The sequence below is a fragment of the Niallia sp. Kr1 genome, assembly GCF_050389805.1.
In the GTDB taxonomy this organism is placed as follows: Bacteria; Bacillota; Bacilli; order Bacillales; family Cytobacillaceae; genus Bacillus_BD.
The window spans coordinates 4,560,172-4,617,842 of sequence record NZ_CP130945.1 but is presented as its reverse complement, the minus strand read 5'-3'; the positions used below and the strand labels follow the sequence as shown (position 1 = coordinate 4,617,842).

Annotated in this window: 47 protein-coding genes and 3 pseudogenes (1 of these 50 running past the window's edge); 36 read left to right on the top strand and 14 right to left on the bottom strand. The window is 35.5% G+C overall.

Annotation, left to right across the window (positions count from 1 at the left end):
* The first annotated feature begins 372 nt into the window (after positions 1–372).
* The gene (locus Q5760_RS22705; protein ID WP_428909822.1) at positions 373–1,869 is read left to right on the top strand and encodes a sodium:solute symporter; all 1,497 of its coding nucleotides are present in this window, start codon (positions 373–375) and stop codon (positions 1,867–1,869) included.
* Positions 1,870–1,887: 18 nt separating this feature from the next.
* On the top strand, positions 1,888–3,591 hold the full coding sequence (locus Q5760_RS22700; protein ID WP_428909821.1) for an FAD-binding protein: 1,704 nt from the start codon (positions 1,888–1,890) through the stop codon (positions 3,589–3,591).
* Between the two features lie 151 nt (positions 3,592–3,742).
* Here the strand turns inward: Q5760_RS22700 and Q5760_RS22695 are convergent, their stop codons facing one another.
* Complete coding sequence (locus Q5760_RS22695; protein ID WP_428909820.1) at positions 3,743–4,531, bottom strand: SGNH/GDSL hydrolase family protein; 789 nt, start codon at positions 4,529–4,531, stop codon at positions 3,743–3,745.
* Between the two features lie 293 nt (positions 4,532–4,824).
* On the opposite strand from Q5760_RS22695, the gene Q5760_RS22690 reads away from it, so the two are divergent.
* The 18 genes from Q5760_RS22690 to Q5760_RS22605 all read left to right on the top strand — a co-directional run bounded on the left by Q5760_RS22690 (position 4,825) and on the right by Q5760_RS22605 (position 26,219).
* Complete coding sequence (locus Q5760_RS22690; RefSeq protein ID WP_428909819.1) at positions 4,825–5,565, top strand: YveK family protein; 741 nt, start codon at positions 4,825–4,827, stop codon at positions 5,563–5,565.
* Complete coding sequence (locus Q5760_RS22685; RefSeq protein ID WP_428909818.1) at positions 5,555–6,253, top strand: CpsD/CapB family tyrosine-protein kinase; 699 nt, start codon at positions 5,555–5,557, stop codon at positions 6,251–6,253. The genes Q5760_RS22690 and Q5760_RS22685 overlap by 11 nt, the downstream gene beginning before the upstream one ends.
* Positions 6,254–6,347: 94 nt before the next feature.
* A complete protein-coding gene (locus tag Q5760_RS22680) occupies positions 6,348–7,112 on the top strand; it encodes a tyrosine-protein phosphatase (protein WP_428909817.1) in 765 nt (254 codons plus the stop codon).
* Between the two features lie 613 nt (positions 7,113–7,725).
* Positions 7,726–9,552 (top strand): polysaccharide biosynthesis protein, encoded by a 1,827-nt coding sequence (locus tag Q5760_RS22675; RefSeq protein WP_428909816.1) that lies wholly within the window; start codon positions 7,726–7,728, stop codon positions 9,550–9,552.
* Positions 9,553–9,713: 161 nt separating this feature from the next.
* A complete protein-coding gene (locus tag Q5760_RS22670; protein WP_428909815.1) occupies positions 9,714–10,349 on the top strand; it encodes a sugar transferase in 636 nt (211 codons plus the stop codon).
* 22 nt (positions 10,350–10,371) lie between these two features.
* Positions 10,372–11,265 (top strand): SDR family oxidoreductase, encoded by an 894-nt coding sequence (locus Q5760_RS22665; protein WP_428909814.1) that lies wholly within the window; start codon positions 10,372–10,374, stop codon positions 11,263–11,265.
* A gap of 20 nt (positions 11,266–11,285) precedes the next feature.
* Positions 11,286–12,473: a glycosyltransferase family 4 protein gene (locus tag Q5760_RS22660; protein ID WP_428909813.1), complete on the top strand. Its 1,188-nt coding sequence runs from the start codon at positions 11,286–11,288 to the stop codon at positions 12,471–12,473.
* Between the two features lie 4 nt (positions 12,474–12,477).
* On the top strand, positions 12,478–13,515 hold the full coding sequence (locus Q5760_RS22655) for a polysaccharide biosynthesis protein (RefSeq protein ID WP_428909812.1): 1,038 nt from the start codon (positions 12,478–12,480) through the stop codon (positions 13,513–13,515).
* Positions 13,516–13,531: 16 nt separating this feature from the next.
* A complete protein-coding gene (locus Q5760_RS22650) occupies positions 13,532–14,644 on the top strand; it encodes a capsular polysaccharide biosynthesis protein CapF (protein ID WP_428909811.1) in 1,113 nt (370 codons plus the stop codon).
* Between the two features lie 3 nt (positions 14,645–14,647).
* On the top strand, positions 14,648–15,778 hold the full coding sequence (gene wecB, locus Q5760_RS22645; RefSeq protein WP_428909810.1) for a non-hydrolyzing UDP-N-acetylglucosamine 2-epimerase: 1,131 nt from the start codon (positions 14,648–14,650) through the stop codon (positions 15,776–15,778).
* A 1-nt stretch (position 15,779) separates the two neighbouring features.
* Complete coding sequence (locus tag Q5760_RS22640; RefSeq protein ID WP_428912664.1) at positions 15,780–17,168, top strand: nucleotide sugar dehydrogenase; 1,389 nt, start codon at positions 15,780–15,782, stop codon at positions 17,166–17,168.
* 85 nt (positions 17,169–17,253) lie between these two features.
* Positions 17,254–18,432 carry a glycosyltransferase family 4 protein gene (locus Q5760_RS22635; protein ID WP_428909809.1) on the top strand — a complete coding sequence of 393 codons (1,179 nt, stop codon included), beginning with the start codon at positions 17,254–17,256 and terminating at the stop codon, positions 18,430–18,432.
* A 23-nt stretch (positions 18,433–18,455) separates the two neighbouring features.
* A complete protein-coding gene (locus tag Q5760_RS22630) occupies positions 18,456–19,298 on the top strand; it encodes a glycosyltransferase family 2 protein (protein ID WP_428909808.1) in 843 nt (280 codons plus the stop codon).
* A 41-nt stretch (positions 19,299–19,339) separates the two neighbouring features.
* Positions 19,340–20,479, top strand: coding sequence for a glycosyltransferase family 4 protein (locus Q5760_RS22625; RefSeq protein ID WP_428909807.1), 1,140 nt, complete (start codon positions 19,340–19,342; stop codon positions 20,477–20,479).
* Between the two features lie 191 nt (positions 20,480–20,670).
* Positions 20,671–21,915 (top strand): O-antigen ligase family protein, encoded by a 1,245-nt coding sequence (locus Q5760_RS22620; protein ID WP_428909806.1) that lies wholly within the window; start codon positions 20,671–20,673, stop codon positions 21,913–21,915.
* 281 nt (positions 21,916–22,196) lie between these two features.
* Positions 22,197–23,312 (top strand): glycosyltransferase family 4 protein, encoded by a 1,116-nt coding sequence (locus tag Q5760_RS22615; RefSeq protein WP_428909805.1) that lies wholly within the window; start codon positions 22,197–22,199, stop codon positions 23,310–23,312.
* Positions 23,313–23,523: 211 nt separating this feature from the next.
* Complete coding sequence (gene murJ / locus Q5760_RS22610) at positions 23,524–25,047, top strand: murein biosynthesis integral membrane protein MurJ (RefSeq protein ID WP_428909804.1); 1,524 nt, start codon at positions 23,524–23,526, stop codon at positions 25,045–25,047.
* Between the two features lie 104 nt (positions 25,048–25,151).
* Positions 25,152–26,219, top strand: a complete 1,068-nt coding sequence (locus tag Q5760_RS22605; protein WP_428909803.1) for an acyltransferase family protein — start codon at positions 25,152–25,154, stop codon at positions 26,217–26,219.
* A gap of 643 nt (positions 26,220–26,862) precedes the next feature.
* Here the strand turns inward: Q5760_RS22605 and istB (Q5760_RS22600) are convergent.
* From istB (Q5760_RS22600) to Q5760_RS22575, 6 genes and pseudogenes are all read right to left on the bottom strand, one after another.
* Positions 26,863–27,592: pseudogene (gene istB / locus Q5760_RS22600) on the bottom strand (IS21-like element helper ATPase IstB).
* Between the two features lie 311 nt (positions 27,593–27,903).
* A complete protein-coding gene (gene istB, locus Q5760_RS22595; protein ID WP_428909802.1) occupies positions 27,904–28,668 on the bottom strand; it encodes an IS21-like element helper ATPase IstB in 765 nt (254 codons plus the stop codon).
* A complete protein-coding gene (locus Q5760_RS22590) occupies positions 28,665–28,826 on the bottom strand; it encodes a hypothetical protein (protein ID WP_428909801.1) in 162 nt (53 codons plus the stop codon). The genes istB (Q5760_RS22595) and Q5760_RS22590 overlap by 4 nt, the downstream gene beginning before the upstream one ends.
* A 21-nt stretch (positions 28,827–28,847) precedes the next feature.
* A pseudogene (locus Q5760_RS22585) lies at positions 28,848–29,060 on the bottom strand (Mu transposase domain-containing protein); the annotation flags it as partial.
* 233 nt (positions 29,061–29,293) lie between these two features.
* On the bottom strand, positions 29,294–29,599 hold the full coding sequence (locus Q5760_RS22580) for a hypothetical protein (protein WP_428909800.1): 306 nt from the start codon (positions 29,597–29,599) through the stop codon (positions 29,294–29,296).
* A 3-nt stretch (positions 29,600–29,602) separates the two neighbouring features.
* Entirely contained in the window at positions 29,603–29,833 is a 231-nt protein-coding gene (locus tag Q5760_RS22575; RefSeq protein WP_428909799.1) for a hypothetical protein, read from the bottom strand.
* 499 nt (positions 29,834–30,332) lie between these two features.
* On the opposite strand from Q5760_RS22575, the gene Q5760_RS22570 reads away from it, so the two are divergent.
* The 5 genes from Q5760_RS22570 to Q5760_RS22550 all read left to right on the top strand — a co-directional run bounded on the left by Q5760_RS22570 (position 30,333) and on the right by Q5760_RS22550 (position 35,405).
* Entirely contained in the window at positions 30,333–31,610 is a 1,278-nt protein-coding gene (locus Q5760_RS22570; RefSeq protein ID WP_428909710.1) for an IS110 family transposase, read from the top strand.
* Between the two features lie 391 nt (positions 31,611–32,001).
* Positions 32,002–33,543 carry a YifB family Mg chelatase-like AAA ATPase gene (locus tag Q5760_RS22565; protein WP_428909798.1) on the top strand — a complete coding sequence of 514 codons (1,542 nt, stop codon included), beginning with the start codon at positions 32,002–32,004 and terminating at the stop codon, positions 33,541–33,543.
* Positions 33,544–33,545: 2 nt separating this feature from the next.
* Positions 33,546–34,121, top strand: coding sequence for a transposase (locus Q5760_RS22560; RefSeq protein ID WP_428909797.1), 576 nt, complete (start codon positions 33,546–33,548; stop codon positions 34,119–34,121).
* 181 nt (positions 34,122–34,302) lie between these two features.
* Positions 34,303–34,857 carry a DUF7713 domain-containing protein gene (locus tag Q5760_RS22555; protein WP_428909796.1) on the top strand — a complete coding sequence of 185 codons (555 nt, stop codon included), beginning with the start codon at positions 34,303–34,305 and terminating at the stop codon, positions 34,855–34,857.
* Between the two features lie 290 nt (positions 34,858–35,147).
* Positions 35,148–35,405: a hypothetical protein gene (locus tag Q5760_RS22550; RefSeq protein WP_428909795.1), complete on the top strand. Its 258-nt coding sequence runs from the start codon at positions 35,148–35,150 to the stop codon at positions 35,403–35,405.
* Positions 35,406–36,261: 856 nt separating this feature from the next.
* Here the strand turns inward: Q5760_RS22550 and Q5760_RS22545 are convergent.
* Positions 36,262–36,771 (bottom strand): competence protein ComK, encoded by a 510-nt coding sequence (locus Q5760_RS22545; RefSeq protein ID WP_428909794.1) that lies wholly within the window; start codon positions 36,769–36,771, stop codon positions 36,262–36,264.
* A gap of 291 nt (positions 36,772–37,062) precedes the next feature.
* Positions 37,063–37,539 carry a sigma-70 family RNA polymerase sigma factor gene (locus Q5760_RS22540; protein ID WP_428909793.1) on the bottom strand — a complete coding sequence of 159 codons (477 nt, stop codon included), beginning with the start codon at positions 37,537–37,539 and terminating at the stop codon, positions 37,063–37,065.
* A 350-nt stretch (positions 37,540–37,889) separates the two neighbouring features.
* Here Q5760_RS22540 and Q5760_RS22535 point away from each other — a divergent pair, with 350 nt between their 5' ends.
* The 5 genes and pseudogenes from Q5760_RS22535 to Q5760_RS22515 all read left to right on the top strand — a co-directional run bounded on the left by Q5760_RS22535 (position 37,890) and on the right by Q5760_RS22515 (position 44,281).
* Positions 37,890–38,639 (top strand): conserved phage C-terminal domain-containing protein, encoded by a 750-nt coding sequence (locus Q5760_RS22535; RefSeq protein WP_428909792.1) that lies wholly within the window; start codon positions 37,890–37,892, stop codon positions 38,637–38,639.
* Positions 38,632–38,973 carry a hypothetical protein gene (locus tag Q5760_RS22530; RefSeq protein ID WP_428909791.1) on the top strand — a complete coding sequence of 114 codons (342 nt, stop codon included), beginning with the start codon at positions 38,632–38,634 and terminating at the stop codon, positions 38,971–38,973. Before Q5760_RS22535 ends, Q5760_RS22530 begins: the two co-directional genes overlap by 8 nt.
* A pseudogene (gene dnaB / locus Q5760_RS22525) lies at positions 38,970–40,261 on the top strand (replicative DNA helicase). Before Q5760_RS22530 ends, dnaB begins: the two are co-directional and overlap by 4 nt.
* 579 nt (positions 40,262–40,840) lie before the next feature.
* Entirely contained in the window at positions 40,841–42,895 is a 2,055-nt protein-coding gene (locus tag Q5760_RS22520; RefSeq protein WP_428909790.1) for a S8 family serine peptidase, read from the top strand.
* Positions 42,896–43,288: 393 nt separating this feature from the next.
* Positions 43,289–44,281, top strand: coding sequence for a bile acid:sodium symporter family protein (locus Q5760_RS22515; protein WP_428909789.1), 993 nt, complete (start codon positions 43,289–43,291; stop codon positions 44,279–44,281).
* A gap of 190 nt (positions 44,282–44,471) precedes the next feature.
* On the opposite strand, the gene Q5760_RS22510 is transcribed toward Q5760_RS22515, so the two are convergent.
* Positions 44,472–45,791, bottom strand: coding sequence for a short-chain fatty acid transporter (locus Q5760_RS22510; RefSeq protein WP_428909788.1), 1,320 nt, complete (start codon positions 45,789–45,791; stop codon positions 44,472–44,474).
* A gap of 636 nt (positions 45,792–46,427) precedes the next feature.
* Here Q5760_RS22510 and Q5760_RS22505 point away from each other — a divergent pair.
* Complete coding sequence (locus tag Q5760_RS22505) at positions 46,428–47,639, top strand: MFS transporter (protein WP_428909787.1); 1,212 nt, start codon at positions 46,428–46,430, stop codon at positions 47,637–47,639.
* A 259-nt stretch (positions 47,640–47,898) separates the two neighbouring features.
* Here the strand turns inward: Q5760_RS22505 and Q5760_RS22500 are convergent, their stop codons facing one another.
* Positions 47,899–49,647, bottom strand: a complete 1,749-nt coding sequence (locus tag Q5760_RS22500) for an alkaline phosphatase D family protein (protein ID WP_428912663.1) — start codon at positions 49,645–49,647, stop codon at positions 47,899–47,901.
* A 467-nt stretch (positions 49,648–50,114) separates the two neighbouring features.
* Here Q5760_RS22500 and Q5760_RS22495 point away from each other — a divergent pair, with 467 nt between their 5' ends.
* A complete protein-coding gene (locus Q5760_RS22495) occupies positions 50,115–51,179 on the top strand; it encodes a hypothetical protein (protein ID WP_428909786.1) in 1,065 nt (354 codons plus the stop codon).
* Positions 51,180–51,643: 464 nt separating this feature from the next.
* Here Q5760_RS22495 and Q5760_RS22490 read toward each other — a convergent pair whose 3' ends face one another.
* Positions 51,644–51,814 carry a hypothetical protein gene (locus Q5760_RS22490; protein WP_428912696.1) on the bottom strand — a complete coding sequence of 57 codons (171 nt, stop codon included), beginning with the start codon at positions 51,812–51,814 and terminating at the stop codon, positions 51,644–51,646.
* Positions 51,815–51,913: 99 nt separating this feature from the next.
* The gene (locus Q5760_RS22485) at positions 51,914–52,915 is read right to left on the bottom strand and encodes an LLM class flavin-dependent oxidoreductase (RefSeq protein ID WP_428909785.1); all 1,002 of its coding nucleotides are present in this window, start codon (positions 52,913–52,915) and stop codon (positions 51,914–51,916) included.
* A 195-nt stretch (positions 52,916–53,110) separates the two neighbouring features.
* Between Q5760_RS22485 and Q5760_RS22480 the strand changes: the two genes are divergently transcribed.
* Together Q5760_RS22480 and Q5760_RS22475 are read left to right on the top strand one after the other, a co-directional pair.
* The gene (locus tag Q5760_RS22480; protein ID WP_428909784.1) at positions 53,111–53,635 is read left to right on the top strand and encodes a KdsC family phosphatase; all 525 of its coding nucleotides are present in this window, start codon (positions 53,111–53,113) and stop codon (positions 53,633–53,635) included.
* Between the two features lie 543 nt (positions 53,636–54,178).
* Positions 54,179–54,817 carry a hypothetical protein gene (locus Q5760_RS22475; RefSeq protein WP_428909783.1) on the top strand — a complete coding sequence of 213 codons (639 nt, stop codon included), beginning with the start codon at positions 54,179–54,181 and terminating at the stop codon, positions 54,815–54,817.
* 96 nt (positions 54,818–54,913) lie between these two features.
* Here the strand turns inward: Q5760_RS22475 and Q5760_RS22470 are convergent, their stop codons facing one another.
* Positions 54,914–55,582 carry a DUF421 domain-containing protein gene (locus Q5760_RS22470; RefSeq protein ID WP_428909782.1) on the bottom strand — a complete coding sequence of 223 codons (669 nt, stop codon included), beginning with the start codon at positions 55,580–55,582 and terminating at the stop codon, positions 54,914–54,916.
* Positions 55,583–55,820: 238 nt separating this feature from the next.
* Here Q5760_RS22470 and Q5760_RS22465 point away from each other — a divergent pair, with 238 nt between their 5' ends.
* Together Q5760_RS22465 and Q5760_RS22460 are read left to right on the top strand one after the other, a co-directional pair.
* Complete coding sequence (locus Q5760_RS22465; protein ID WP_428909781.1) at positions 55,821–57,428, top strand: bifunctional metallophosphatase/5'-nucleotidase; 1,608 nt, start codon at positions 55,821–55,823, stop codon at positions 57,426–57,428.
* Positions 57,429–57,473: 45 nt separating this feature from the next.
* On the top strand, positions 57,474–57,671 hold the beginning of the coding sequence (locus Q5760_RS22460; RefSeq protein WP_428909780.1) for a DUF2269 family protein. Its footprint extends 252 nt past the window's final position; the window shows 198 of its 450 coding nt (coding positions 1–198); the start codon lies at positions 57,474–57,476; its stop codon lies beyond the right edge, outside the window.

Here is a 57,671-nt window from a genome sequence, read left to right as displayed (position 1 = left end):
ACAAAGATCAGCTCTGAAAAGACCAGTGGAATTTTAAGGAGTAAATTTCACTGGTTTTGTTAATTTATTGGGTAAAAATAAAGAAATTTCTGGATAGTTACCACACAAAACTTTATCGGAAAGAAAGACCCAAATGTATAAAAATGAATAAATTTATTAGTTCTGTAACAAGGTATAAGTAGTATGTAATTTGCTTAAAAGAGGCAATAAATTTATGGATAATATTAACAGTCTAAGTTACCTAAAGCGGAAATGTTTTAGATAAAAGCTTTAGGAAATGAATAATACTCCTCAACAGATAAAGTTACAACAACGAACATAGGTTGAGGAAAACGTGTAAACAACTAGAACGAGAGGAGTTATTTATTTAATATGACAGGTAAATTCGCACTAATCGATTACATTATTTTATTCGCGTACCTGATGCTAATTCTATGGATTGGTATCGCGGTAGCAAAAAAAGAAATGAAAGGAAAAGAATTTTTCAAAGGGGACGGAACAATACCTTGGTATGTGACGTCAGTAAGTTTATTTGCGACTTTATTGAGTCCAATATCATTTCTATCGTTAGCAGGGAATTCATACTTAGGATCGTGGGAGCTCTGGTTTGCCCAACTAGGGTTATTTATTGCGGTTCCAATTGCAATGTTTGTCTTCCTTCCTGTATATAAAAAGTTAAATTTAGATACAGCCTATGAGTATTTAGAGCGTCGATTTGATCGAAAAATGAGAGTGATTGGAAGTATTCTTTTCATTGTATATCAAATTGGACGTATGTCCATTATTATGTATTTACCGGCAATTGCCTTAGCATCTGTGACAGGAATTAACACAATCTTAATCATTCTATTTATGGGTGTTATTGCTACCATTTACTCAGCGTTTGGTGGTATTAAATCTGTACTTTGGACAGACTTTATCCAAGGTATTGTATTAATCGGCGGCGGTGTATTTGCTTTAGTTATTCTCCTTCTATCAGTAAATGGTGGGATTGGTGAAGTGGTACGCGTAGGGATCGAGGACCAAAAGTTTTTTACGGATATGCCCGTATTTGATGCAAATTTTGTTAATAATAGTGTTTTACTTCTAATTGTTGGTGCTGGGTTATCCACAGCATTCTCTTATATTTCAAGTCAAGATATGGTACAACGTTATTTGACAACAGATGATTTAAAAGAAATGAATAAAATGACTTTGTTAAATGGTCTTTTATCTCTAGGTACAGCAACAATGTTTTTCTTTATTGGAACAGGGTTGTATGCTTTTTATACTCAAAAAGGTGGAGAGATGCCGACGGGAAGTGGAGACTTAATCTTTGCTAACTTTATTGTTAGTGAGCTTCCTAATGGGATATCTGGTCTATTAATTGCAGGACTATTTGCTGCTGGTCAATCGACTCTTTCAACAGGCTTGAATAGTGTGGCGACAAGCTGGACGTTAGATATTCAAAAAGTAATTAAACCAAATTTGAGTGATGAAGCAAGTACAAAAATTGCTCGAAACGTATCAACCCTGGTTGGGATCTTTTCGATCGCATTTGCCATCTTTCTCGCATATTCTGACATCGGTTCAGCGTATTCGTGGTTTAATGGCTTAATGGGCTTAGCGCTGGGGATTATTGGTGGAACATTTACACTAGGGGTTATGACGAAAAAAGCCAATTCAACGGGAGCTATTTTAGGATTTATTACAACAACGCTAGTAGCGATCTATGTTTCATACTTTACTGATATATCTATTTGGGCATACTCAATCATTAATTTAGTGGCTTCATTAGTATTCGGTTATGTGTTTAGTCTGTTGTTCCCTGGTAAAAGTAAAGCAGATGATGACGATCTTACGTATTACGATCGAAAAAAAGCAGTTTAATGATTACTAGGTGAAATGATGATTACGTTTAATAGAAAAATCAAAACAGACATATTAGTTGCGGGAAGTGGATTATCTGGAATAAAAGTAACAAAAGAACTAGCTGATCAAGGACATCAAGTATTGATGGTAACCAAGTCAAAAGTAGCCTCTGGTTCAAGCTTTTATCCTTTGAAAGCTTCACTGGGAACACAAGTCACTAAAGATGAAGAAGATCAACAAACATTTTTAAGCGATATTGAGGCGTTAAGTCGCGGAATGCATCGTAAAGATCTTGCTGAAGTATATGTTAAAGAGATTCCTGAAAGAGTAAAGGAGTATCAAGACATAGGTGTTAATGCTAAGAAACTCGAAGGGGAACGAAAAGCTTGTTTTGCTGAAAATTCTCGAGATATCTATTTATTAAGCGACTGGGATAGAATTCGAAAAAATGTAAATGAAATTTTTGCTCAATATGAGGGTCTAAACATCATGGAAAAGTCAGTTGTAGTGACTTTGATTCAAAAAGAAAAACGCATTGTTGGAGCAGTTCTTTTAGATGAGCATAATGAATTTATTTTAGTTAAATGTAAGGCGGCTATTTTGGCTACTGGTGGATTTGGAAGTATTTATAAGCATAATCTAAATCCAAATGATGTAGATGGATCAGGTCATATTCTCGCGCTAGAAGCGGGTGCAAGTTTAGTCAATATGGAATTTATTCAATTTATCCCGGGAATCACGACACCAAAATATAAAACTCTATTCGGTGAACATACGTTGATGTATTGTGAGGATATGATTGATGAAAACGGGAATAGTATCCTTGATCCTTACTTACCTGAGTATTTATCTAAAAGAGAATGCCTAGAAAGTAGAAGCACCCACGGTCCATTTACACATTCGATGGAATCGAAATACTTTGATATTGCAATGATGAAACAAATCATCGAAACGCATAGTGAAAAAGGATTCGAATTAATCTATGATCCTAAATTGTATGAGAACAAAGAAGAATTTTATACAGTATATTTAGATTGGTTGAAAGAGAAAAATATCGATTTAATTGAAAATGAAGTTCGAATCGCACCTTTCGCACATGCGAGTAACGGTGGAGTCTATATTGACACCTATGGACGAACAGGAATAAATGGATTATATGCGATTGGTGAACTTTCATGTAATATTGAAGGTGCCAATCGTCTAGGTGGAAATTCTACAGGTGCATGTATGGTATTTGGAAAACGTGCTGCCATAGATTGTGGCGAATATGTAAGAACGGTAGTACCTTATGAAATTAGTGAATCTGAAGGAAAGACTCAAGTTGCAAAGATGTTCGAGGGATTTGGTAAAACTGAAATTTACACAGATGGAGCTACACATGAAATAAAAGGTCAAGCCCATGAGATTATAGAGAACATCAATGAGGTTATGTGGTATCATGGTAATGTCATTCGCTCGGAAAAGGGGCTTTTAAATGCGCTTGAAAGAATAGAGGTTCTTTCAAAGAAGTTGGAAATAGGCTTGTTATTTAAGGAGCGGTCTACTAGAAAGCTTGCGGTAAAATTGAGGAATTACTTTATACTTTCAAAAATCTTATTGCGGACCATGTTAGAAAGAAAAGAAAGTAGAGGAGCGCATTACCGAGAAGATTACCCTTCAGAAAATCCTGAATTCAACAAACGTTTATTTATTTCTCGAGATAACAGTGGAGAAATTCAATATGGATTCTTAAATAAATAAAATTTAAACCCATAAAACAGCTATATGATGGCTGCTTTATGGGTTTTTAAGCATATATAGAATCACTGTTTCTTACCGTAAACTGGTTGTTTTAAATATATGACACTTAACTTTGTCCCTTCTTTTTTCTTTCTATGACATGATTTATGGTCTACTCCGCAATCAAATAATCAATCAAATAACCAGCCCACAATTGATGCCCCTGAGCAGTTGGCTCTGATGGATTTGCAGTAATATATTCCTTCATCTCTTCTGATGCTGGATCTGGCCAAGCTTCCCAGTGGCTAAGATAAGGAATTCCATTTTCAGCAGCAAAATCAGCAAGTGCCTCCACTTCTTTTGGATAATAGGTGACATTATAGAGTGGATGCGATGGCTGCAAGATAACGACTGTGTTTGGTAGGCTTTCTTGAAGGTCCTCTATCACTGATGCTGTATTTTTCAATGAATCTTCTGTTGTAACTTCTCCGTTATCCTTTAAGGTAAATGGTTCAAAGATCACCATATGTGGTTGAACTCCGATGATTTCAGACAATTTATCCTCGTTCACAAATTGCGTTGAGGTTAGATCATAACTAAATGTAGATACGATTATTTGTTCGCCGTATGTTTCTTTTAAGGCTTCCTTAACAAGTTCAGACCATGGTTCGGTCGAATTTCCTTGGGTATTCGAACCAAGGAATGCGAGGTGGAAAGGTTTACCCGAACTTATCAATTCTTCAAATGTTTCAACGCTTTCTGTGGGCCAGTTGCTTGTGTATGATAGCAGGTTTTCTATACTTACTTCAGCTATTTCTTCTGTAGCTGTAGTTGTAGTTTCCTCGTTTGATACTTTTTCACTAGCAACCGAAACGGTTGTTTTGTTATTCCAGTGTAATTGACCTGCTACTAAAATTGTCATACAGGCAATAACGGAAAGGATAGCAATGATTTTATTCATGGTGTACGCTCCCTCATAATATTAATAATTTCCCATTTAATTGTAATTTGATATATTTATCCTAAAATGGTTATTCCTCTTCACAAGTTGGTTGAGTTTCGTTTAATATGTATATGCAAGACAAAATACGACCGATTCAATAAGAATTATGTCAGTTCTTACTAGAAATGGCAATATCCTATGTTATAATAGTAATGTTTTTGTAAAAATCTAGAATTTTTCTTAAAAAGGTAGTATCGTAGTTTAATAGTATAGGTATTTATTATTATAAGCTCATTCATTAGGAGGATATGATGGAAGAAACGATTAGTCTGAAAGAACTATTCCAGACGTTAAAAAAACGTTTGAGTTTAATTATTGTGATTACGGCATTGGCCGTTATAGTCAGTGGAATTGTTAGTTATTTTGTGATTACCCCGATTTACCAAGCTTCAACACAGCTCTTAGTAAACCAGGAGAAGAATGAGCAGGTGGAATATAATACTGGGACTGTTCAAACCAACCTACAGTTAATCAACACCTATAACGTGATCATCAAAAGTCCAGCCATTTTAGATAAAGTAGCAGAACAATTAGGAACGGGTGTAACTGCCTCGCAACTGAATTCAAAAATTACGGTAGCCAGCCAACAAGATTCACAGGTTGTCAATATTACCGTTGAAGATCCGGATCCACAAATGGCAGCCAATATCGCCAATACGACGGCAGAAGTTTTTCAAAAAGAAATTGTTTCTCTAATGAATATTGATAACGTCAATATTTTGGCGAAAGCTCAAATTGGAGAAAATCCATCACCGGTTAAGCCGCAGCCATTATTAAATATTGCGATTGCGCTTGTAGTCGGTTTAATGGCAGGTGTAGGTTTAGCGTTCTTATTAGAATATCTAGATAATACGATTAAGACGGAACAAGATATTGAAAGAATACTTGAATTGCCTGTACTTGGGTCGATTGCTCAGATTGATAGTAAGACAGAGCATAAGAGTACAAAAGGGAAACATGCAAAAGTAAGGGGTGAGACGGTTGGCTCTTAGTAAAAAATCCAAAAAAGCGGAGTTAAAGCGAAGTTTAATCACAAGTCAAAATCCAAAATCACCTATTTCAGAGCAGTATCGTACAATCCGAACAAATATTCAATTCTCAGCTGTCGATGAAGAGATAAAAACCCTTTTAGTGACTTCATCAGGTCCTGGTGAAGGGAAATCGACAACCGCTGCTAATTTAGCTGTCGTATTTGCTCAACAAGGAAAAAGGGTTCTTCTGATTGACTCTGATTTAAGAAAGCCGACGGTTCACTATACGTTTAATTTTACTAATACATTTGGGTTAACCAATGTTTTGACTAGACAATCTCAATTTCATGAAGTGATCAAAGAATCGATGGAAAAGAACTTATACATTTTAACAAGTGGTCCGATTCCACCGAACCCAGCAGAATTGCTTAGTTCTAAAGCAATGGAACAATTTATGAAGGATGTAGAAGAAGAGTTTGACATGATTCTATTTGATTCTCCACCGGTTTTAGCAGTAACGGATGGGCAAATATTGGCGAGTAAATGTGATGGGACTATTCTAGTTGTAAGTAGTGGTAAAACAGAAACAGAACAAGCAGTGAAGGCAAAGGAACTATTAAAGGCGTCTAATAGTCATATTTTAGGTGTTGTCCTAAACAGCAAGAAAATGGAAAACTCGAATTACTACTATTACTACGGTAATCATTAACAATAAATTAATATTTAGAATATTTACTATAAATGACCTAGGTGTTATCATAAAAATATTGTTGTAAAGTGTTGAAAATTAGGGGGGGAGTACAATGATTGATATCCATTGTCATATATTGCCGGGGATCGACGATGGGGCACAAAGTGTTTCTGAGTCTATTGACATGGCTAAAGAGGCAGTACGTGAAGGGATTACGACGATCATTGCTACTCCCCATAAAAATAGTCAGTATAACAATGAAAAACGGGATATTTTAGATGGGGTGTCCCAGTTAAATAAAACTCTATCTGAACAAGGAATTCCATTAACGATTTTACCAGGACAGGAAGTTCGTATATATGGAGAAGTTATACAAGATTATCTTACGGGTGGAAAAATTCTCCCTTTAAATGAAACCGATTATCTTTTTGTTGAATTTCCGTCTAGCAGTGTTCCTCGGTATGCAGAGCGATTATTTTATGAGCTACAAACAGAAGGGCTGATTCCGGTTATTGTTCATCCTGAACGAAATCAGGAAATCATCCAGAATCCAAATCTATTATTTAAGTTAATCAATAACGGAGCGTTATCTCAGGTGACAGCAGGAAGTTTGTCTGGATATTTTGGGAAAAAAATTAAAAAGTTCTCCGAACAATTGATCGAAGCGAATTTAACTCACTTTATTGCATCGGATGCTCATAATGTGCATAATCGTACGTTTAAAATGGTAGAAGCAATGGATGCTGTGGAAAAGAAGTATGGGTTAGACACCGTCTATATGTTTAGGGAAAATGCAGAGCTACTTGTACAGGGAAAATATGTTTATAAAGAAATCCCGCAGCAGATACAGCGTAAGAAAATTTTGGGACTATTTTAATGATATTGTGATATTTATAACATAATGTTAGATACATTTTGTGTATATTTAGGAGATTAATAAATTAAATCTATCTACAAAAAACTTTATCGATATGGGAATAAAGTTTGCATAGATATAAATTGGGGTATTCATCATTACCGAATCTACCCTATTTATATGAAGAAGTTTTATTCTTTATAAAAGAAGATAGTATTTGGCGATGTCTCCTGCCCATTATCCATGGAGGCACTCGGTTGCGCTGTGGGACTTTTTTCATAGAGTCCTTAGACACTTGTTGTCGGGAGCGTGATGTGAGGGTGGGTTCGATGCCCGATTAATTATTATCCCTAATATGTCTGATACTTTGAATATTTAGTAAGAAGAATATAAGGTTCATTAATACTGGTGCCTGGGACCTTATGGTTTATAAGTTTGAAAAAGCACGTTATATACCTTCAAACAAAGAGTTGTAAAACAAGAGGTGCCTTTGCACTCACTAATATAAAAAACTAAGCCATGCACCAATAACCAAAACTAGTGTTTAACCAGAATATATATCCTGTGATGTATATTGTCGTTAAACACTATTTTTATTTTAATAGATATCATTTTTAAAAAGAGGGAGTTGCGAATGAGTTATAAAAAACGAATTCCGTTTCTAGTTGCTTTGGATTCTTTGATTGTATTAACATCTATTTTTATCGGTTATTTGTTTTTAAACCCAACTATGAAAGTATATACTGAGCCGATGATATGGGTGAGTGCTATTTCATTGTTAATCAGCCATCATTTATTTGCTTCTATTTATCATCTATATCAAAAAGCGTGGCAGTATGCTAGTGTTGGAGAATTAATTGCAATTGTAAAAGCTGTTACATTCGCCATTGCGGTAACGGCAGTTGTTCAATCGATCTTTGGACATAATGTCTATTTCCGTGTATTAGGAATTACGTGGATGTTACATATCCTTTTAATAGGAGGATCTCGTTTTTCGTGGCGGATGTTCCGGGATCATTATATTACCCCAAACCCAAATCGGAAACGGACGTTGATAGTTGGTGCCGGATCTGCTGGGACGATGGTGGCAAGACAGTTGTTAAAAAATAATGATGCCGATTTGTATCCAGTTGCGTTTGTTGATGATGATCCATTTAAGTATAAATTGCAAATTTATGGGCTTGATGTAAAAGGGAGAACTGAAGATATACCTAGTATTGTTGAAAAAAATAAGGTTGAAAATATCATCATTGCGATTCCATCTTTAACCAAAAAAGAAATGAAAAGGATTTATGACCAATGTTCGCAAACCAAAGCGAAAACAAAGATTCTCCCGTTAATAGAAGATCTAGTGACGGGCAAACTTTCTGTTAGTCAAATTCGTGATGTGGAAGTTGAGGACTTGCTCGGTCGGGAGCCAATTGAGTTAGATATGGAAAGTATTTCAGAGAAGCTGACAGGAAAAATCGTTCTTGTGACAGGCGCTGGGGGATCGATTGGTTCAGAAATCTGTCGGCAGATTTCAAGGTTTTCTCCGAGTAAATTGCTTTTGTTAGGTCATGGGGAAAATAGTATTTATACGATCGATATGGAATTGCGCAAACAGTATGAAAATGAGTTCGAAATCACTCCGATTATTGCTGATGTTCAGGACCGAGAGCGGATTTTTGATTTAATGGCAGAGTATAAGCCAGATGTGGTGTATCATGCGGCAGCGCATAAGCATGTCCCGTTGATGGAGTATAATCCAACAGAGGCTGTGAAGAATAATATTTTTGGGACTCGTAATGTGGCGGAAGCAGCTGATGCTTTTGGAGTGAAGAACTTTGTTCTTATCTCGACTGATAAGGCTGTGAATCCTCCGAATGTGATGGGGGCTACGAAGCGGTTTGCTGAGATGATTATTCAAAACTTGGCGAAGGAGAGTAAGACAAAGTTTGTTGCGGTACGTTTTGGGAATGTGCTTGGGAGTCGAGGGAGTGTGATTCCACTGTTTAAAAAGCAGATTCAAGCTGGTGGGCCTGTGACGGTGACGCATCCTGATATTACTAGATACTTCATGACAATACCTGAAGCCTCACGGCTTGTGATTCAGGCTGGGGCGCTTGCTCGTGGTGGCGAAGTGTTTGTCTTAGATATGGGTGAACCGGTTAAAATTGTGGACCTTGCTAAGAACTTGATCACCCTTTCGGGTTACTCGGTTGAGGAGATTGGAATTCGGTTTTCAGGACTTCGTCCTGGGGAGAAGATGTATGAGGAATTGTTGAATGAAAATGAAGTGCAAAAGGAGCAGGTGTTTCCTAAAATTTTTATTGGGAAGGCAGAGCCTATGGGGAAACGTGAACTTTATGAGGTTGTTGAGGCTCTCTTGGACCAGACTCCTGGTGAGATGAAGGAAACTCTTGTGGGGATTGCTAATACTAAGTTTAGTGAAACGAAGTCGTTGGTAAGTAGTATGTAATATTTTATGTTAAGAAGTAGTTCAAGTTTATAGAATTACTTCTTAACAATTTTTTCTTTTAAAGTTTAGTAGAGTAGGAGTTAAATGGAATTCTTAATATTTATATCCAACTAAGTCCTATTCTACTAAGTTAAAATAAATTAAATGTGGGGTGTAGAATAGTGTATATGAAGATAAAAAGATTGATTGATATAATTCTTTCTTTAACTGGACTTATTGTTTTATCACCTATTTTCTTGATTCTAATTCTTGCAATTAAACTTGATTCAAGGGGTCCAGTATTATTTAAGCAGAAACGTGTTGGGTTAAATAAAGTGCACTTCAACATTTTAAAGTTCCGGACAATGAGAATAGACACTCCTAAAGATACTCCTACACATTTGTTAGAGAATCCAGATCAATATATTACAAAAATGGGTAAGTTTTTGAGAAAAACTTCTCTTGATGAACTTCCACAGATTTGGAATATATTTGTTGGACAGATGAGTATTATTGGCCCAAGACCTGCTCTTTGGAATCAATATGATTTGATTGCTGAGAGAGATAAATATTGCGCTAATGATGTACGACCGGGCTTAACAGGATGGGCACAGATTAATGGTAGAGATGAACTCCCCATTGATGTAAAGGCGAAGCTGGATGGTGAGTATATTATAAAGATTAGTTTTTGGATGGATGTTAAGTGTTTCTTTGGAACAATTGTAAGTGTTGTTAAAAGTGATGGGGTTGTTGAAGGTGGAACTGGTGTTAATAGGGGAGTTGAAGGTAATAAGTTGACAGGCTCTTCTAGAAAGTAAACATGTTGAGGTGGAGAAATTAATGTTATTGGTTACAGGAATTACAGGACATAGTGGCAAGTATTTCTTGAAAGAGCTTATTAAAAACAAATACCAAGGTCCTATTCGTTGTATTATCCGGGAAAATTCTGATACATCATTGATTGATAATTCAGGGCTAAACATAGAAAAGGTAATTGGAGATTTAGAAGATCAAGAGTTTATGAATAAGGCTATGATAGGTATTACTACTGTCATGCACATAGCATCTATCTTTTACTCAGATACTTTAATGAGAGCAGCTATTAAGAACGATGTTAAGAGAGCTATTCTAGTTCATACAACTGGCATTTATTCAAAATATAAGAGTGCGTCAGAAGAATATAAGATTATTGAAGAAAATATTGAAAGAATTATAAAAGAAAACAATTCAAAAATAGGACTTATCTTTTTACGACCTACAATGATTTATGGATACATCAATGATAGAAATATGGTTGTTTTTATAAAAATGGTTGATAAATTAAGGTTATTTCCGGTTATTAATCAAGGTAGGAATCTCTTGCAACCTGTTAATGGAAGAGATTTAGGAAAAGCGTACTTTCAGGTATTAATGAATTCAAATATTATAAGTGGAGATTATATTTTATCTGGTGAAAGACCTATTTCAATGAAGGAATTGTTTATTTTGATTAGTAAGATTTTGGATAAGAAGACTACTTTTATTAGTGTACCTTTAGCATTAGGTGTTTTTATGGCTAGGGTTCTAAAAATCTGCTCCCTTGGAAAAGTTGACTATATTGAGAAGGTTCAGAGAATGGGAGAAGATAGAAGCTTTTCACATGAATGTGCTACTAAAGATTTCAGTTATCAACCCATGCCCTTATCTGAGGGATTAAAACTTGAAATTGAAGAATATTTAAAAAAGGTTCAATAGAATTTGGAGGCTAATTTTAAATGAAAATCTTGGTTGTCTGCCAATATTACTATCCGGAACCTTTTCGTATTTCAGATATATGTGAATCCTTAGTACAAATGGGATATGATGTAACAGTACTTACTGGTCTGCCCAATTATCCAGAGGGTCAAGTACTTGATGGTTACCGGTATGGTAAAAATAGGAACGAAGTGTTAAATGGTGTAAAAGTCATCCGCAGTTTTGAAATAGGTCGTGGAAATAGTAAGTTAAGGCTCTTCTTAAACTATTTTAGCTTTGCCGTCTCGGGATCGATTAAGGCGTTTTTTATGAAAGAAAAGTTTGATGTAATATTAGTTAATCAACTTTCGCCTGTAATGATGGGTATTCCAGCAATTGTTTATAAAAGGAAGCATAAGAAAAAGATTTTACTATATTGCCTAGATCTTTGGCCTGATAGTCTAGCTGCTGGTGGAATTAAAGAAGATTCAATAATTTATAAGTTTTTTCTAAAGATATCCAAATGGATTTATAACTCAGCAGATTCCATAGCAGTCACTTCTAGTATGTTTAAAGAATATTTTAGGAGTACTTTTGGATTGTATAATAAGGAAATAAATCATCTACCGCAATATGCTGAAGATTTATTTACTGATATTATCGAAGTTTCTAAAGATGATAAATATAATTTTGTTTTTGCCGGAAATATTGGTGATGTGCAGAGTGTAGAAACGATAATCAAAGCAGCTAATGAGTTACGTGAACACTCTAATATTACTTTTCATATAGTTGGTGACGGATCTAAATTAGAGGAATGCAAATTACTGACCAATAAATTGGGGTTAGATAACATTATATACTATGGTAGAAGACCTCTTAGTGAAATGCCACATTATTATGGATTGGCAGATGCAATGTTAATTACTCTTAAAGATAACAAGACTATTTCATATACATTGCCTGGTAAAGTGCAGTCTTATATGGCTGCTCGTAAACCGATTATCGGGGCTATTAATGGCGAAGGGAGCCATGTAATAAAAGAGGCTAACTGTGGATTATGCTGTTCTGCAGAGAATTATAAAGAGTTAGCTAAATTAATAATAGATTTTTGTAATAGTGATAAAAAAGAAAAAATGGCAAAAAACTCATATGATTATTACATTAAAAACTATAGTAAGAACAAATTTATATCAGAATTAGATAATATCTTAATTAAATTGGAGGACTAAAAAGATGTTTACAGATAAAACTTTACTTATAACTGGCGGGACAGGCTCATTCGGAAATGCTGTTATGGAAAGATTCTTAAATAGTGATATAAAGGAAATTCGTATTTTTTCCCGAGATGAAAAAAAGCAAGATGATATGAGAAAGCTTTATAAAAATGATAAATTAAAGTTCTATATTGGTGATGTAAGGGACCTTGCAAGTGTAAAAAATGCTATGCATGGTGTTGACTATATTTTCCATGCAGCAGCACTAAAACAAGTACCGTCTTGTGAATTTTTTCCTTTAGAAGCTGTAAAAACAAATATAATGGGTACAGATAATGTATTAACAGCTGCTATTGATTATGGGGTAAAAAAGGTAATCTGTCTTTCAACTGATAAAGCAGCTTATCCAATTAATGCTATGGGTATTTCAAAAGCAATGATGGAAAAAGTATTTGTTGCTAAATCTAAAATTGTTGATGCTGATCAGACACTTATTTGTGGAACTAGATATGGTAATGTGATGGCCTCACGTGGATCGGTTATTCCATTATTTATTGAACAAATTAAAAATGGACAGCCTTTAACGGTTACGGATCCTAATATGACAAGATTTCTTATGAGTTTAGAAGAGGCAGTTGAGTTAGTAGTATTTGCTTTCCAAAATGCTGAGGCAGGAGATATTATGGTTCAAAAATCTCCAGCTAGTACAATTGGTGATCTTGCTCAAGCGGTAAAGGAATTGTTTAATGCAAATAACGATATTAAAGTAATAGGCACTCGTCATGGAGAAAAGCGATTTGAAACTCTTCTTACTAGAGAGGAATATGTAGTAGCAGAGGATTTGGGTGGTTTCTATAGAGTACCTGCGGATCAAAGGGATCTTAACTATGATAAGTATTTTGCAGAAGGAAATCAAAAGCTTACTACTGTCGAAGAATATAATTCAGATAATACACAAATTTTAACGGTTGAACAAATTAAAGAGAAATTACTTGAGTTAGATTATGTCCAAGATGAGTTAAAGGAATGGAATAAAAAGATTCACGTAATGAACTAAAGGGTGGTAATAATTGATGAAAATTCTTGTTACGGGAGCGAAAGGATTTGTAGGGAAAAACCTTATCGCTGAACTTAAAAATAGAGGGTATAACGATATATTTGAGTTTACTAGGGAAAGTGATCCTTCATTACTTGATACCTACACAAAAAAATGTGACTTTGTATTTCATTTAGCAGGAGTAAACAGACCTAATGATGAGAGTGAATTTATGGAAGGTAATTATGGTTTAATTTCCAGTTTGTTAGAGTTATTAAAGAAAAATGGTAATAAATCTCCTATACTTATTACTTCATCTATTCAAGCGGAAAAGGATAACCCTTATGGTAGAAGTAAAAAGGCTGGAGAGGATTTATTATTTAATTATTGGAAAGAAACTGATGTAAAAGTCTATGTATATAGATTACCTAACTTATTTGGTAAATGGAGTAAGCCAAACTATAATACTGTGGTGGCAACTTATTGTCATAATATAGCTAGAGGTTTAGACATCCAGATCAACAATCCGGAAGCAGAGCTTAAACTTTGTTATATAGATGATGTGTTAGATGAATTTATAAAAGCGCTAGAGGGTAACCCGACTATACAGGATGATGATTATTGTGTTGTACCCGTAACACATATTATTAAACTTGGAGAATTAGCAGCTCTTATAAAAAGCTTTAGGGAAAGCAGAACAAATTTAAGCATTCCTAATATGGAAGACGCTATAACTAAGAAACTTTATAGTACGTATTTAAGCTTTTTACCAGAGGATCAGTTTTCTTATGACCTTAAAATGAATACTGATCATAGAGGATCTTTTACAGAATTTATAAGAACACCTGAGAGAGGGCAGGTTTCTATAAATGTTTCAAAACCTGGGATTACAAAAGGAAATCATTGGCATCATACTAAAAATGAAAAATTCTTAGTTGTTAGCGGAGAAGGTTTAATCCGATTTAGAAAGATTGACTCTAATGAATTTATTGAATATAGAGTGAGCGGAGAAAAACTACAGGTTGTTGATATTCCTACTGGATATACACATTCCATCGTAAATGTGGGAGAAAGTGATCTTGTAACGGTAATGTGGGCTAATGAATGCTTTGACTTAGAAAAACCGGATACTTATTTCTTGGAGGTATGATGAATGAAGAAATTAAAAGTTATGACAGTCGTTGGTACAAGACCTGAGATTATAAGACTATCAGCTGTGATTAATAAATTAGAAGAGTCAAATGCAATTGAACATATTCTTGTTCATACGGGCCAAAATTATGATTATGAATTAAATGAAGTTTTCTTTAAGAACTTTAATCTAAAAAAGCCAGATTACTTTCTTAACGCAGCAACAGGAACAGCGGTAGAAACAATTGGTAATATCTTAGTTAAAATAGATCCTATTATGGAAGAAGTTAAACCAGATGCGTTTTTAGTACTTGGAGATACTAATAGCTGTTTATGTGCTATTGCTGCAAAGAGAAGACATATTCCTATTTTTCATATGGAAGCAGGTAACAGATGCTTTGATGCAAGAGTACCAGAAGAAACGAATAGGAAAATAGTGGATCATACCGCTGATATAAATTTAACTTATAGTGATATTGCAAGGGAATATCTCCTTAGAGAGGGATTTCCATCAGATAGAATTATTAAAACTGGAAGCCCGATGTTTGAAGTTCTTAACTCTAGGAAAGATGATATTGAGAGGTCAGAAGTATTAGACAGATTAGGACTTGATGAAGGAAAGTATTTTGTAGTATCAGCACATAGAGAAGAAAACATTAATTCGGAAACTAACTTCATTGATTTAGTTGATAGTTTAAATGCCATTGCTGTGAAATACAATTTGCCTGTAATTGTTAGTACACATCCTAGAACTAGAAATATGATTAATGCTAAAGGAATAGAGTTTAATCCTTTAGTAAAAATAATGAAACCTTTGGGTTTTAATGATTATGTAAAACTTCAAACTAAGGCAAAAACTGTACTAAGTGATAGTGGTACGATTAGTGAAGAGTCTTCTATTCTGGGATTTAGAGCACTTAACATTAGGCAAGCCCACGAAAGACCAGAGGCAATGGAAGAAGCATCCGTGATGATGGTAGGATTGAGGAAAGAAAGAATCTTACAGGGGCTAGAAATTTTAGAAACTCAAGAAAAAGATACATTAAGACCTGTAGGGGATTATAGTATGCCTAATGTATCGGATAAAGTATTGAGGATAATATTGTCATATACAGATTATGTAAATAGGGTTGTTTGGGGGAAGGGTGAATAAAGTGAATTTGTATGAAGCGGTAAAAAATAAAAAAGAAAAAATTTCAGTTATTGGATTAGGATATGTTGGTATGCCTCTTGCTGTAGCATTTGCTAAAAAAGTAGAAGTGATTGGTTTTGATATTAATAAGAGAAAAATAGAATTCTATAGGAATGGGATAGACGTAACAAATGAAGTTGGTAATGAAGCATTAAAAGAAACTTCGGTAGCTTTTACTAGCGATGAGGAAAAATTAAAGGACTGTAAATTTCATATTGTTGCTGTACCGACTCCTGTAAATTCAAACAAAATTCCAGATCTTTCTCCTGTAATTGGAGCAAGTAAAACAGTAGGTCGTAATTTAACAAAAGGTTCGATCGTTGTTTATGAATCAACTGTTTATCCTGGAGTGACCGAAGATATTTGTATTCCAATATTGGAAAAAGAATCTGGATTAAAATATGGACAGGACTTTAAAGTTGGTTATTCTCCTGAGCGAATAAACCCCGGTGATAAAGTCCATAGACTTGAAACTATTGTGAAAGTTGTTTCAGGTATGGATGATGAGTCGCTAGATATAATTGCAAATACTTATGAATTAATCATCGAAGCAGGGGTTCATCGTGCAGAAAGTATAAAAGTTGCTGAAGCAGCTAAGGTTATTGAGAACTCTCAAAGAGATATAAACATTGCCTTTATGAATGAGTTATCTATGGTATTTAATAAGATGGGAATAGATACAAAGGCTGTACTAGAGGCTGCAGGTACAAAGTGGAATTTTTTAAATTTTTCTCCAGGCTTAGTTGGTGGTCATTGCATTGGTGTAGATCCTTACTATTTTATTTATAAGGCGGAGGAATTAGGCTATCATTCGCAAATTATTCTTTCTGGTAGAAAGATTAATGATGATATGGGAAAGTATGTAGCCGAAAATATTATTAAAAGTATGATAAAGGCTGATAAACAAATTAAGGGATCTAGAGTAGGTATATTTGGTCTAGCATTTAAGGAGAATTGTCCAGATGTTAGAAATACAAAAGTAACAGATATCATCGATGAACTTAATGATTACGGTGTGGAAGTTATGGTAGTAGACCCATTAGTTGATCAAAAAGAAGTATTTGAGGAATATGGAATCAAATTATATAGTGTGGAAGAATTAAAAGGTTTGGATGCTGTGGTTTTTGCAGTGCCACATGATTGTTTTAGAAAAATGAATTTAGAAGATATACGACAGTTCTATAAAGATGAGGTTCCAAATTTCGATCTTATTAATAACGAGGTAGCCGCAGCTTTAGAGGAGCCTAAAACAATAAAAAGAACTTCAAGTTCACTTGTCTTAACTGATATAAAAGGAATTTTTAATAAAAAGAGAGCAGAAGAGCTAGGTTATTTATATTGGAGACTATAGTCAATCATTATTATTTTAGTATATATATATTAAACTTTCAAAAAAATTAATGTTAAATACCGGTCTATAAGGAGATCAGTAATTCGTGGATAAAATAAATAATAAGATAAAAATTCTAACATTTAACGGAACTTATTTACCTGGATATAAAGCAGGTGGACCAATTAGAAGTATTGCAAATATGGCAGATAGATTAAAAGATTCTTTTGATTTTTATATAGTAACGCAGGATAGAGATTTCTGTGACCTTCAGCCTTATCAGGGAATTAAAGTTGATGAATGGAATAAGGTTAGGAATGAAATGGTATTTTATCATTCTTCGGAAAATGCAACTATTAAGAATATGAAAGAAATTATTAGTGATTTGGATTTTGATATTGTGTATTTGAATGGTTTTTTTTCGGAGTATACTATTCGGTATTTGCTATTACGTAAATTAAAATTAATTCCAAATACTCCAGTAATAATACTTCCAAGGGGAGATTTATCAAATGGAGCTTTAAATTTAAAAAGACTGAAAAAGCGACTCTATATAAACTTAGTTAAATTTTTGGGATTATATAAAAATTTATTATGGCAAGCTACAAGTGATTCTGAAGTTCAGGATATAAAAAATAACTTTAATAACAATCTTCCAATTGTAAAAGTTGGAAACTTATCAGCTTCACCTGCTCCTATTAACGAGGTAAAAGTAGTGAAGAAAAAATCGGGCTATTTGAAAATAATTTTTCTTTCAAGGATAACTGAAGTAAAAAATTTGAAATTTGCATTACATTTATTAAATGATTTAAACGGAAATATTGAATTTAATATATATGGTCCCATTTCAGATGTTGCATACTGGGAAGAGTGTCAGGAAATAATTAAAAATCTCCCACAGAATGTAACAGTTAATTATAATGGGAGTATTGATCATAATGAAGTAGACAGAGTCATGAAAGAAAATAATGTTTTGTTATTACCTACTTTTGGTGAAAACTTTGGTCATGTAATTGTAGAAGCTTTGTTTGCTGGCATTCCGGTATTAATAAGTGATAGAACACCTTGGAGAGAATTACAAAATTATTCTGTCGGATGGGACATTTCTTTAGAGGATTCAGAAGCATATAAAAAAAGATTACAATATCTTGTGGATTTAGAAGAAGGTGAATTTCTAAAGTTTAAAGATAGTACTATTAAGTATGTGAAAAAATTTATAGATTCTGATCAGAAAGTCGATGAACTGAAAAATTTATTTTATAGAGCATTGCAAGAAAAAAATTAAGTTGTTAAATGGGGTAAATGTTTATGATAAGTGTTCTCATACTAACATACAATGAGGAGAAAAATATAAAACAATGCTTAGAAAGTCTTGTGGATTTTAGTGATGACGTTTATATACTAGATTCGTATAGTGATGATAGGACAATTGATTATGCAAATTTATATTTAAACACTGATAAGATTCTTTATAGAAAATTTGATAATTATAGTAATCAAAGAAATTGGGCCTTAAGAAATATTAATTATAAATATGAATGGGTACTAATGCTTGATGCAGATGAGATTCTAACTGAAGAAGTTAAAATATCTATCGAAGAAAACTTAAAAAATGTTAAGGATAATGTAGTCGGATTTTCTATAAGGCTAAGGATGTATTTTTTAGATAAGTATTTAAGGTACAGACTCTGGCCTTTAAAACGAAAAACTATATATAGACATAAAGATGTAGAGTTTAAAAGAGATATAAATGAACATATTACTTCTATAAATCCTACAAGAGATGTATGGATGGAAATAGATGGTTATTTACTTCATAAGGATAATAAATCTTTACACGATTATTTAGCTAAACATAATCATTACAGTACTATGGAGGCTTTTAGAATATTAGAAGAAAGAAAAGAGCCAATTGACTGGAGAAATTTGAAAAATATGACCGAGATAAAAAAGGTATTCTATAGATTACCTTTTAGAAATATAGCTTATTTTTTATACCTATATATTTATAAGTTTGGATTTCTAGATGGTAAAACCGGTTTTCGTTTTATAATGACGAGAATTAATTATCAGTTTGATATAGATATTAAAATGAAAGAACTGCAGAAGAGACATATTTTAAAAGAAGACTATATATCTTTTAAAAAATAGTTTGTATTAAGGTACTATTAAATAATGAGGTGTTTGTCTAAATGCAAGTAAACAAATTAAAAGTATTGTTTTTAGTTAATATTCCTTCTCCTTATAGAGTTGATTTCTTTAATGAATTAGGCAAACACTGTGAACTAACTGTTTTGTTTGAAAGGGAAATAACAAATGAAAGAGACAAGTCTTGGTTAGGTAAAGACTTTAAAAATTTTAAAGCTGTCTTTTTAAAAGGGAAGAAAATTAGTAAAAATATATTTGTATGTATTGAAGTTATAAACTATATCCAGAAAAGGTTATTTGATGTTTTTGTTATTGGTGGTTATAGTACACCAACGGGAATGTTAGCAATTGAAGTATTAAAGATAAAAAAAATACCGTTTATTCTTAATTCCGATGGAGGGATTATGAAAATTGAGAATAAGGTCAAGTTTCTCATAAAAAAACATTTTATTAGTTCTGCTAGCAGTTGGTTAAGTACCGGTAAGCAAACCAATGAATATCTTGTTTACTACGGTGCAAAAACAGAGAATATATTTGTTTATCCATTCACATCATTGTTTAAAAAAGATCTCTTAGAAGACCTCGTAGATCAATTAACTAAGGAAAGAATTAAAGAAAAACTTAATATTAATCAAGAAAAAGTGATTTTATCAGTAGGAAGATTTATTAACATAAAGGGATTTGACATTCTTTTAAAAGCAAGTACTAAATTACCTCGGGAATATGGTATTTATATTATAGGAGGAGAACCTACTCAAGAATACCTTAGTATTATTAAAAAACTTAAAATTAATAATGTTCACTTTGTAGATTTTAAGACTAAAGATGTTTTGAAAATGTATTATATGGCTAGCGATATATTTGTTTTACCAACAAGAGGAGATGTATGGGGATTAGTTATCAACGAGGCTATGGCTTATGGTCTACCTGTTGTAACTACTGATAAATGCGTTGCGGGATTAGAATTAGTAAAAAACTATGAAAATGGATTTATTATTCCAGCTAATGATAGTGATACTCTTGCAAAATCAATACGAATTATTTTAGAAGATAATACGTTATTAAAAGATATGGCAAGAAATAATTTAATGAAAATAAGGTATTATACCATAGAAAATATGGCAAAAAAAACCAATGAGTTATTTAATTATATTATTAATAAAGAGAAATACAAAAAAGATTAATTATTTTTTTTAATACATGGGATAAATTAAAAAAATAATTATAAAAAAGGCAGGGATAATTGATATTTGTGATAACTTTATAGACATCTCTTAGTATAAATAGGGATAATTGCTATAAATAATTTTGCTTTAAGAAGGAAAAATTATTAATCTAGGTATTGCATTTGAGTGTGAAATAAGGAAGTGGTTCAATGACTAAATCAAGGCCCTTGAGCTCTACACATTGGTTAACAATGGATATTTTTTTGACAGTGCTGATATTTATTTATTGTATTAATTTTTTCAATGTGGGTGTATATGTCCCTTTGGTGACTTTACCCTTGGTTTTAATATACTTATTGAAAGGTAAATTTAGTAAGACTTTCTATTTAACTGCTTTTATATTATTTGGTTTCTTTATGACGTATTCAATTTTTTTGTATATATACCAATATAGCAGTAATATTTCAATATTAGGAAAGTTATTATATCCTACAATGTTTTTCATCATAGGTAATTTTTTGGTTGAAGAAGACTTAGATTATAAAAAAACATATAGAAGCTTATATACAATAATCATAGCATTCACTATTTATGGAGTTTTGAGTACACTAAAAGCAACATTGATATACGGAAATGGAAGTGTAACTGCTAGAGAGACGATTGGGAGAATTGGGGTGGATATTTGGACTAATAATTTTATTAGTGCCACTGCCCTTAATTCTTCTTTGGCTTTTGGCTTGTCATTACTTGCTATTCTATTTATTAAAGACAAATATTTACTTAACAGTAATAAGATAAAGTTAATAAGTTTTGTGTGTTTCTTTGCAAGTACTTATGCATTAATTCAATTAGGTAATAGAACTGGAATAATTATAATTATTTTGTCTTTTTTTATTACTTTATTATTCTCAGATAAACTAAATAAACGTAAACTAGTAAGCATACTACTAGTTATGTTAACATTCATTATATTGTCCTTTCTGTATAATATAAACACTTTTGGTATAAAATCTATAGTAGAAAATAGTTATATATTTAACCGTTTTAAAGAAACAAACTTAGAAGAAGACCCAAGAGTAGCGGCTTGGAAAGCTACATTTATAGGTTTATTCGAGAATCCTATGGGAGGAAAAGAAACATATACCCCGTTATTTTCTGCACATAATCTTTGGTTAGATGTTGGGTATGAGGCGGGTTTGATACCCTTTACACTACTTGTTGCATTTACACTTATATCATTAATCTCTGTGATCACAGTTATTAGGTTGGATTTTCCGCCACTATTAAAAGGATTAATTGTAGCCTTGTATTCTTCCTTTATTGCTACTTTTTTTGTAGAGCCTGTACTAATTGGGTTAAATGAATATTTCACTATTTTTTGCTTAATACTCGGTATAGTTCAACGGCTCATTTTTGATAAAAAAAACAAAAAACGCATTAGATATATAAAGTGAAAATAAATTGATGAATAAATGTAAAGAATAGTCAATAGTTGGTTAAATTATAGATTTTAATTCTTTTCGGATTTTTTTAAATGAATAAATTTCCATAGTTCTGTAAAATTTTTTTTGGATTAAAGCGCTCTATCGCTTAAATAGCTATTCTTAAATATAAAAGTTATTTAATACTGTTTAATCATCGTTATAACATATCATTATTAAGCTATCAAAAATTAAAGTACATGTTGAACAAAGTAAAATAATAAGAATTAAAAAGAACAGGTGAAAAGTAGAAAATGGAAATAATAATTCTTTCGAAATCATTAAAACAATTAAATGTTGATCTTGTCAATACTTCGAGTCAAGTATTTGAAATAGAATTTGCTAGATCATTATCACAATATGCAAAAGTAAGTATTATCTCATTACAAGCAAATATTAAAGAAGTAAATAAAGATATTTCTTTGTATCCTATTGAAAATGAAAAAAAAATGAAATATTGCATAAAAAAGGCTATTGAAAAAAACGGTCTTTTTATTGATAGAGAAAGGATAATGTTATTATTTGGCTATGATTACTTTATATTAAATAATTTAAGTTGGGTTTGTAAACAAAAAGAAGCGTACTTAATTTCATATACATTTGATACACATAAGGCAGCGCTTGAACATAAAAATAGAATTCGTCGTTTTCTCATTGACACTTATTTCCAATTGGGTATTAAGAAGTTAAATAGTATTGGAGGTATAATATTATTTAATGAAGAAGCATATAAAAGTCTTCATTTAAGCATACCTTACTTAATTAGTAAAGTGGGCATTAATAATAGTGAAATATCTCCTGTGGTTTATAAGAGAAATGAAAATAAATGTTTTAATATTGTATATGCTGGGTCACTAGAAAGATACAATGGTATTGACGAAATGATCAGTGCAATAAAGCTACTACCATTAAAAAATATTTTCTTAAATATATATGGGGATGGTACATTAAAAAATGAAGTAATCAGGAAATCTGCAGATGATCCAAGAATTCATTATAGAGGAATAATACCAAGAGGGGAATTAGATATTGTTATTGAAAATGCAGATTTATTATTAAACTTAAGGGATACTAAACATCTCGTATCTAAATTTGCCTTTCCATCCAAACTTATACAATATTTATCTAGTGGAATTCCAGTATTATCTACGAGTGTTCTTAAGGATAGTACATTCAATAATGTAGCCTTTGTAATTGATGAATTATCTTCAGAAAAAATAAGTGATATGATATTTTACATTGTAGAAAATCCAGATGAACAACAAAAACGTTCAATGTTGGCAAAAGACTATATTAGAAAGAACTTCCTTTGGGATAATGTAATAAAAGATGTTTATGATTTTCTCAGAAAAATAAGTCAGTCTTCGTAAATGAAAATAATAAAATAATCTATTATTCCGAATTAAGCCATATAAAATGTTAGAAATTTAACAAATTTCTTTTGACTAGCAATTCGAGAGAAGAAAAATAATCAAAATAGTATATTTCTCTTTTATTATTTAATTAGGTGTTGAATTTAGTTAGAATTTTATGTAAAAAATTTGAAGAACAAATGAAAGGTTTTTAAAAAGAGGACAACTCATGAAGAAAACAGCAGTTATGCTAATGATATTAACAATTTTATCTACAACGATCGGGTTTTCTAGAGAGCTAATATTATCATTTTATTATGGAGCATCATATATAACTGATGCATATCTAATTTCTTTAATTATTCCGCAAACACTAATTGCATTTATTGGTGCTGTAATAGGTAGTATTTATATTCCTATGTATAGAAATATTGAACATGAAATTAGTATAAAAAGAGCTGATGAATTTACAAGTAATATTATAAATGTTTTATTCTTTTTATGTAGTGCAATTATATTACTAGTCTTAATATTTACACCTTTATTTGTAAAAATATTTGCAGTTGGTTTTAAGGGTGAAATCTTTAATCTTACAGTTAATTTCACTAGGGTAAGTATTTTTGCAATTTATTTTTCGATCTTAGCATCTCTATTTAGTAGTTATTTACAATTGAAAAATAATTTTGTTGTAGGTGGAATTTTGAGTATTCCACTCAATTTAATAATTATTCTTTCCCTTGTTTTTAGTTCAGAGTATAATATTTATATCCTTTCTTTTGGAAGTGTTTTAGGTGCTTTTTTTCAATTATTATTTATAATTCCATTTGTAAAAAAATCGGGTTTTAAGTATCGATTTATTATAAATAAAAAAGATGTTTATATAAAAAAATTGGTATCTCTATCTATGCCTGTAATGTTAGGTGTGTCAGTTTATCAGCTTAATACATTGATAGATAAGACAATTGCTTCTCAAGTAATTACTGGGGGTATTTCATCTCTTTCTTACGCTAGTAGAGTAAATGCATTAGTATTTGGTTTATTTGCAGTTCCTATTGCAACCGTAATGTACCCCATGATCTCTAAAATGAGTGCTGAAAAGAAATTAAAAAAGCTAAAAGAAACTGTTTCAAAGGCATTTCTTAGTATATTGCTGTTAGTAGTACCAGCAACAATAGGTTCGATGGTACTAGCTGAGCCAATTATTAGACTTCTTTTTGGAAGAGGTGCTTTTGATAATTCAGATATTCAGATGACAGCTAGTGCACTATTTTTTTATTCAATAGGCATGTTAGGTGTTAGTCTTAGAGAAATACTATATAGAACTTTTTACTCCTTGCAAGACACGAGGACTCCCTTAGTAAATGCTGCTATTGCAATGGTATTAAATATAATTTTTAGTATAGTATTGTCAAAACTTATGGGTATTGCTGGAATTGCATTAGCTACTAGTATCTCATCTATTCTATGTGCTATTCTCCTTTTTGTTAATTTAAGGAGAAAAATAGGTGTTTTTTCAATGAAAAATTTATTTTCCACATTTTTAAAAATTCTTCTAGCATCAGTAATTATGGGATTTTTAACTTTAAAAATCTATGCTATATTAATTGAGAATTTTAGTTTATATTTGACTTTATTTATTACAATAATAATAAGCGGAGGAGTATATATTCTTTTAATAAATTTTATGAAAATAAAAGAGTTCGATGAAGCATTATTTTTTATTAAAGAAAAAATTAATCTTAAACATAGCTAATAGTAGTAGTGGAAAAGGATTCAAAACAACGATATTAGTTAATTAGACAATATGTCAAGGAGGTGTTATAGATTTTAGAATTTTATTTTGTTGGAGGTCGGTGAGTGAACAACCATAGAGATAACACATTAGACATAGCAAAAGGAATTGCGATATTCTTAGTTGTTTTTGGGCATATTTTGCAATATACAGTTGTACCTACTGGAATAGATTTTTTTAAAAATCCATTATTTGAAGTTATTTATTCTTTTCATATGCCATTATTCATGTTTGTTAGTGGTTATTTGTCTACATTTAGTCTTCAACGAAGGTCACTAAAAGATAATTTTAAAATTAAAACTAATGGTATACTTATACCTTACATTTTATGGACAATTATTTTAGTTTTAATAACTTTGTTATTAAAGCATATTATTGTTGGAGAAACAATAAATGTTATAGGTTTTTTAAAGATGTTGGTTGCCAATTTAATTGTATATCCTAACATATGGTTTCTGTATGTTCTTTTCTTATTTTATTGTATACTATACTTTACAATATATATGGAAAAGAAAATAGGTGTATTTTCGTATATAATTTCTGCTTTCTTTATAATTTTAATACCATTTAAAATATATTTTGGGATTTACTACATTCAATTCTTTTATTTATTTTTTCTAGCTGGGTATCTAATAAATTGTTATAAACTAAAATATAACATTAGGTCTGTGAATAAAAAGTTTGCTAAATTTATTATTTTATTATTGATATATTTATTATTGATGTCACAATGGGGTAAATCTGATTATATCTATGTCAACTTAATGAAGATAAGTTCTGATAATCTTTTACTTGAAATATTAAGGATTATATATAGATTTTTAGTAGCTTTTGTAGGAATATTTCTTGTGCTATTTATATCTAACTTTATAAGTAGGTTTAATATTTCTAGTATATTAAAAAAAATGGGTACTTATTCATTAGATATCTATATGATTCAAAATATTATTGTATCACTAATATATAGAGAACTAATTAAAGTTTCTGGTTTCCAAATAAACGATGATCAGTTAATCATATTTTGTTTTATGGTTACTATAATCAGTATAACTTTATGTGTAAATATTTCAAAATATATAATCCGCAAAATGGAAATGTTGAATAAGTTGTTATTAGGTAGAGGACAAACATAAAAAGATAATTAGTTTGAAAACGGTTATATTCCAGGGCTGTATATATAAACTATTGACTTCAGTAAAAGTGGATTATAGCACACCAAAATGTATTTTGTTTAGTGTAATTTGGTGCCTGGCACCAATCATTCTTACAATCACCTATCTTACAGTTGACTTTTTATACATTCTATCAATCTGCAAAATTTCGTCGTTATTTAAGGTTACGTCACAGTGACTACCAAAAAAACTTGTTTCACAGAAAGTTTCACGAGAGATTTAAAATATACAAGAATAAGAAGTTAATCATTTGAGATATGATTAACCTCTTATTCTTGTAGGGCTTATCACTTTTTGTGTTATCAGGTAACAGTCAGATCGAAATATGGAGAATTGAAGTGCAACTGAATAATATTTGGACCTGTGGTCAAGCCCCTATTATATGGACACAGTAAAAAATCGAAAAAATCAAATTTGATAAGTTTTGGTAACAGTGACGCCTCGAAAAATCTTGTTTCACGATAGATTTGTAATATACAAAAAAAGAGGTTAATCATTTAAAATCATGATTAACCCCCTTTTTTTTGACAAGTGTATTTTGCAAGAAAAAAGTGCATAGTTGCGCAATGAATTTTGCAGAGTTTTGCCACCCAATCTTTTCAACTTATCTTGCCCGTGATAAAGCATTCGATAATCTATAACTTCCACCATTAAACGTTAATACGTGGGCATGATGAATTAAACGATCCACTAATGCTGCCGTTAGTCTTGAATCAATAAAAATCCGTTTCCATTGACTAAATTCAAGGTTAGATGTTATTAGCAGGCTTTTCTGTTCATACCAGTCAGCAATAAGCTGAAATAGTAGTTCTGAGCCTTCCTTACTGAAAGGTAGATAACCCATTTCATCAAGAATGACTAATTCTACCTTTTCAAACTTCTTTCTAAAGGAAGGCAATTTATCTTGTTTCAGTGCTTGTTCCAATTGCCCGATGAGAGTGGATACACGATAAAATCTAACTTCATATCCCATTTCACATGCTTTTCTTCCTAATCCAGTTGCTAAATGCGATTTTTTCCAGTCCCAGGAGCGCCAATCAAAACAACGTTTTGTTTTTGCTTGATAAAGTCAAGGCTCATTAAACCATCTTTATCAATCTGTGTCGGAAACCTAATCCTTTCGGTCCATTCATAATTACTTAAACCCTTCGAGTCTAAGAACCTAACATTTTTAATTAGGCGTTGGACTTTTGCTTGCTCACGTAGTCTAAACTCTTCCTTAAATAATGCCCCTAAAAAAATTGGGAAGGTGATTCGAAAGGAATCGACTCATAAATTTCAGAAACATAAGCTAGTCTTAAAGACCTACACATAGAACGGATTTCCTCGCTCATGATTGTCCACACCCTGTAGGTGCCAATGAATCATACTCGTCCCAATCTAGCCCGAAGGGATTTTCACTGTTTCCAGAAATTAAATCATAAAATTCCTCATTTATTCTTTTGATATCATATGTAACAAGTAAGTTTACTATTTCTACTAATCTTTTGTTTTTGTCAATATGAAATTGAGCCGGAGCGATCACTTCAAAAGTGAGCCACTTAATAATTATCTACTATCATAAAAAGAGGATATGGGTGTTTGGTGTCAACAACGATTTAATTTTCCCCAATTTCAACGATATGAAATTCCCCATTATGAACGGTTAAGTTGTTGGTTTGGCAGGATAAATTCCTGCCTTTTTCTTTTCTGGTAAACGATAAGAATCCCCCTTAATATTGAATGTAATCGCATGATGTAAGAGGCGATCCAAAATGGCTGTTGCTAGTACATCGTCACCAAAAACTTTTCCCCATTCGAGGTAAGACTTATTGGATGTTAAAATCATGGCACCCTGTTCATATCGTTCTGATATCACTTGGAAGAAAACGTTGGCAGCCAGTTCATCAAAAGGAAAATAACCGACCTCATCTATGATTAATACATCCGGACGACTCCAACGGTTTACGAGTCGTTGGAGAGTCCCTTTCTCATTAGCCTTACGGCACTGAGCCACTAAATCATCAGCCGTCAAAAATAACGCTGTATATCCTTGAGTAATAGCTTCAACCGCAAAAGAGATGGCTAGATGAGTTTTTCCTACACCTGGAGGTCCCAATAAAATACGGTTTTCGCCATTGGCAATAAAACGACATGTTAGAGTTTCTTTCACTCTTTTCTCACTCAAGCTTGGCTGGAATGTAAAATCAAACTCGTGAATCGTTTTGGTATAAGGCAGTTTTGCCCGTTTCATTCGTTTGTTTAGCTGCTCGGATTCTTGCTGTTCAATTTCTCGTAAAACGATAGTGTGAAGAAACTCAGAATATGATACATTATCCTTAGAAGCGTCTTCTAGTAAACTATCAAGTTGGTTTGCTGTATGATGCCATCCGAGCTTCTGTAATCGTTCCAATAAGAGTTCGTTTATCATACAGATTCACCTTCTTCCAATGCTGCATAAGCAGCGAGAGGGCGTTTTTCTACATTTGGAGATGAGGTATGAGAGTGAAGATCATCAGTCGCCAAACCTTCAACGTTCTTCGCTTTCATGCCTTTTCCTTTTGCCTCTAATCCTTCATAATGCTCCATTCGTACATGGGTAGTTGCTTTTCCTGTAAGAACAGGATGCTTTGCGATACATTCATGTTCATCATAAATCTCTAAATGATGGTCTAATGTTTCCTTGATTTTTACTGTTTGTCCGGCATAACGATAAGGAACAGAATATCGTTTGCCACGGTAAGATACAAAACAATCACGACTGACTTCTCTCGTTTCCCAATGTGCGGTAGGAAATAAAGGTTTTGCTCCCCATACCTGCAGAAACTTCTGTTCCTGCTCAAATCGTTGAAATGGTGACTCGTTGGTAGTTTGATTCGTTTTCTTAATTTTGGGTGCCTGTCACCACCCGAAGAATGTCGAGATTTGTAGAAATATAGAGTGATCATCATTTAACGAGAGCAATAGTAAAAAGAGAAGTCATCACCTTTTCTTTGTACCAAAGGAAAGGTGATGACTTCTCTTAAAAATATAAACATTATAGAATTATAAACATGTTAATCTAGAGATTTCTGGTGTGGATGCCGAATCAAAAATATTTCGATCTGACTTGAGGTAAAACGGTAAAATACTTTATATGGATCTGACTTCCCAACGGAAACTAAAACCATCCGAAGGTCAACTGGCATCTGTTTAATGAGCACTGGACGACCAGGGATATAGGTAGATAGATCTTGATTTTCGAAATAAGTTTGTACCGTTTCTTTTAGGAAAAGTGCAATAGGTGGCAGTTCAATACGATCTCTCCAACGGTCTAATTTCAATAAGGATTGAATGGCTGATTGTCTCCACAAAATTTTCATGCATTAATTCTCTAAAATCATTTTGATTTCTTCTTCAGATAAAATTGGGTTATTTTCATTTAAAGCTGCCATTAATTGCTTTTCTTCTTCAGGGTCTGTAACCTCATAACAATCACTGTTACTTACTTCTTCTACCTCTAATAATAAAAATTTTCTTTTGCCAACTTGTATATATGAATGACCGGATTGAATTGCTTTTTTAATATCCTCATGTTCAATTCTTATAGGTTCCATTAAATCACCAACTTTAATGTATTTAAACTCATTATAGCTGATTTCACTAAAAAATTAAACGGTTGGGTAACTGTGGGTCCCGTTACTGTGTGACCACCCGAAAAATCTTGTTTCAAAGGGAATGTTTCACGAAGTGTTTGGGTTTATAGACGGGGGAGCATGGATATGGCATTTAATATTACCTATAGGATCTTTTATAAGAAAAGATCCTTGTATGAGCTTACGGAATTGAGCATTTATTTTAGGTGCTTAGTTGACGGCCGAAGTTATGCGGAATGCTATTCTTATTATAAATTTACATCGAACGTACATTCCCTTTTTTATTGACAATTTAAGTAAAAACGCTTACTATATAAACAGAACATATGTTTTGCAAAAGGAGCATTCCTGTTAAAAGGATTTTCGGGGACTTGAACAAAAAAGAGCCCTCTTGGTATGATACGGGGTGTCAAAATCTGCAGAAATTGACCCCTAATTTGTTAACCAAGGAGGACTCCATATGGATTTTAAACAAAACCATAAAATAAATCAAGTCACTGAAAACACACTCGTTGTCGGAATCGACATTGCGAAGCGAAAACATTTCGCCTGCTTTGTAGATGATCGTGGGCGAGTGCTCCAAAAATCATTTTCTATATTACAGTCTTATGATGGATTCCAGCATTTTTATCATCGTATTCTAACTGCGATGAAAGAACACGAAAAAACAGAAGTCATCGTAGGGATTGAACCTACTGGCCATTACTGGCTTAATTTAGCCTATTTCCTTGAGGAACGAGGCATTCCCCTCGCAATGGCTAATCCTTTGCACGTCAAGCGCTCAAAAGAGTTGGACGACAATTTACCAACCAAACATGATCGCAAAGATGCGCTGGTGATCGCTCGTCTCATAAAAGATGGGCGCTTTAGTTATCCACGTATTTTGAAAGACATTGAGGCGGAGCTTCGTGTTGGGTCAACATTTAGAGGTAAGTTGACAGAGGAATTAGGTGCTGTCAAAAATATGATGATTCGCTGGTTAGATCGCTATTTCCCGGAATTCACTCAGGTGTTTCCGTCATTCGGAAAAATGGCTTTGGCTGCACTTGAATGTACTCCATTTCCAAGTGATCTTTTTCAAAAGCAACCCGATGAAGTCTTATCACTTTACCGACAGGTTGAGGGGCTAAAATCTCCCCAACGACCAAAAGCAATACAACTCATTGAAGTCAGTTCTAGCTCCATCGGAGTAACAGAAGGACGTGAGATGGCCCGTATTGAAATTGCCACGCTCGTTCGCCGTTACAACCAGTTGGAACAAGAAATTAAAAGTCTTACACAGCAATTAGTCACGCTTGTACAAACGTCTGTAGAGTACGAATGGCTCTCAACGGTTCAAGGACTGGGCGATACCACAATCGTTGATTTATTGGCTGAAATCGGTAGCTTTTCACACTATGAAGATCCACGCCAAATCATTAAACTTGCGGGACTAACTTTACGTGAAAACTCTTCCGGCCAGCACAAAGGGCAAAAACATATCTCCAAACGGGGAAGAAGAAAGCTACGTGCCCTCCTTTTCCGAGTGATGATGCCAATGGTTCGCCATAATGAAGCCTTTCGAAAGCTGCATGAATATTACACTAACCGTAAGGTTAATCCGTTACGGAAGAAGCAATCTATTGTGGTTCTATGCGGAAAACTATTAAAAGTCTTACATGGAATAAGTACAAAGCACAAAGCTTTTGACGCACAGCGAATGATGAAGGATATTCCTAGTCTCGCAGAGACTATGTAAAAATCTACATCCCTTTAACAAAACTAGACAACAGGATGACACGGAGAAGCTGGCACTATTTTCACCATCCGACCTTGAGTCCCTAAAGGAGCTTCGCTAGCCTCTGCCTTATGACTAGACCGAACGAAGGAATGTAGGCACTTAGATGCCCAGAGACATGGGAGGGTACGTCATCATAAGCTACGCAGAGATCCATTGTGCATCGTATAATTTCCGAACACTACTTTACCATCATTTTCCAGTAGTGACCGCGTAGCGTACCCATACACTGGAATAGTTTCACATAATATGAAAATTTTATTAGGATTCGTGTCCAAAAATATTTTTTTGACACTCCACCAACGGCTCAAACCGTTGATATATTAACATTTATAGAGGGAGGGAAATGATGATGGCAACGATCGTTCAAAGCATTGGATTACGAGGAATTGAAGGCTATAAAGTTCAGGTGGAAGTACAGGTGGTTCAGGGAAAAGAGGGGATTAGTATAGTCGGGCTTCCAGATGCTTCTGTAAAGGAATCCAAGGACAGAGTATTGGGTGCATTAGCTGCTAATCTTTGTGAACTTCCAGAGAAGCGTATCATTATTAACCTATCTCCATCTGAGCAGAAAAAGAACAGTCCGCTTTTTGATTTGGCCATGGCGATAGGAATCATGAAGGAAATGCGCCATTTCGCGTACAAAATTCCGGAACAGGCTGCATTCCTAGGTGTTTTATCATTAGATGGTTCCATTAAGTCAGTTGAAGGCATGCTGCCAGCGATAATGGCGGCCAAACAGGCAGGTTATCAAACGCTTTATCTCCCTTATATACCAGACCTTCCTTTTCAACAAATGGATGGGATTCGTTTAATTTTTGTTCAAACTCTTAAAGAAGTCATCCAATCGTTTTCAAGTCAAATGACGTTTCCATTACTTCAAAAAGTTTCCTCACACCCAGAATCTACTGCGCCGATCATTCCCGTTTATGAAAAAGATTTTAAAGATATTATTGGATTAAAGCAAGAGAAGCGAGCTTTAGAAATTGCAGCAGCCGGTGCTCATCATGTCTTAATGAGTGGCCCTCCAGGATCGGGAAAAAGTATGTTAGCGGAGTCATTCCTTTCTATTTTACCTCCATTAACGAATCATGAGCTATTTGAAGTGATGAGTATTTATCAACTCGCTGGGATAAAGAAAGATACTTATTCTATTCCACCTTTCCGATCACCACACCATACCTCTTCATCTATTTCTTTAATAGGTGGTGGTACCCATCCAAAACCAGGGGAAGTAACGTTAGCTCATAATGGGGTCTTATTTCTTGATGAAATGACTGAATTCCCGAAACGGACGATTGATATGCTACGTCAACCTTTAGAATCTGGAAAAGTTACGATCAGTCGAGCTGCATTAACGGCCACCTATCCGTCCCGGTTTATCTTAATCGGAGCGATGAATCCTTGTCCGTGTGGGTATCTAGGAGCTAAAAATAAATATTGTACCTGCTCACCCAAAATCATTGAAACCTATCAAAATCGCCTTTCAGGTCCGATGCGGGATCGTTTTGATCTATTGCTTTTTGTCCAATCCACCTCCATTACCCTTGATCCTACACAAATCATTGAAACCTCAGAAGAGATAAGAAAACGCGTCATAAAGGCTAGAGAAAGACAGTATGAGCGATATGGAAAGGGCATCTGTAATGGGAATGCCCCCAATGATTTATTTTTAGAAAAGAATCCACTCAATCCCCAACAACGAGTGATGTTACAGCAATGGTCAAGTCAGGAACAGTTTAGTCATCGTGTGCAGATGAAAATACTTAAACTTGCACGGACCATTTCGGATTTACAAGAAGAAGAGAATATGACGAATGCATCCCTGTGGGAAGCTGTGACATTTAGGAGAAACGAGGCAAAAAAAGTTACTCAGAAGGTGCAGGTGAATTGATAATGGGAAGAATCAAGCGAAGATGGGATAAAGAGAGTTACTATCATATTGTTTGTCGCGGTAATCGTCGTGATCCTTTATATTATGACACGGGGGATTTTCTTACCTTCCTATATATCTTGCATCAGGTTTATGAGAAGATTCCATTTGAATTAGCCTCCTACTGTCTGATGACGAATCATTATCATCTACAATTAAAATCTCCAAATGAACCCATCTGGAAAGTGATGTCCTTGATCAATAAGAGATATGCCGATTATTACAATACAAAATACCATTTAACCGGTCATGTATTTGAAAAAAGATATTTTTCTAAAAGGATCGAAACGACTGAAGGGATGATTGCGGTAAGTTGTTATATTCACCTTAATCCTGTGGAAGCTAGAATGGTAGAGAATCCAGAAGACTGTATATGGAGCAGTTATGCTTATTATAAGGGAACTGCCCCAGCCCCTTATGTGTATGTAAATAGGGACGCAGTACTAAAGAGTTTTTTAGGAAACATTACAGAAAAGGAAAGAAAGTATTGTGAAGAGTTAATGACCAGACGCAATAAAGAAGAGGTGAGAGAAGAATGAATAAAAAGGTGATCTCATAAAACCTATTTATAAGGTAAATGAGCACTTAACATCTTACCGGTATCCTTGAATCTTATTTTACAGCGTTTGAGGAAGCTCAGTAAAAACTAAATCTAAATCTCCTGATTTCATAGAGTGTTTGAAGGTATGATAAAATAGAAGAAAAATTATAGGTGACGATATGAACAAATGTGAACATTGTAGTTCAAATGATGTGAAGGTTCATTTTGATAGGGATGCTGAGAGTATGTTACTATGTTTAAATTGCTTCAACAAGTTGATGGCAGATAAACTCGAAGTAGATCTTGAACCATTAATAGAATCGTTTTCATTAAAGGATTATCAAGGTATGAATCGTACCTTTTTTGTAGAAAGGCAAATACTTCCGCAAGGGATTTACTTGGAAGCAGTAGAAAATGTGAAATTTGGATATAAATTTGGCGTGCAAGGTGAATTACATTCAAATCAAACGGATATGCTTAATCAATTAATGGAAAAAACAAGAAATGGATTAGCAGAACAACAAGTAAAAACGGAATTTTTTCCAAACGGGCAAAAATATAATACCCTCATTCATGATCAATTTACTGGTCTAATAGAATATGATGAAGGCTCTAATATAGCTCCGCTTATTATTATCGACGGAAAGCCATTCACATGGGAGGAAGTTGGGAAAATGATGATGACATACGAAGGCTTTCAGATAAAGGTTAAGGTGTATGATATGACAGACTAAGCGGTGACATGTGACACCTCGTCTCATTTCGAGGAAGTAAGGATATTTTTATTCTTGAATTTTCCAATACTAAAGGAAGAGCCCTTGTTTCCACCTGAGTTAATGTAGGTATAGTGTGTTGAGAGGGACCTGTGAGCTTTAATGATAATGATCTGCTGTTTGTTTCACTTTTTGTGTTTAAATGAATAACCAGATCGAGATATAGTAGAATGAAAGTGCAACTGAATATTGTGAGGGTGGGAGGTTGTCACGGTTCTTCCCGTTTTAGGAAAGGAGATGACTACATTAAAATGAATGTTAATGATTTATTTACTAAAAACGGTAAAGCACTTGAACATGCTGATTATATTCATCTTTTCAATGACAATAGAGGAGCGCGCTTTAAGGAAGAATATAAGTATTTAATTAGTGAAGCAATTAACAAGAGGCACATGACTGTTGAGAAATATAACGTTGCTGAAAATGTGCAAGAAACGCTTGATCAAATATGTGAAACAAAGGGACTTGAATCCCGTTTGATGAAGAGACTTAAAAAGTTATCACAATGAACCTGATTATGTAATTGCTCCGCTAGTCTACATATTGAAAAAATAGACCCGGATTTTAAACTTGGTACGGATGGTGAAGGGCGATTAAACATTATATCCGATAAAGCTCAAATTGAACTTCGTCCAAGAATAGATGAGAAAAATACTGAATCTAGAATCTTTATACCTAATGAAAAAATTGCCATCACGTCAGCGAATGATAGTATTGAAAACCTAGTCGATCTATTATGCGTTAAAGGTATTACGGTTTACGTAATAGATACAGAGGATTGGTCAAATATTATTTATGCCTATAAAATCAGTAGGGATGATCAGTTTTTTGATATTGCGGAAAACTATAAAAACCAGATCCTATTGGAACTAGGGAATAGAATTAGAAAAAATTTTAATTAAATTAAATCATTTTTTTAATTTTGCGTGTCTGACACCACCTGAAGTTTGTCAAGATTTGTAGATTAAAGAATTGACCGAAGAGCATGTGTGTAAAAATGATTTTTTTATTTTAAGAGCAACTATGACCACCCGGAAAATAGTAGCACTTTTAATGAAGAAGTGGTGGGCAGCCGTAAACAAGAAAAACCCAAGTAATCATCTTCACTTGGGGGGGATAATTCCTTTTTATTAATCGTTTAATCTATCCTCATTTACCAATTTTGGGAAATAATCTCCAAATTCATTTGTCTCTTCACTTCGGTTCATACTAATTGTTCCAGTATTAGCAAATGTATTTATTAAGGTTTCCCAGCCTTCATAGTAAAGAAATTCATCTGATCATTGACTAAATCTATTAACCGGCCAAATCCTTAGCGGTCAACCACGCTGCCTATTGTTTTTCTAAAATAAATTGAATATAAGTTTATAACGATTGTAACGAAAAGATATAAGGCTGCATCTCTCCTCGTAGCAAGATCATTTCACGAACGAAGGAGGCTTCCATCCGTTGAGTATGGAGCTGTCTAAATGAAAGGTTGACGGTTAGGAAATGCCCATTTACCATTTCTGCCGTTGTTTGTTTTTTTCCTTTCGGATGTATATCAATGATTTTTGAATGAACGAGCCAATGGCACCCAAATCGATCTATCGACGGGCATCTGATCAACATAATACTTTTTTCAGGAGCAAAAGGGACTGGAACCTGCTTATAACTTCTTTTTAAAATCTTACGAGCCGACTTTGTGGCTCCGACAAGATCCTGAACCGTATAATGAAAAGATTCTTCTACAATTTCATCTGGAGATTGTTTTACCAATTTACGTTGGTTTCCTTCCATGACTACCGCAAACTCATGCCCATTAACAAAATGCGAGGAAATACAGGATGTATCCTTATTAATAAAATACTGTGACAAAAAAGTTTCTGCGTTCATAATAAGCTCCTATCATTAATTGAAATTGTTGACTGCTTTATAGTAAAAAATAATATGTAAACGGTTTCAAATGTAAAGTGAAAAAATGCGATCCCATCTGAAAGAATGTTGACTGCTACATGTGTTCATGAGCTCGATTTACACAAAAAATATTGTAACATAATTATATAGACTAAAAGGGTGTAATTTGTACCAAATATTGAACTTTCTAAGAACAAAAATAGGGAAAAGTATCTATTTATTATCTAAAAATTAATAATCTTAATAAGAATACTAGTGAAGGTTATCTTTTCATAGATTGGTTTCCCTCAACAAACACTTTTTTAAAGCAAGATCCCCCCAAGATCGAACTCTTCTTGAAGGAATTTGCTCCATGTCGGCAATATCCTCTTGTGTTAATCCATAGTAAAAATGGAGAATGACCCATCTTCTCTGTAAATCTGTTAAATGACTGAAGTGGCTTAATAATAGTTCTTTTTCCAAAGGACGGTCTGTGTATATCGGGTTCGTATGTAACCAATCTTCAATTGAAATGGATTTGATTTGTCTAGAGTTCTCCAGCTTCAATGCATTAATCAATTTCCATCGAATGTAGGTACGAATAAAAGGTGGAAAGCTTCCTTTTTCTTTGTTAAAACGTTCACTTCCTTCCCAAAGACCAATTAGACCCACTTGGTAGTATTCATCAATGTTGTGGTCAATCCCTAATGAATAAATGACTGAATAAATCAATTTCGAATAACTCTTTGCTAGAAGATCAAATTCCATTTGTATCCATTCCTTTTATTTATTTTCCCGGGTGCCTTCACGATAACGATAAAGAATCGTGAAATCCACTCAGTCAAAAGTTAGAAGACAGGGGCAATTTTTATAATTGGTAGGTGAATTTGTAAAATTGACTGTTCAATTGTAAAAAATGAGCGCTGAATTTGAAAAAAGTCCATGGATCATCCTAGATAGAAAAATTAGAGTGAAGCTATTCACAAATTCTACACAATTTTATAAGGGAAAAATGAACCTCCTTGAGTTTATTTAGATATAGAGAGAAATACAGTGGCTTTCCGAAAAATGTTTGAAGAGGGAGTCTACTAAACATTCACATGAGGAGGATTCTCACGATGAGTAAACTATTAATCAATGAATACCCCATTATCATTCAACCTTCACTGGTCATGAAGATCGGACTGAATCAAGCGATTATTCTGCAACAACTCCATTATTGGTTGGAAACGAGCTCGCATATCAAGGACGGAAAACGGTGGATTTATAATACGTATAAGGATTGGCAGCAACAGTTTCCTTTTTGGTCAGAAAAAACGATTCAGCGGACGTTTCTTGCTTTGGAGGAAGAAGGGTACGTCGTATCGGCCAATTACAATCGGATGAAAATGGACAAAACGAAGTGGTACACCATTGATTATGACAAGTTGAGAGAAATCGAAGCGGACTTTGTGACATCAGAGTCTGGACAGTCTGTTCGCACACAAGGGTCAAATGAGTCCCCCATAAATGACAGCTTGGGAGTAGCAATACCAGAGATTAACACAGAAACTAACACAGAGAGGATCTATACCCCCATTCCCATTCAGGACATCGTTACCTATTTGAACCAAAAGGCGAATGCTCATTACCGGATTAGTTCCAAGAAAACAAAGGAATTGATTAAAGCACGCTGGAACGAAGGATTTCGAATGGATGATTTTAAAAAAGTCATTGATATCAAGGTGTTAGAGTGGATGGACGATCCAGTGATGAGCAAGTTTCTTCGACCCGAAACCTTATTTGGCACGAAGTTTGAATCGTATTTAAATCAAAGGAATGCGAAGAAAAAGAAAAGCTATCATGAGGAGGATTTTGACCTTGACTAAAAGAGAATTATTTCAGTTGCTCAAGCTGATTTCCGTTTATTATGATTCCTTCGAGCTTCAACAGGAGAAAGTGGACGAGTGGTATCACATTTTACAAGGGGAATCGTTTCAGAAGGTAGAGGAAACGTTAAAAAAACATGTTGCTCATTCTCCCTATCCACCGAGAGTTTCTGAATTGATTTGTAAACCTGAAAATGGTGCCCGTGCGATTCCAAATCGAGAGGATACAAGATTCATCATTCAACTCAACGGTTGTCCAGCAAGCGAGGAAGTGGTTGAACAGTCATTAGCGAAGATACGAGAAATATTAGGAATTCAAAGAGGAGAAAGATGATGGAGCGAAATCCCTATTATCATATTGAAGTTGAAGAAGCAATTATTGGTGCCTTGTTTTTAGAGGGGGAATTGATCCATGAATGCACCTTACTTCCTGAGCATTTCTATTCTCCGCAGCTACGCAAGATTTATATCTTGATGCAACAGTTAGCGGAAAAAGGAAAACCGATTGATGTCGTATCGGTAGCGGAAGAAGCTGGACCTGATTCTTTTTTCGAAATGGGAGGAGGGGGCTATTTCCCCTCACTTGCAGAAAGTACTCCAACCACGGCGAATTTCAAGCATCATCAAGAAATCGTGAAGAAATATGCGCAAAAAAGAAATACCGTCTTGATTGCCAACAAGATCCGAAAAGCCACTGAAGCGGGAGAATTAGACTGTATAATTCGGGAAGGAATTCAAGATTTACAAAATGTAGAAGATAGTTTAGTTGATGAAAAACTTGGTGACATCAAAGAAGGTTTAATTGATTTATATTTGGATTGCGAAAAAGATCTAGGGGAGATTAGTGGAATTCCATCCGGTTTTAAAGACTTGGATGGATTAACAGGAGGATTTCAGGAGTCAGATCTAGTGGTCATTGGAGCGCGACCAAGTGTTGGAAAAACAGCCTTTGCCTTAAACATTGCCCTGCAAGCGGCAAAAGAAGATGTTGCCGTTATTTTTTCGTTAGAAATGTCCAAGAAACAATTGCTGAAAAGAGCGGTTGGTCAAATCGGCTATGTTAGTTCCGTTAAGCTGCGAAACCCCAACCGGCTTTTTGATGAAAAGGATTGGAATGGCCTTCAACAAGCATTAGGGATCATGTCCAAAATGGGGTTGCATATTTATGATCGTGGTGGAATGGATGTCCACTATATTTGGTCGCATGTGAGAAAGCTCAGGCAGCATTACGGGAAGGAGAGGAGGATGTTGGTAGTCATCGATTATTTGCAATTAATTATGGGCGATCCTCGATTAAAGGGAAACCGCCAAGCGGAGATTAGTGAAATCAGCCGTGCGTTGAAGCAGATGGCCAAGGAGTTATGTGTCGTAGTGATTGCATTATCTCAGTTAAGTCGAGCGGTGGAAAGTAGACAAGACAAACGCCCCATGCTTTCCGATCTTCGTGATAGCGGGCAAATCGAACAAGACTCCGATGTCATCGCCTTTCTCTATCGCGATGACTACTATGATAGAGACTCAAAGAAAAAGACCAAATGGAAATCATCTTGGCCAAGCAACGGAATGGACCCATTGGAACCGTACAGCTGGAATTTTTGAAGGAGTATGGGGTGTTTCGTTGAAACAGGGGGAGCGGTTCTCTGCGTTTCTTTTTTCTAAGGAATTTGTATGCCAGTCAACGCCTGGGATTTCTTGAGACTTGTAAATTAATTGAATGTGTAAGTACAAGGTGGGGACAGGTCTTGAGTTATCCTAATTATTACTAATATATAGGATTAAAAGCAAAGTTCTCTATTTTTCAATATGTGAGTGTACTTGTAAGTAAGTGATCATTTCAAAAGTGAGCTACTTCATCCTGAGGGGACACGGGGATAACCTTGTCCCGTAGACGATCAGGAAGGGAATTGTACCTTAACTCTATAAAACTTTAAGCAAACAGATGGAGTGATTCTCGGATTTGATTTTTTGAAAGGTTGGAATAATGTCACAGTATAGTATAGGTCTGAGTATATATTTAGATTCATTTACACCGAGAGAGTTGAGCAATATAATAGGAAATAGATTAATATATCTAGTTGTTTAAATTAAATAGAAGGGTTAATATTTGTTTTGCTAATCTGTATAAAACTCTTATATTTGCAATAATGTATTAATAAAGTAATAGTTTTTTCCTTTAAATTTAATAATGGAGTAAATTCAAAATGAAAATAATCAGTATTAACTTGATAACTTATTTTTCCTTTCTCTTATTTATTTTTTTTACTTATATTCCTCTTACTGTAAACGCTGGAGAAACGGAAAATATAGATAAAAAGGCTATTGTTATTTATAAAAATGCCACCGGTAAGGAAGATATAATAGAAGAAAGTAAAAAAGTAGAATATGAGTTTGAAACTGTTCCAGCTATATCAGTGACAGCTACAGAAGATGAACTAAAGAAATTAGAATTAAATCCCAATATTGATTATATAGAGGAAAATTTACCACTCAGGATTGCAGAAACCGGACAGGTCAAGGTTATGCCGTCAGTACAGAATGCTCCCGTAGGCAAAGCCCAATGGAATATAAAATCAACAAATGTTCAAGAGGCTTGGAATGAAGGTTATACAGGAGACGGAGTCAAAGTGGCAGTGCTCGATACAGGGATCTCCCCTCACGCCGAGTTGAACATCGCCGGAGGTATTTCAACAGTTGATTATACAAATTCTTGGCAAGATGACAATGGACATGGAAGTCATATTTCTGGCATTATTGCAGCCCAACCTGGTATTACAAGTGTAAATGAGTTGGATATTATTGGAGTAGCACCGGATGTCAGTCTGTATGCAATTAAGGCATTAGACGGTTTAGGATCGGGTAACCTACAAGATACTTTGGAAGGTTTAGATTGGGCCATTGCTAATGGTATGGATATCATCAATATAAGCATGGGTACTTCTGTTTACAGCCAATTATTTGAACAAATGATTAATGATGCCATTGACAAAGGCATTCTTATTGTGGCTGCAAGCGGAAATGTCGGATTAGAGAATTCAGTGATATATCCAGCAAAATTTAATGATGTCATTGCTGTATCATCTGTAAATGAATCACTAACGATAAGCGATTTTTCTTCAACGGGTGTAGAAGTTGATTTCTCAGCTCCGGGAGAAAATATTATAAGTACATTTACTCAAGGAAGTTATGCAACTGAAAGTGGCACATCGCAAGCAACTCCCCATGTTACAGGGATGTTAGCTCTTTTAAAGGAGAAATACCCTAATCTCACAAATAATGAATTGAAGACGCTGCTTATGGAAAATGCTAAAGATTTGGGTGCTGCCAGTCAAGACCCATATTATGGGTACGGGCTGATCTATTATCATTCAAATGTCAGTGATCCGGTAACCCCTTCTGTACATTATTCAACACATGTTCAAGATTATGGATGGACAGGTTTCGTTTCCAATGGAGACATGAGCGGAACAGAGGGACAAAGCAAACGATTAGAAGCAATTAGAATCCAATTGAAAAATGCCCCTTATAGTGGGGATATCTTATATTCAACGCATGTTCAAAATAATGGATGGTTAGGTAACGTATCCAATGGTGCCATGTCCGGAACTACCGGGGAAAGCAAACGAATGGAGGCAATTCGAATTAACCTGACTGGTGAGATGGCCCAACATTATGATGTGTATTATCGTGTTCATGTACAAAACTACGGATGGTTAGACTGGGCTAAAAATGGTGAATCAGCTGGTACTACTGGTCAAGCGAAACGCTTGGAAGCGATTGAGGTTGTTTTAGTTGAAAAAGGAGGAAGGGCACCAGGTAATACAACTAAACCATTTGTTAGTGCTCCATCTGTTTCGTACTCGACACATGTTCAATCATATGGATGGTTGAAGCCTGTTACGGATGGGATAATGAGCGGAACAGAAGGGCAATCCAAACGATTAGAAGCAATTAAAATTCAATTAAAAAATGCTCCTTATAAAGGTGATATCGTATATTCAACGCATGTCCAAAGTAATGGATGGTTAGGTAACGTTTCCAATGGTGCCATGTCCGGAACCACCGGGGAAAGCAAACGAATGGAGGCAATTCGAATTAACCTAACTGGTGAGATGGTCCAACATTACGATGTGTATTATCGCGTTCATGTACAAAACTACGGATGGTTAGACTGGGCTAAAAATGGGCAACCTGCAGGTACCACCGGTCAAGCGAAGCGGTTAGAAGCGATCAAGATTATTTTAGTCGAAAAAAATTGATTGGGTTAGTCACGGGACCTGTCCCTGTGACTCCAAAAGAAGAAGGAAGGTTCTGTGGGAGAAATCTCTGCAGGGCCTTTCTTTTTGTTTCTTTTATGCAAATCATGAAAGTTAGAAGAATATTATAATAGAATAACCTTATGAAAAGTTATCTCCATTCAAACTCCATTCAGGAACCATCACGGTGTGGCAACGGTGTTGTTCGTATTTTTCAGAATCATATAGACTTTTCTGAATTAAAGCGATATAATATCAAAAATATTATTGCTAGATTTTTAATCCATTTTTCTCGTCATAAATGAATAGGTTAGGAAAGGTGAGAATTTGCTAACTTGGTGATGAAAAGGAGTGAAATGAAAGCACAACACATCTATAGAGATAGGAGTAGCAACAATGAAATTAATGAATCAAGTTAGTGAGTTTGCGAATAAGTATTTTAGTGTGATTAGTGTTCTCTTTGCCGTTGCAGCCTTTGTTTGGCATGAACACTTTGTTTGGTTAGGATCCTACATAACCACACTGCTCATGATTGTCATGTTCGGTGTGGGTATGACCATGAAACCGGTAGATTTTAAGCTAGTACTTACCAAACCAAAGTCGGTAATCATTGGGGTTTTAGCCCAATTTACGATCATGCCTTTGCTTGCCTATGGGATTGCCGTTCTGTTTAATCTCCCTCCGGAATTGGCTGCTGGGATTATTCTAGTAGGGTGTGTTCCAGGTGGGACCTCTTCCAATGTCATGGTTTATCTTGCGAAAGGAAATACAGCTCTATCCATTGCGATGACATCTTTATCCACATTACTTGCACCAATTGTTACCCCAGCCCTTTTGTATTTGCTCGCTGGGCAGTGGATGCCGATAGATCCTGTTGGAATGTTTCTATCCATCGTTCAAGTTATTATTGTTCCCATTGCTCTAGGTCTGTTAATTCAAAAGATGGTGCCAAAGGTTGTCGAAAAAGGGGGAGCTTTGTTGCCGCTCATCTCTGTGATTGCGATTGCTCTTGTATGTGCTGCTGTCGTTTCTGGAAATAGAGATAATATTGCAGCTTCAGGGTTGATTATTTTTGCTACGGTTTTATTACATAATTGGTCTGGATTGTTTGTTGGTTATATGGTCGGTGTTCTCATGAAGCTAGATGATGAAACAAAGAGAGCCATTTCAATCGAGGTCGGCATCCAGAATGCTGGATTAGGGGTTTCTCTTGCTAAGACGCACTTTGCAGCCTCACCATTAACCGCATTACCTGGTGCTGTTGCTGTTACGCTGCATGTCATAAATGGTTCCATCCTCGCTTCGATTTGGTCAAGGAAGTCCATGAACAAAGTCCATGCTAACGCGGATGAAAATAGAAAAATGGTCGAAGAAGTTACGTCACAGTGACGGCCTGAAAAGGACCTGTTATGAGTAAATGGGGCATGGTATTTGTCCGCCGAATTTATCGTTAAAAAATAGTGTAACACAAGATTGCTCTATTTATCTATTATTCGGTGGGTCGAGGGACCTGTCCCCTTGACTCAAATCAACATAAAAAGAGAGGATGATTCATGACTTGAATCATCCTCTCTGCTGTTTAGAAGAATAACAATCCTAGTGAAATGACGATACCGCTTACAACTAGAACTAAGACAAGGTAACCCATAATGTCCTTCGCCTTCAGTCCAGCGATTGCCAGTGCGGGCAGTGCCCAGAATGGCTGGATCATGTTTGTCCAGGCGTCGCCCCATGCAACGGCCATCGCTGTCTTTGGAAGTGATGCACCAAGTTGTGTCGCTGCATCCAGCATAATTGGACCTTGAACGGCCCATTGCCCTCCACCAGAAGGAACGAAGAAGTTGACAATACCGGCACTTAAAAAGGCAAGCATTGGGAAGGTAAAGTCATTTGAAATGGCAATAAACGCGTCAGATATAACGGCAGCTAATCCGGAGGTCGTCATCAATCCCATTAATCCAGCGTAGAATGGGAATTGAACGATAATGCCACTCGTTCCTTTGACCGCGTTCAACACAGCGTCCAAGAATTGTTTTGGAGTACCGTGAAATAGAATGCCAAGGAATAAAAATAAGAAATTGACGATATCGAGATTTAACTTAAATCCGTTAGTAGCGAAATAATAGAATAAGAAAACAAGCCCGACTAATCCAATTAATAAAGAAATAAGTTTGCTGTTTTCAAGTTTGTCAGCAGGTGTTAGGGCTTCTTTTTCAATGGTCGCTGCTTGGATGTCATCCTGTAAGAGTGCAGGATCAACGGTTATCGTTTGTTCCTTAGATGGCATACTTAAGCGGTTGATAATCGGGATGGTTACCAACAAACCTAATACGATCACGATATTAAAGGTTGAAAAAGTAGTTTCACTTGTTGGTACAACACCGATTAGATTTTCGGTAAAGTGTCCTGGCGTGGCAATGGTCAATGGAACAGACCCTGAAATTCCGCCATGCCATACGAGAAACCCTGAGTAAGCACTCGCAATTAGCAGCCTGTAGTCAACAGTTGTTACTCTTTTTGCTAATTCCTTTGCAAACAAAGCGCCAATGACAAGCCCGAATCCCCAGTTAATGAGGTTTGCAATCATGGATACTACGGTTACGATGACAATCGCTTGCCCAGGTGTCTTGGCGAATGAAGCAAGAGATCCTAACCCTTTTTTAAAAATATGGCTGCTTGCTAAGACATGTCCCGTTAATAATACAAGGACCATCTGCATTGTAAAGGAAAGAAGTCCCCAAAAACCATTTCCCCAGTGCTGGACCAATTGATAGGGTCCGTTATCTGTAAAAACCAGGCCTAATCCAAATACAACAAAAGTTAAAATGATGACGAATATAAATGGATCTGGCAAATACCTCTGCATAATCCGATTAAAAAATGACACCAATGCCTTCATAAAATGACATCCCCTCCCTTAAATATACTATTGAAACACTATTAAGTATTTTACAAATATTTTGAAATACCTTCCCCTTTTATGTAAATTTTTGTTTACGTTTACAGGGACGCCTCGTAGAGATGTGTAATTTTTACCAATTATGTGATTCTATATCTATTGTAATGATGGGATAGGGGGAAAGGTCGAAGCCACTGAAAAAGTCTATTTTAACTAACCAAGAAGGCAATTACCTACTATATCTAGATGATTGCCTCTTGTGTTTACTGTATATTGATGAAAAATAGACTCATTGTTCATAGCAACCATTTTTTCAGTAGTCTCGAAACGTCTCCATGTTTTTGTTGAAAATAGGATTATATTATGCTAGTATAATCAACAACAAAATAGTTCCCTTTAATACAGTCCAGAGAGGCTGAAAAGGAATTCGTGAACATGAAGACTTTTGTATGAGTCTATTCATGCCCTTTTTGTCCTCTCTGACGAAAGGGCATTTTTTGTTGTGTTCAATCGTTTAACAATCACTCTTTTAATGAAGTCCTGTGAGGCTTCAAAGGAGAATGGGCGAGTTATTAAATAGATCACCATTCCTATAGAGAGATGATTATGGAAGAAAACATAGGAGGGTGATAAAAAATGGATTATCGTAAAAAGACAGTGGCTGCATCTGTGGCAGGGTTAACGTTAGAAGGGATGGACATCATGTTTATCTCGTTTGCCATGTCGATGATCATTTCAGAGTTTCATATTGATATGGCAACAGGTGGTCTTATTTCATCAATCACAAATATTGGGATGTTGTTAGGTGGTATTATCTTTGGTATATTAGCCGATAAATTTGGTCGAGTTCGAATTTTTACGTATACCGTGATTTTATTTGCAATTGGTACAGCTTTAACTGGATTTGCAACGAATATTGAGCAGGTCTATATCTTCCGTTTTATTGCAGGACTCGGGGCAGGGGGCGAATATGGAATTGGGATGGCGCTTGTGGCAGAGGCCTGGCCAAAGAATAAACAAGGGAGAGCCTCTTCCTATGTCAGTGTAGGTGCTCAATATGGTGTGATTCTTGCCGCGTTACTAAGTGCCATGATCTTGCCTACTTTGGGATGGAGAGCCCTATTTTTTGTAGGAGTGGTGCCGGTGATTTTTGCCTTTATCGTTCGCAAAAATCTAGATGAATCACCCGAATGGCTGGCTGCTCAGAAGGCAAAAAAGGATAGTCCAAAAGAGGAAAAGGGGAAACTCGTTCAGTTGTTTGAAACTCCTCGCGTTACAATGACGACGATTGGTTTAGCGATCATGGCGACGGTTCAAATAGCTGGCTACAATGGATTAATGATTTGGCTTCCGTCTATGTTACAACAGTCACAGGGTCTATCGGTTTCAAGTTCAGCACTATGGACGATTAGTACAGCTCTAGGTATGATTATTGGAATGCTGACTTTTGGTCAGTTTATGGATCGATTTGGAACGAAGCGTGCTTATGGAATCTTTCTCCTTGCATCTGCATGTGCGGTATTTCTGTACTCCTTTGCAACGGGAAGTGTGGGTGTTTTAGTAGGTGGTGCCATTGTCGGCTTCTTCTCAAATGGAATGTTTGCTGGATACGGCGCTTTAATTAGTAGTTTCTATCCCGTTGATATTCGTAGTACGGCAACGAATACGATCTTTAACTTTGGTAGGGCTGTAGGGGGATTATCTCCTATTCTTGTCGGTTATCTTCTACAAAGCTATGATATGACGGTAGCGATGATTTACTTAGCGGCTCTCTATTGTATATCCTTTGTGGTGATGCTTACCTTGAAAAAAAGACGAGGTGAAAGTGTCGTCCAAGCTGCTGCTTAAAATAAACTCTGGTTTAGGTTATAGAGATAGGGAGAACATGGGGACGGTTCCCGTGTTCTCCTTTTTGCGTGCCTGTCACGACCCGAAAAATCTTGTTTCACAGAATGTTTCGCGGGAAATCGGGGTCAGACCCCCACTCAACTGAAAGCATTAAAAGACAAAGTAAGTGAGGGAAATCATATTTAATAATTTTTTACTAAATTAAGAAGGAAACGAGTACAGAAATCCGTCAGGAATTAAGAAACATCCCAGCTGGAATTTAATTCAATACTTTCTTCCGTTTTTTCTCCATTTGTTTTTCGTGTGCGCGGTGGTGGGCACGATGACGGTCTTCTTCGACCTCTGTTGACATTTGAACGCCATTTGGAATCGTTCTAGAGTCTATTTCCTTCAGTCCAGACTGATTTTTTTCAAACACAAATGACGCTCTTGTTGAGATATCCGCACCCGGCTTTGTCACGTATGGAACAACGCGATAGTCTGCACGCCATTGGTCCGGCGTTACTTGGCAGCGAACATAGCCGCGATAATTGTTAAAGAATTTAATATGCGGGTTTAGGGATAATGTTTTTTCTGTATCGGCACGCCAATCAGAACCGTCTCCACCTGATGAAATGGAGGTTCCAACAAACTCTGCTCCAATCACTTGAGATTCAGGATTATTATAGTCCGTTACTAGATTGGCCGCCCAGCTTGCATGAACATCCCCAGTCAACACGACCAGGTTGTTGATATTCTTTTCTATAGAAAAATCAGTAATGCGCTGACGGGCTGCATGATAACCGTCCCATGAATCCATGCTCAATCTCGGTGCATCGCTTGTCCCGAAGTTCCGCTGTGCGAAGAAAATCTGCTGCGCGAGGACATTCCATTTAGATTTAGAGCTTCCTAAATGATCAAGCAGCCATTTTTCCTGTTCGGATCCTAGAAGAGTACGATTTGGATCAAGTGATTCCGCTGAAGGCGGCTTCGTTCCATCGCCATTCGCTTGGTCATCACGGTACTGGCGAGTATCTAATACAAAGAAGGAAGTTAAATCGCCGTAAGTGAAGTGTCGGTACAATTGCATGCCACCATCATAAGGAAGTGAAGATTTACGAAGCGGCATGTGCTCATAGTAAGCCTGGTATGCAGCGGCACGGCGCTTAATAAATTCGTCAACAGATTGTCCTTTTTCAGGGGTGATATTCGCATAGTTATTTTCCACTTCATGGTCATCCCAAGTAACCACCCATGGGAAGGCTGCGTGTGCCGCTTTCAGGTCAGCGTCTGAACGATATTGAGCGTAGCGGTTCCGGTAGTCTTCAATGGTAATGATTTCTGGACCGCTATGAGTTCGGACATTGCCCGTAGACGAAATATATTCGTTTGGACCGTATTCATATATATAGTCACCGAGATGGAAGACAAGATCAAGATCCTCATTTGCCATATGCTTATAAGCGGTATAGTAGCCGTGTTCAAACTGCTGACAGGAAGCAAAAGCAAAGGTCAAGCTTCCTACACTTGCACCGATTGCTGGAAGCGTTTTTGTTTTTCCAACAGGGCTTACCTCATTACCACATTTAAAACGATAATAGTACACCGTGTTTGGTTTTAAAGCATTTACCTCTACATGAACGGAATGTGCAAGGTCAGGAGAAGCAAGTTCATTGCCGCGCTGGATAACGTTGCGGAAGTTCTCATCCGTTGCCAGTTCCCAATTGACCGGAACGACATTGGCAGGCATTCCTCCGCCATTTAATGGATCCGGAGCAAGTCTTGTCCATAATACAACACTGTTTGATAATGGGTCCCCTGAGGCTACGCCAAGTGTGAATGGGTAGTTGTTAAATCTTGGAGCAGCATCAACCTTAAATCCTCCTAAAGACTGGGCAATCACAAGACCGAGTGAAGCCCCTGCAATTTTACTGGCCCCTTGAAGAAAGCTGCGGCGATCAATTTGCTTGTTCAATCTTTCTTCATTGAATTTTTTAATCAATTCATCTAAATGTCTGTCCACTGTGATTTTCTCCCTTCTTTTTATCAAATGTTTGAACCAATTATGATTATAGGAGGTAATTTTTAAAGGAGTGTAAAGAATTTTTTTAGAGAAAAAAGTCGATTGATGGACAATAAGGTATTTTTTATCAGGACCTTGGGGTGCCTTTTGGGAACTATTTTTAAAAAAATTAGAATATTACGTTTCCCTTATGATCATTTTCGCAGCTTAACATAGGTCTTTCTTTCCCCTTTTGTTAATATTTTCTTTATATAAAAATTACATACAGAAAACGCTGCAGAAAATTGGGATCAGACCCCCACTCACTTTATTTACTAGGCAATCTCCATTATGATAGTGGGCCATTTTTTTGCTTTATTCTAATAGTTTAATAGACTATATTTCTTGTACTTGAATGGAAATGGTAAAATATAACGGGTAATAATGATTCAGAATTACTTGAGAGAGAAGGGGTTATCTTGAACAGGAACAAGATGTTTAATCGATATGCTAAGGGCAGAAGCCATTTATATTTCAGTGAACTTGGTGGAAGTAATGAACGCTCCAATATAGTTAAAGGGTTTGTGAAGTGTAAGCTGATTCATACTATTGGTGAATCTCTAATTGTTCCAGATCTAATATTCTTGGAAGAAGATAAAGGAAATTGTTTTAAATGGATTCAGCCTCTATCTTTTTTCGGCTGTCGATTAATAATTACTGACAACGATATCCATTGTTCAATTGTAGTAGATATTTCTAGTAAACAGACAATAGAATTAAGATTTTCTAATACCGATTTTGTAAGAGGATATGATGATTATTCAGAGCTTTATAAGTGTGAAATTCATGCACCTAAGATGTTAAGTGAATACGCAACGGGAACAGGATATTTTAAAGAGAACTTTGAACCTTACATTCGTTTATACCACCATACCACTGCTAACGCTAAAGAGAGTATTATGAAAAGTGGACATTTTTATGATAGTCGAGGTAACTTTGCTGGTACTAAAGAACTGACTTCAATAGGATACTTGTATTTAACATGTTTAGATAAAATCGTTAATGAAGCGGATTTACAACAAGTAGCAATGTCTAGTCAAAAATATATTGATTTAAGAACAGATGACAACGGTCATATTAGAAGGCTAAGAGTACTTCATCGTCAGACAAAAGAGCTAGAAGCTACTATCCCCTTAGATGTAAATGTACAAGCAATTGCTTCTCAGCATTTACATCGTCATCTTATTGGTGCCACCTATTATGCAATTTGCAACCCATTTATTTATAGAATCGGAGTTGAACCGAAAGCTGGTATAGATTTTATTAACTCTATTATAGAACAAGATAATACGAAGAAAGCAGATTATATTGTAGCGGGAGATTGTAGGACGATTGAAGGGCTAATAGCTCCATATGACGAAGAGAACACAGAGTACATTTATAAGATTGAAAAAGTAAGCGAGTCAGGGAATTCGAATGCTTTAGAGTTTTGGTTAACAAACAGGAATTCAGATCAATATACAGATAAACATGTGGAGTTCACTGAATTCAAGAAGTAACAACTTAATATGCTATCGAAAATCCCCCCTATTGATATAGAAGAAACTTGACTAATAATGCTCATTACCTAAATTGGTTGTGGGCATTTTTTTGCGTTATATGTAGTGGGATTCGCTATAAGAATGAAACGTGGAAATAGAAGGAAGTAGGACTAAGAATAATCGATTAATATAATAGTATAGACTGGGATATCTCAGTCTATATTTTGTGTATTTTTATCCATTCTAGCCTTACGTTACAGCAAGCAATCGAGTTAATTCAAATTATACGGTTAGCAAGGACAATACCCGATTTAGATGAAGCCTGGATATCACTGATGAGTCTATTTGGAAAGCCATTACTCAAGGCGTGTTAACCACTTAAAAGAACAGTTGAAAGTAGAGAAACGTTCATAGTAGTAATAAAAATTGAAATTATTTAGCGTCAGGCTGTAAAGCTAAATTAAATTAAACAGTTTTCCCAATCAATAACAAACAGATTTACAACCAAGATGATGATTCATTTCCTCTTTTAACATCACTTCAAACATAGGATCAAAAATATCCTTAAGTACATTTTGCATATCTTGTATAGACTCTGGTTGGTATTGTTCTATAATTCTAGTAGCAAATTCTTTTCCATAATAACTCCCCAACCCAAATAATCATATTTTCAATAAAAAAACTAAACTGGTAAGTAGGAACCGTGCTTTCCTAATTACACAGTTTAGTTTACACTCCTATTTTTTATTGTTTTAAGCGTTTTGAATGATATCTGCTACGATTTCGTAGGATTGTAAGCGGGCTTGGTGGTCAAAAATTTGGCTGTTTATGATAATTTCATCGGTTTGTGTTTCTTCCACAAATTTTTCGAGTTTTGCTTTTACAGTCTCTCGGCTGCCAATGATCGAGCCTGCTAATTTTTGCTGTAAAATCTGCTTTTCATAAGGGTTACATAGAGCATCGATATCCTCAACTGGAGGTTGAAGAGGGACTTGCTCATTACGAATCAGTCCAAGATGATGTTGCAGCAAGGAGGTTGATCGCTTTTGTGCTTCTTCATCCGTTTCTGCAGCAATGATATTGGTCCCAATCATGACATACGGCTCTTGCAAGATTGCCGATGGTTTAAAGTTATTTCGATATAAGGCAAGAGCAGGCAATGTATTTTCTGGTGAAAAATGATTTGCAAAGGCAAAAGGAAGACCTAGTTGTGCCGCTAATCCAGCGCTAAAACCACTTGAGCCAAGAAGCCAAATCGGCATTTGAAGACCTCTGCCAGGGATGGCGTTCACTCTCATATTTTCAGGGCTAAAATAAGCTCTAAGTTCTGCCACTTGTTCTGGAAAATCACGTCCATCACTATTAACGCTACGACGTAAAGCATTTGCCGTAAGCTGGTCTGTTCCAGGAGCACGACCTAGACCTAAATCGATTCGACCAGGAAATAGCGTTTCTAATGTTCCGAATTGCTCGGCTACTACGAGTGGAGCATGGTTCGGCAGCATAATTCCCCCTGAACCTACTCGAATGGTTGATGTATTCGCCGCGATATGGCCTATTAAAATGGAAGTAGCAGAGCTGGCAATTCCCGGCTTATTGTGATGCTCCGCTAACCAATATCTTTTATATCCCCAATTCTCTGCATGCTGAGCTAAATCCGCCGAACGTTTAAAAGACGTGCCCGCATCACTTCCTTCAGCAATCGGAACCAAGTCTAGGATGGAATACGCAATATCTTGTAGCGTTTTGTTCATTACTTTTTCAACTTCTTTCTATGATAGTATATTAATATAAGAGTATATGAATAGTTTATCAGTAATTAAGAAAATTTAAAATAATAATGAAACATGGGGACGGTTCTGCCTGTTTCAGCCGGGACAGGGGGGCAAGTTCTTTGGCCCAAACTAAGCATCTTCTAGTAGGGCAATGAAGGGAGAGCGTATCGAAAAGTGAATCGTATTAAATTAATCGTTTTAGATGTTGATGGGGTACTTACAGATGGCAAACTTTATATAGGAAGTGATGGAGAAGAATATAAATCATTTCATACACAAGATGGGATGGGGATTAGTATTGCCCGTTATACAGGAATAAAGTTTGCGATTATAAGCGGGAGAACCTCGAAGGCAGTATCAAAACGAGCCGAAGAGTTAAAATTTGATTATGTTTATCAGGGCATTTCAGAGAAAATAAAGGTACTGGAGGAAATTAGGGAAAAAACGGGCATACGACTTGAGGAAATCTGCTATGTTGGAGATGACATCAATGATTTGCCTATATTAAAAATGGTCGGTTTCCCCTGTGCGCCTCATAATGCTGTTCCTCTTGTGAAAGAATCGGTTCAATTCGTTGCACCTTCTAATGGAGGAGAAGGTGCGGTGAGAGAAATTATCGACGAAATCCTTCAGAAAAGCGAAAACTACTATCAGATCATTAAAGATTTTCTAGCAGGTAAAATACTGGACCGACAGTGAGCCAAGGAAACACATCAGTTCTCTGACCATTTTCAACACTGTGGAAGAGGGACATGGGGACAGGTCGCCACCCAGCCACTGTCCCTAATTTTGGTTGCCTATGGCACTCCGAATTTTGTTAAACTAATGTTCCTGATATTAACTTAGCTAGGGTTAGTCTAGGCAAGCTTCTTACTTAACTAGAAACAGGGGAATCAATCAGTTGAAAAATTTGTTCGATCCATTCGAATATAGGCGTCTGTCAAATCCGAAATCTATACTTCCATTCTAGTAATTTTTATGCTTAGACGCTGTATAAACCGCTCCCAAAATACCTGAGATAGATTGAGTTATCTGTCCATAATCATTATTTGTAATTCCTTCAAATAATTGATGAGAGAGGGGTGAAATCGTACACAACGTGGCAAAATCTAGATTAACATTTTTGGGTGCCTGTTACCTACTGCCAATTGTGTGGACTTTATTATACAATAATCATTTTGTATCCTGTAACGTATAAGTTTACAATAGGGAAGATATGAAAATTACAGCTAGGAGAGACAAATGGATAAGAAAGAACAATCATTATTGAACTATTATTATAGTAAGTTGGTAAATCATACGTTTGATGAGAAGGATGTCTGTCCTTTTTTACAATTAATCCGCAAGCGATGCAAAGAGATTCGTAGTATTAATGAACTTGCAGATTTAGTTGTACTGCGGGAGCAGTATACAGGTTTGATCAAGGACCATTTATTTGAAATGAGAAAAAGGTTTGAAAGCCTCGGAAAAACGAAAACGTCTATTAAGATAGAAGATGTATTTTCCTTTAAGGAAATCAAAAGTGGAGTAAACAAAGCTTTAGAGGAAATGCAGTTAGAGAGTTTAACAAACGAGCAGATGAATGATTTTGTTACTTGCCTCATTTCCATCCTGCAGCAGATTCCCATCATGGACAATGACAGAGAATTTGGAAAGCTCTTTTTTGCTATCTCACGTAAACAAATCATCTTAATGGCAGAAATAGAGGTTAATCAAAATGGATCCAAGAAGACGAATGCGGTCTACCCTGTCCTAACGACCAATAATAATTATCTGGATATCAAAAAGCAGGATCGATTTGACACACCTTATCTGTTTGCTGATAAGGTGATTGAGATCATTCGTGTTGAAGGGAAGCTGGAGATGGTTATACCGGACTGAATTTCTTTCATTTTCGGGTGAGGTCTCTGTTCCCTTGCTCCTTGATTGATATCCATAATAGAAAAAACTTTTAAAAAATCCATGGGTTAACGTAGCCTATTCGATATCCGAGCGTTTATGGATATTTAATTTCTTCGTCTTTTCACTCACATATGCATAAATGATATCCTTCACGTTTAATCTGCTGGCTGACAAGTGTTCCATTAGCCAATCTTGTGATTTTCCAAGAAGGATGAGGTTCCTTTCCTGCACCCGACCGTCAATAATCACCACAATCGGAAGACCCTCATCCTCAATTGGGATCTGCAGGTGCCCAACCGTGACGGGGGTGTTTTCCGCCTTTGGAATGATGCTGATTTCTCCAATTGGCTCAAGCATGGCATAATCAATGTCTTCAATTTTCGGATAGCCTTTGCTTCTTAAAATCGATAGCAGCTGGGCATACGATAGCCGTGATTTTTCCATATTGTCTTCTACAATTTCCCCGTGCTTGACCAAAAGCGTAGGCTCACCTAAAAATAAACGGTTTCCCCATTGCCATAAAGTTAATTTAGAGAACAGGATATGTAGGACTAACAAGATCTCTAAAGCGGATAATGTTGGATAGAACTCCGTGCTGATGAGCGGTTCGGATGCAACCGTTCCCACAATAATAATTGCGACTAAATCATAAGGAGTCATTTGAATGATCGTTGATTTGCCCATTATTCTCATCATCGCAATCGTTACCATGTAGAGGACCAGTATCTTGAGGATTAAAATCATCGCTTTCACTCCATAAAGTAATATAAGTAAAATACCCGAAAAAGGATTAGTCTATACATGGAATCAGGGGGACGGTTCTCTTTGTTTCTATTTAGAATAGGATAGTGAAACGGGTAGAACCGTCCCCGTGTTTGGGAATTGTCACAAAAGTAGTATTTTTACAAAATTATTACTTCCTTCAAGCTTTAAGTTAACACTGTCAAGTTAATGTTAACTTAAAAAAGGGGAGGGGACCTGGGTGTTACATAGGAGGAAGATTATACTATGCATTTTAATATCTTTTACTCTGATAAGTACATCTGCATGTGATAGGCAACTACAGCATGCGAATGCGGAAGACAATTATATTTCCATTCAGTTATTAGGCATTAATGATTTTCATGGACAGCTGGACGTGTACCGTACTGTGAATGGAAAACAGGTCGGTGGTGCAGAATATTTAGCCTCTTATTTAAAAAAATATGAACAAGAAAATGAAAATACGCTGCTCCTTCATGTTGGAGATTCGATAGGAGCCAGTGCGCCGGTTTCCTCTCTTCATCAGGATGAACCAACGATTGATTTTTTAAATCGGTTAGGCTTTGATGTCGGAACAGTGGGAAACCATGGGTTTGATGAAGGATATGAAGAGTTAGAGCGACTGTTATTTGGTGGAAGTCATGAACATACTGGATATTTTGAAGGGGTAAATTTTCCACATACCGCTGCAAATGTGATGGATCAAGAAACGGGAAAATCCATTCTTCCTCCCTATGTGATTAAAGAGGTAAGTGGGATCCCTATTGGATTTATTGGCATTGTAACAACGGAGACAACCAAATTTGTTCTTCCCGATGGAATAAAAGGGGTTGTGTTTACTGATGAGGTCGCAGCTATAAATCAGGCAGCGGAAGAATTGATAGAAAAAGGGGTAAAAGCGATTGTTGTCCTTGCGCATAATTCGGTATCTACTAAAAAAGATGGCTCCGATCCTTCCGGGGACGTCGTTGAATTTGCCCAAAGGGTAGATGATGAAATTGATATTATTTATGGCGCCCATAATCATACCTATGCGAATACCATTATTGATCAAAAACTCATTGTACAATCTTATTCAAATGGAACGGCCTTTTCGGATGTGGATATTAAGATTGATCCGGAGACTGGGGACATTGTCGAAAAGAAGGCCGAAATCGTAAGAACCTATCATAAAGGCATGGAACCAGATGCTGAGATAAAAGAAATGGTCGATTCCTATCGAGAGCCGGTAGATTCTTATGTTCAAAAAGTCATTGGATACAGTAGTGATAAGATGACGAGAAAGCAGAATCAAAGTGGGGAATCTGGACTGGGGAATGTCATAGCAGATTCGCTCCGTCACGAAATGGAAACAGATGTAGCCTTTGTGTATCCAGGAGGAATACGTGCGGACCTTGACAAAGGTGAAATCACTTGGGGAGAAGTGTACACCGCATTTCCGTTTGACTTTCGTCTTGTAAAAATGAATCTGACGGGTGAACAAATGAAAGCGGTCTTGGAAGAGCAGTGGATGGGTGGTGAACCACGTATCCTGCAAATTTCCGGAATGCGTTATACATGGGATGCTCATATGCCCATTGGGGAACGGATCAAGGAATTATTGGATGAGGATGGACATCCAATCGATGATCATCAAATGTATACAGTGACGATGAATGAATTCTTAGCAGGGGGCGGAGATGGATTTAGTGTCTTTCGGAAAGGGACGAATTTCATGGAGGGATCGACTGAACTGGATGCTTTGACCCGATATATCCAAGGTCATGAAGGAGACATACTAGTTCCCAAGTTAAATAGAATCAAGGAGGTTAACATTTTCATAAAGTAAATATTTAGAATAATGGATAGCGATAAAATAGGGGGTGATGGAAATATGGAATATTTGCTGTTAATACACATTTTCTCTGCAATTATTTTACTGGGAAATATCATTACAGCTGCCTTTTGGAAATTGAAAGCAGAGTTTTCAAGGGATGACGCTCATATCAATAAGACGACTAAAAATATTATGATGGCTGATTATATTTTTACCATTCCTAGTATCCTATCATTACTTATTACTGGCTTTATT

Excerpts from the sequence above, each read along its gene's own strand:
- Q5760_RS22550 (WP_428909795.1), top strand. The coding sequence starts at position 35,148 with ATGAATGTTAATGATTTATTTACTAAAAACGGTAAAGCACTTGAACAT.
- Q5760_RS22555 (WP_428909796.1), top strand. The coding sequence starts at position 34,303 with ATGAACAAATGTGAACATTGTAGTTCAAATGATGTGAAGGTTCATTTT.
- Q5760_RS22545 (WP_428909794.1), bottom strand. The coding sequence starts at position 36,771 with ATGAACGCAGAAACTTTTTTGTCACAGTATTTTATTAATAAGGATACA.
- Q5760_RS22495 (WP_428909786.1), top strand. The coding sequence starts at position 50,115 with ATGTTTAATCGATATGCTAAGGGCAGAAGCCATTTATATTTCAGTGAA.
- Q5760_RS22505 (WP_428909787.1), top strand. The coding sequence starts at position 46,428 with ATGGATTATCGTAAAAAGACAGTGGCTGCATCTGTGGCAGGGTTAACG.
- Q5760_RS22570 (WP_428909710.1), top strand. The coding sequence starts at position 30,333 with ATGGATTTTAAACAAAACCATAAAATAAATCAAGTCACTGAAAACACA.
- Q5760_RS22655 (WP_428909812.1), top strand. The coding sequence starts at position 12,478 with ATGTTTACAGATAAAACTTTACTTATAACTGGCGGGACAGGCTCATTC.
- Q5760_RS22535 (WP_428909792.1), top strand. The coding sequence starts at position 37,890 with ATGAGTAAACTATTAATCAATGAATACCCCATTATCATTCAACCTTCA.
- Q5760_RS22665 (WP_428909814.1), top strand. The coding sequence starts at position 10,372 with ATGTTATTGGTTACAGGAATTACAGGACATAGTGGCAAGTATTTCTTG.
- Q5760_RS22590 (WP_428909801.1), bottom strand. The coding sequence starts at position 28,826 with ATGGAGCATTATGAAGGATTAGAGGCAAAAGGAAAAGGCATGAAAGCG.
- Q5760_RS22620 (WP_428909806.1), top strand. The coding sequence starts at position 20,671 with ATGACTAAATCAAGGCCCTTGAGCTCTACACATTGGTTAACAATGGAT.
- Q5760_RS22680 (WP_428909817.1), top strand. The coding sequence starts at position 6,348 with ATGATTGATATCCATTGTCATATATTGCCGGGGATCGACGATGGGGCA.
- Q5760_RS22650 (WP_428909811.1), top strand. The coding sequence starts at position 13,532 with ATGAAAATTCTTGTTACGGGAGCGAAAGGATTTGTAGGGAAAAACCTT.
- Q5760_RS22575 (WP_428909799.1), bottom strand. The coding sequence starts at position 29,833 with ATGGAACCTATAAGAATTGAACATGAGGATATTAAAAAAGCAATTCAA.
- Q5760_RS22690 (WP_428909819.1), top strand. The coding sequence starts at position 4,825 with ATGGAAGAAACGATTAGTCTGAAAGAACTATTCCAGACGTTAAAAAAA.
- Q5760_RS22540 (WP_428909793.1), bottom strand. The coding sequence starts at position 37,539 with ATGGAATTTGATCTTCTAGCAAAGAGTTATTCGAAATTGATTTATTCA.
- Q5760_RS22700 (WP_428909821.1), top strand. The coding sequence starts at position 1,888 with ATGATTACGTTTAATAGAAAAATCAAAACAGACATATTAGTTGCGGGA.
- Q5760_RS22695 (WP_428909820.1), bottom strand. The coding sequence starts at position 4,531 with ATGAATAAAATCATTGCTATCCTTTCCGTTATTGCCTGTATGACAATT.
- Q5760_RS22485 (WP_428909785.1), bottom strand. The coding sequence starts at position 52,915 with ATGAACAAAACGCTACAAGATATTGCGTATTCCATCCTAGACTTGGTT.
- wecB (WP_428909810.1), top strand. The coding sequence starts at position 14,648 with ATGAAGAAATTAAAAGTTATGACAGTCGTTGGTACAAGACCTGAGATT.
- murJ (WP_428909804.1), top strand. The coding sequence starts at position 23,524 with ATGAAGAAAACAGCAGTTATGCTAATGATATTAACAATTTTATCTACA.
- Q5760_RS22565 (WP_428909798.1), top strand. The coding sequence starts at position 32,002 with ATGGCAACGATCGTTCAAAGCATTGGATTACGAGGAATTGAAGGCTAT.
- Q5760_RS22515 (WP_428909789.1), top strand. The coding sequence starts at position 43,289 with ATGAAATTAATGAATCAAGTTAGTGAGTTTGCGAATAAGTATTTTAGT.
- Q5760_RS22705 (WP_428909822.1), top strand. The coding sequence starts at position 373 with ATGACAGGTAAATTCGCACTAATCGATTACATTATTTTATTCGCGTAC.
- Q5760_RS22660 (WP_428909813.1), top strand. The coding sequence starts at position 11,286 with ATGAAAATCTTGGTTGTCTGCCAATATTACTATCCGGAACCTTTTCGT.
- Q5760_RS22520 (WP_428909790.1), top strand. The coding sequence starts at position 40,841 with ATGAAAATAATCAGTATTAACTTGATAACTTATTTTTCCTTTCTCTTA.
- Q5760_RS22580 (WP_428909800.1), bottom strand. The coding sequence starts at position 29,599 with ATGAAAATTTTGTGGAGACAATCAGCCATTCAATCCTTATTGAAATTA.
- Q5760_RS22510 (WP_428909788.1), bottom strand. The coding sequence starts at position 45,791 with ATGAAGGCATTGGTGTCATTTTTTAATCGGATTATGCAGAGGTATTTG.
- Q5760_RS22475 (WP_428909783.1), top strand. The coding sequence starts at position 54,179 with ATGGATAAGAAAGAACAATCATTATTGAACTATTATTATAGTAAGTTG.
- Q5760_RS22560 (WP_428909797.1), top strand. The coding sequence starts at position 33,546 with ATGGGAAGAATCAAGCGAAGATGGGATAAAGAGAGTTACTATCATATT.
- Q5760_RS22675 (WP_428909816.1), top strand. The coding sequence starts at position 7,726 with ATGAGTTATAAAAAACGAATTCCGTTTCTAGTTGCTTTGGATTCTTTG.
- Q5760_RS22615 (WP_428909805.1), top strand. The coding sequence starts at position 22,197 with ATGGAAATAATAATTCTTTCGAAATCATTAAAACAATTAAATGTTGAT.
- istB (WP_428909802.1), bottom strand. The coding sequence starts at position 28,668 with ATGATAAACGAACTCTTATTGGAACGATTACAGAAGCTCGGATGGCAT.
- Q5760_RS22625 (WP_428909807.1), top strand. The coding sequence starts at position 19,340 with ATGCAAGTAAACAAATTAAAAGTATTGTTTTTAGTTAATATTCCTTCT.
- Q5760_RS22470 (WP_428909782.1), bottom strand. The coding sequence starts at position 55,582 with ATGATTTTAATCCTCAAGATACTGGTCCTCTACATGGTAACGATTGCG.
- Q5760_RS22630 (WP_428909808.1), top strand. The coding sequence starts at position 18,456 with ATGATAAGTGTTCTCATACTAACATACAATGAGGAGAAAAATATAAAA.